We start from the raw sequence: 57,671 nt of genomic DNA on the forward strand, positions 1-57,671 counted from the left end.
GTGAAACGGTGGGCGAGGCGCGGCCATTCGCTGTTGAATCGGGGCGTCCAGCCGGGGCGACACGAGGCGGGGCGACACGAGGCGGGGCGACACGAGGCGGGGCTCGGCAAGCGATGGAAATCGTGATGCCCGCGGCGCAAGAGCGGACACATTGGGTCGAGCGCTCGAGCGAGTTCATCGAAGCGACGTCAGACCCGTTGATTGTTGGCGCAAGATTGCTCGCGGCGGTCTTACTGATGGTGACCGGCTGGGTAGCCGTTAAGTGGTTGGTGGCCAGTCCCGCGGCACCCTCGGTAACACGTGAACGGCTCTCGTTCGAAAGCGAAGTGGTTCCGGTCTTGGTCGAGAGAACTGGACACCTCGATAAAATTGAGGTGCAAGCGGGTGAACCGGTCGAAGCGGGCCAGACGGTTGCGGTCTTCTCGCAACCGGTCGACGACGCGGAACTCGAACGACTTGAAAAAGAAATTGAATCGGTCGAGCGATACATTGACGAACAGCAGCAGGAACTCGTCTCATTGCGTCAGAGCGACCCGAGCGGTCCGGTCAGAAATGATGGAAACGCGCAGGCTCAAGTGCGGATCTGCCAAGCCGAAGTCGACGCGGCTCGTGAGCGAATGGTGGAACTCGAGGAAGAAGCTCGGCGGCTGGTGCCGTTGGTTCGATTGCACAAAGTGTCGCGTGAACAAGCCATGGAACTCAGTCGCAAATTTGAACAGACTGAACTTCAGTTGGTGCAGCGAGAGTTGAAACTGAGAAAGGCGTTGATGGCAGTCAGCGACGACGTAGTCGAGACGCCGCAGGAAGTTTGGCAAGGAAGCAAGGAAGACAAGGAACGTTCGATCGCATATATCGAGAGTTCGATCCGTGAAAGCGAAGAGTACCTGTTGACGCTCAAGTCAAAGTTGCAAAGTATTGAGAAGCGAACCGTCTCTTGGACGTTCGTTTCGCCTGTCACCGGTATCGTTCAGTCCGTCGATGCCAACGTCGATGACTTGGTCAGCGATGGAGCTCCATTGGTTACGATTCGGCGCATGAATCCACAGCATGCGACGGTCGGGATTCCGGAGCAGTTTGCACAGAAGCTTTCGGTGGGCGGCGAATTTACCGTCTACGTTCCCAGGTTGGCTTGGGGGCAGACCGCGAAAGTCCGTTCGCTCCGACACGAAGACGATGAGACCTGGGCAGAAATCGATATCGTTGAGCCTGACGAAACGATCTCTGCTGATCTGCGTGAGACCGAAGAAGTCGAGGTTTGGTTGATGCGATAGGAACGCGGCGGCCTACGCTCGGATCGTTGCGGGGGAATTCAAGGACGCGTCGACGATCCGGAACCTCAAGCCTTTGATCGCGGCCCCGCCGTTGTGAAACGTCATGCCTTGATAGTCAACGCCGTCCAGATCGAAGTGCGTGTGTCCAAAATAGACATCGTGCACGCCTGACTCGGGCCCCTGACCGATCTGGTCAGCGTATTCACGAATGCGGCTCAGTACGACGAGTTCTCGGATCGACAGGATTGCCAGCCGGTGTAGCTTCGCATGAATCGCCAAGTCATAGGCGTAGTGCCACACCGGATGTCGACGTTTCTTTTTTTCCATTCGTTCGCGGCGAGCGTCTAAGACGGCGTGTTCGAGTGAACCGTCGGCGACATCACCGTGCAAAAACAGGCAGTGGTCGAGTCGTACGAAGTAGCGATGCCACTGGAAATTCTCTAGGCGGTTGGTCAATCTTTGAAGTCGATCCACAAAGGTAGGGTGTGAGTCGTGGTTGCCCAAGATGTAGTGAAACTCGCATTCAGGGCGTTCGGCAACCAGATCTTCGATCCAGCGTTCGGCCCGATTGAGTGTGTTTTCGGGACAGGGATCGGAGCTCCACTTGAAATCGAAGATATCGCCTCCCAGAACGACCGTATGGCCACAAGACGCCTTCTGATAAAGTTGTTCGACGATTCGGTCGCCGGTCGATCGACGAGAGAAAAGGTGAAGGTCTGAAACGAAATAACTTCCGCCGTATCTGTTCTCGTTCATACTATCCATCAGTCATCACTTCGTCGTTGAACTGAATCCAACCCTGTTGAGCAAGAGGCGATCATCACGCAATGGTACTTCCCATTCATGACGACAATTCAGATCGGACCATTTTCCCTTGGTTGAATATCGCATTGATTGTCGTCAACATCGTGATCTTTGTGTTCCTGCAAGGCATGGGCCAAAACGATGACTTTACGTTGGCATATTCCGTCGTTCCGGCGGAAATCATCAGCGGGGAAGACTATCAAACCGAAGATCGCGTGTTCGAGATCGCGACATCACAAGGGCAAATGCAGGTCCGTCAACCGGGGCTGAAATCGACGCCCATCCCGGTTTATCTGACTTTGATCACAGCAATGTTCATGCACGGATCGGTCGCGCATTTGCTGGGCAATATGTGGTTTCTATGGATTTTTGGCGACAACCTTGAAAACGCGATGGGACGCGGTAGGTACCTCGTTTTTTATCTCCTGACGGGCTTGATCGGGTCCCTTGTCCACGTCGCGGTCAGCCGCCTGGGAGAGTCCGCTTTGATACCCAGTCTAGGCGCCTCAGGTGCGATTTCAGGGGTGATGGGAGGCTACGTTTTATTGCACCCACAACGCCGCGTCACCGTACTGTTATTGCGAATCGTGACGGAAGTCCCTGCCTATGTGGCGGTCGGAATTTGGTTTTTGTTCCAAGTTGTCAGTGGGCTGGGGTTGCTAGGAAGCAGCGAAGGTGGCGTTGCCTATGGTGCCCATGTCGGCGGATTTATCGCCGGATTAGTGTTGGCCAAGCCGTTCGTGTTCGGCCGCGAGCAATCAGTCGATCGATCGTGGCATCGAACGCGAAGCTATCGACGCTAGGCACGTACCGCCGCAACTCGCGTCATCCGTCATGACGCGAAAGACTGTCGACAGCGAATCGAATTCGATTGGGAGAGATCTTTGTCATACCCGCGTCAGTTTGGTGACGCGGCCGGTTGCGACCCACTCGGCGACAATGATGTTTCCGTGCTTGTCGAAACAGGCGTCATGCGGATGGACGAATTTTCCATCTTGCCATTTTCGTGGATCCGATCGAATCGCACGTTTCGAATCGGCGGAAACTCGTTCGCGGTCATCGCCCAAAGTGGCAACCGATTGGTAGTTCGCGTCCAGCAATGACACGCGCGCGACGAGTTCTGGAACCAACATCAGTTCTCCATGTGTGTCGATGTTGGCAGGCAACCCGAAACCGTCGATCGTCGTTTGATAGTTGTGATCGATATCAAAGACTTGCAGCGTGTTGTGCGCACGATCTGCAACGACAATCGATTGCGAATCGGCCCGTCGATCAATCCAGATTCCGTGTGGAAGGTTGAAGGTGCCCTGTCCATCACCGGCACCGCCGAAGAAACCTTTCCAATGTCCATCGACGTCGTATTGGTGCACGACATAAGCGCCGTATCCGTCGGCGACAAGAAAATCACCATTGTCGAGAAAGGCAAAGTTCGTCGGCATAAATCGGTCACGTCCCCAAACGCCTTGTGGGTTTGTCGATTCACCATCGGCATAGCGTCCTGATTTCATTGGGGCAAAACGTTGCCAGACGACTTCGCCATCAAGAGTCAGTTTGCAGATCGTTTTCAGATGTTGGTAGGCCGAGACGTAAAGGTAGGGCGTGCCGTCTTCGACGCGGATATCCAAACCGTGACCGCCGCCTTGAAACTGTTCTCCGAATGCTTTGATAAACCGACCGTCTTCATCAAAGACAAAGATCGATGGATGGTCGGCAAGATTGGATTTGCCTTCGTGAATCACATAAAGCCGGTTGTCTGGATCCACGGTGACGTTGTGTGTCGTTTGCCAGTGGTACTTGTCGGGGAGCTGCGGCCAAGCATGCTGGTACTGAAACTGATAGTCACCTTGTCCGACCAAGTTTTGGGCGGCGGTACGTTTGGCGGTCACGATAGCTGGGGCCGCAGCAGCGGTGGCGACAAGAAATCGCCGTCGAGAAAGCGAGTGTGCCATGGTTGGGTAACCGTTTCACAAAAGGGGAGTTGAGGTGGGGAAGGGACCCCCATCTTATCATCGCCGGAACTCGGCAACCCCTTCGCGTGAAATTGCCCCATAAATGGTGAACAGAAAACCCGCTGCGGTGGGTCGACTACATGAGATTGACAACGAATTTCAATCTCCTTAGGCGGCCATCTTGACAACACTTGTTATTCTGAAGTTGGCGGACCGCTGGTTCGCCCCATCCGTCTCTTACAAACACCGAAAAGGTATTGCGATGAGCCAAGGAAAATTCTTGTCGTTGATCGTGGCAGCAGTCTTGGCGGCTTCTCCCGCGCCAGCACAAGAAGCCGAAAAGGAAACGACATCCCAACCAACGACGATGATTGACATCGGCGAATTCGAAGTCCCCGAGGGTGATTTGGACGAGTTGGTTGACTATGTCGACGAGCTGGACGAATTGCAGACTGAACTCAATCGACAGTTCAACCAGGCACAATCGAAAATAAACGATGCCATGCGATCGGCATCGGAAAAGATTCTGGCTAGCGACGGAGACCTATCCGACCGCCATTTCGCCCTCGCTGCGAAGCTGGTGCTGCCGGCACGAATTCGCGAAGTTGCCGATGCGACTCCGGAAGCACAGCGCGATCTGTTGGCCCTGACCAAGCGTCAGTTGCAAATCATCTTGGACGAGGGCGAAGCACGCCCCAACCTATCCAATGCGATGGCATTGGCGACATATTTGGAACGGATGGGCGATCCGCAAGTCGCCTTGGAGGCCAATGAAACCTTTGCCGACATGCTGCGAGACACCGATAACGCTCAGCTGCGAAGTTATCAGGCACGATTTGAATCGTCCGCAAAACGCTTGGCGCTGCTCGGACAGGAAATCAGTTTGGTAGGTGACTTGGTCGATGGCGAGGCATTTGACTGGGATTCCTACCGCGGCAAAGTTGTCTTGGTTGACTTCTGGGCGACTTGGTGCGGACCCTGTATCGCCGAAGCTCCCAACGTCCGCAAAAACTATGACCTTTATCACGACAAAGGGTTCGACGTCGTAGGCATTAGCTTGGATACCGATCGTGAACGATTGGAAGCCTACATCGCCAAAGAGGATGTGCCTTGGGTGAACTTGTTTAAAGAGGACGCCGGTTGGAAGCATCCGATGGCCGTCGAGTACGGCATCAACGCGATCCCATCGGTTTGGCTGGTCGACAAAGAGGGCAAGGTCGTTTCGCTGAACGCCCGTGGGGATGAGCTGGGCAAACAGCTTGCCAAATTGCTCGGTCCTGTTGAACCCGCCGAAGAGCCGGCGGCTGCGGAAGAAGTCACCAACTAGTCCGCTTTTTCGAAGTGGTCACGAAAACAACAAAGGCCGTTGATCGCGATGATCAACGGCCTTTTAATTTGTTGGCAACCATTCAAACGCAGAGCTACGACGTGACCTCACGTCTACGTCGCCGACGTCCTGTGCGGGCGAATTTTTCACGCACTTCTTTCACTGCCGCGACCAAACGTTCGACTTCGTCTGTCGTGTTATAGAGGTAGAAACTGGCGCGTGCGGTCGCCGTTTTACCAAGCGATTCGTGTAGTGGCATCGCACAGTGATGGCCGGCACGAACTGCGATCCCACGTGTGTCTAACCATTGGGCGATGTCATGCGCGTGCACTCCGTCGATCGCAAAGCTGACGATTCCCGTTTTTTTGTCAGGCGTTGGGCCGATGATTTCTACGCCCTCGATTTCTCGGAACGCATTGTCCGCCATCTCACAAAGCGCGTGCTCGTGTTGACGGATGTTTTCAAAGCCGACACCTTGTAAATACTTCAGGGCCGCTGCCAGCCCAATGGCTTCAACGATCGGCGGCGTGCCAGCTTCGAATTTTTCTGGCAAATGGTGCGGCGTAAAACCAGTGGTCGTGACCTTATCGATCATGCCACCGCCACCCAGGAAGGCTGGCATCGCATCGAGTAGAGCTTCTTTCCCATAAAGGACGCCGATTCCAGAGGGGCCGCATGCTTTGTGTCCACTAAAGACCACAAACTCGGCATCCCATTGTTGGACATCGATCGCTTGATGGGGAGCAGCCTGTGCTGCGTCAACCAATACCTTCGCGTCGAATTCATGAGCAAGTTTGGTCCAACGCTGAACGGGAAAATTCGTCCCGAGGACGTTGCTGCTGGAGGCGAACGCAAACAGTTTTGGACGCAGCGTTTCAAGCCGTTCCTTCACGACTGCATCGTCAATCGTGAAGTCATCTTGGAGTGGAAGGAACTCAACTCGGCAACCGACCCGTTCGGACAACTGGTGCCAGGGAACGATGTTGGCGTGGTGTTCGGCGATCGTCAGCAGAATCACATCGTCTTTCTGGACAAATTGGTTTCCCCAGGAATGGGCCACCAAATTAATCGCTGCGGTCGTCCCCGCCGTAAAGATGACTTCACGCGTTGAGCGGGCATTCATGAATTCACGTGTGGTTTCCCGTGCCGCTTCATACGCCGCAGTAGACTCTTCGCTGAGTGTGTGGATGCCGCGGTGGACGTTGGCATAATACCGTCGATAGCAATCCGACATCGCGTCGATGACAGCGTTGGGCCGTTGGGCGCTTGCCGCATTATCCAAGAACGCGAGCGGTTCTCCGGATGCAGTTTTTCGGTCAAGGACGGGAAAGTCGTTGCGAACATCCCGAGTGATCAGTGCCATTGCCTAGCTCTCCTCACCCAAGCTCGGACCGCCAAAATTTGGGTCGTCTTCATCATCGCCGTCTTCACCGATCGGCGAGTGCAGTGCCGACTGAAGTACCCGCCAAGAGAGCAGGCAGCACTTTTGGCGATTGGGAGTCAGCTTGGGACCGAACAGTTCCAGCATTTCGTTGGCTGAGAACTCGCGGACTTCCTCTGCCGTTTTGCCTTCGACTTTCTCGATCAGCATCGATGCCGAGGCTTGGCTGATCACGCAACCTTCGCCTTCGAACCACGCTTCACTGACCCGGCCTTCGCTGTCCAGGCGCAGATAGATTTCGATCACGTCGCCGCACAGCGGGTTTTTTCCCTGGTGCTCGTGCGTAGCGTTCTCGAGGAACCCGCGGTGATAAGGGTCCTCGTAGTGGTCTAGAACGTGTTCTTCGTAAATATCCTGCTCGTTAGCCATCGCAAAAGTCACGAGTGTCGTGCAAAGCCGGATCGTCGAAGGACACGCCAATCCGGCGGGGAATCAAAATTCGGAGTCAGCCTGCATGCCATAGGCCAGCAGGCTGCTATTTAAGTCTACGCTCGTTGTTAAAAATCGACGAGTCCCCCATTCGTCGTAAATTCCGACGTCGGTCGACGGACACGCCCTTGGTTCCTTACCGTTCAAGACGGGCTCAAGGCCTTTGGGTTCGGTTAAGATGGGGGCACCGCCTTTTCTGGCTTTCCCTCCCCCCGCTAATGAAGAGCGATATGCCGCTACATCCCTTCCGCAGTCTTTCCCGCTTTCTCCTCGCACCGGCAACCGTATTTCTCGCATTCGGTTTGGTCGCACTGCTGTCCCAAGTCGATTCGGCGGCTCTGCGAGCAGCCGAACTGGCTTCGACCCCACAGCGTGAGGGCATCAAGCCCCGAAACGTCGTGTTCATATTGACAGACGACCATCGTTACGACGCGATGGGTTTTATGGGGCACCCCTTTCTTGAGACGCCGCACCTCGATTCACTGGCGTCCAACGGCGTCCACTTGAAGAACGCATTTGTGACGACCAGTTTGTGCTCGCCAAGCCGCGCGTCAATTTTGACCGGCTTGTATACCCACAAGCACCGCGTGATCGACAACAACCGGTTGGTCCCCGAAGGCACGGTTTTCTTTCCGCAGTATCTTCAGCGTGCCGGATACGACACCGCCTTCATCGGCAAGTGGCACATGGGCGGCGCACATGACGATCCGCGTCCCGGATTCGATCATTGGATTAGCTTCCGTGGACAAGGAAACTATTTGCCGCCCGGTCCTAAATACACGTTGAACGTAAACGGCAAACGTGTAAAGCAAAAGGGCTACATCACCGACGAGTTGACTGACTATGCGGTTGACTGGCTAGACACTCGATCGAAGGACAAGCCGTTCTTTTTGTATTTGTCACACAAGGCGGTCCACGCGAACTTTACTCCGGCGGAACGACACAAAGATCGCTATGCCGATGCCGACTTGAGTTTCCTGCCTCGCGGCAATGAAATCAGCGCCGAAAACGACGCGCCACGTTGGGTCCGCGATCAACGCAACAGTTGGCACGGGATCGATTTTTCGTACCACAGCGACAAAGGGTTGGATTACCTCTACCGTCGTTACTGTGAATCGATGTTGGCCGTCGACGATAGCGTTGGCCGGGTTCTAGACCAACTGAAAAAGATGGGCATCCACGACGAAACGCTGGTCGTTTACATGGGCGACAATGGCTTCATGTGGGGCGAGCACGGATTGATTGACAAGCGTGTGTCCTACGAAGAGTCGATTCGGGTGCCGATGATGATGCAGTGTCCGGACCTCTATAAAGGCGGCACCGTTGTAGAAAAAGTGATCGGCAATATCGACGTTGGTCCGACTGTGTTGCACGCCGCCGGTTTGCAGACACCCGAGTACATGGACGGAAAGAGTTTCTTGGAGCTACCCAACAAACCCGAGATGCCGTGGCGTGACCACTTCTTGTACGTCTATTACTGGGAAAAGAATTTTCCGCAGTCGCCGACGCAGTTTGCATTGCGTGGCGATCGGTTCAAGTACATCACCTACTATGGCCTTTGGGATGTCGACGAACTGTACGACTTGACGACGGATCCGGGGGAAACGAAGAATCTGATCAAAAACCCGGACTACAAATCAGTCGCCAAAGAAATGGAGGACAAGCTGTACGAGATGTTGGGTGATGCGGGAGGAATGGAGATCCCAATGAATCAGCCCAAAGGCGGCAGCCAGAACAAACGCTGGGATGACCAAGGTGGCAATCAGGCGGCTGATTTTCCAAAGTCAATCGTGGTGGAAGAGCCAATCAACCGCGAAGCAAAATAGCTCGATCAAATTCGGTTCCGATTTCGTGACGAGGCTCCGGCTTCGTCACAAAATGGCAATTGGGATCGGCCAACACAGAGAAGTTCGGCCGACCACTGTCTTATTCTTTTGCGACCTTGATGAGGCCATATTCGCTTCGGAAGTACAACGCATCATTGCTGACGGCAGGACTGGCCAGGACGGATTCACCGAGTTTTGATTCGCCGATGACTTCTCCCTCATCGCCTTTATCAGCGACGACCATCACGGTGCCGTCGGACGAAACGATGTAGATCCCCGTTTCTGTTAACACGGGGGTCGCCCAGACGTTTTCGAGCTTTCCCAGTCTCTCCTGCCAAAGCACTGATCCGTCGCTGATCGAGCCAGCGATCAGGACTGATCCACGCGACATGTAAACACGGTCGTTTGATGCGACGGGGCTACAACGTTGTGGACGAAGCTTGCTGCTTTCCCATTGGATCTCAGCGTTGACGTCGGTATTCGATTTGTCGTCGAAGTCCGCCGACGCGACCCGAATTGCGGTCGTCGATTGACCAGGCACAATGACGTAGGGAGCTGCGTACGTTGCGGAGGCGGTGCCATCACCAGAGGCATCGAAGTGCTTGACGGTTTCGCCGGTGCGCGGATCAACCAAGTCAATCCCGCGACCATTGTGCATTGAAACCAGCCAGCGACGTTCGTCGACCAGCACCGGTTGTGGTGACGACCAATTCGATGATGCGGCGCGCTGATTGGTCCACAAGGTTTTGCCCGTTTCGATGTCGATCCCGGCGGCAAACGAATCACCTTGATTTTCGAGCTGCACGACTACCACGCCGTCGACGACCGCTGGGGAGCTGCTCATGCTGATGTCGTTGCCCGTCTTCGGATGGTCGATCGCAAGTGCACGATACCATTTCAGATGGCCAGCAACGTCGTAACAAACCAAGTCACAACTGCTGAACAACGCGACGATGTTTTCTCCGTCACTGGCGGGCGTCGGGGACGCGTTCGAACTGGTTGGATGTGTGAACGGTCGTCCCGTCGCTCGCATGGGGCGCGACCAAATCGGTGAACCGTCTTTTGTCGAATAAGATTCGACATACAAATCGCGTTCGTCCTCACCACCGCAACTGGTGACAAAAACCTGTTCGCCGATTACCAAAGGGCCGCCGATCCCTCGTCCCGCCGTGGCGACACGCCAAGCGATGTTTTTTCCACTCTCCGAATCAAATTCGGCAGGCGTGTTAGATTCTGGTGCAAACGATCGTCCGTCGCCTCGAAACCCTAACCAGTCCGCCGCTGGCAACGTTGTGGCGGACAATCCGAGGGTCGACATTCCCAGGGAAAGGTGAAACAGGCAGGACCGAATGATTCCAGATCGTTGTTTCAGCTCGATTGGCAGTTTCATTTGGATTCGTTGTGGGTGTCGCGAAAGCGTGCGTGTTGTCGTCGAATTGTAGCGGATTGGCGACGATTGGGGCGGGAGTTAGGCTATGGAGATTGTTGTGGTGTGGGGCAGGGTAGCGGCGACACCTTTGAATTCACGCTTTAAGCAAGATCACGCTGTATGCAAGAATCCGAATGCAAGATTTCGAGCCCCCATCGAATCGTGACTCAAACCTTGTCGCGACCACGATCGAGCAGCTTTATCGCGAGTCCTCACGCAAGGTCTTTGCTTCGCTGGCGAGGTGTTTGAGCGATTTGGATTTGGCCGAAGATGCGTTGCAAGACGCCTTCACGCAAGCGGCGACCCAATGGCAAACGGAAGGCATTCCGCAGAACCCGATTTCCTGGCTGATTTCGACGGGGCGATTTAAGGCGATTGATCGAATTCGGCGTGATGCAAAGATCGGTCAAAACGCGAGCGTGATTTCTGACCGGATCAGTCGCATCGCATCGATGAACGCCGCGCGAAGCGACCAAGCCATCGAAGACGATCGGTTGCGTCTGATCTTTACCTGTTGCCACCCGGCGATCGATCGAATGGTTCAGGTGCCTTTGACACTGCGCGAAGTCTGTGGTCTGACAACGGAAGAAATCGCCAGCGCGTTTCTGACGACGCCTACCGCGATGTCGCAGCGGATTGTTCGTGGCAAGTCGAAGATTCGCAATGCAAACATTCCGATCACAATCCCAGAGCTATCGGAACTGCCGTCGCGATTGGATGTGGTTCTGTCGGTGGTGTATTTGATTTTCAATGAAGGTTACTGTGCGTCCAGCGGTGACTCATTAACGCGTAGCGACTTGTCTGCAGAAGCGATTCGGCTGGGCAGGCTGTTGGTGGACCTGAGCCCGGATCCCGAAGTCAAAGGGCTTTTGGCGTTGATGTTGCTCCATGAATCGCGTCGCAAAGCCAGAAGCGATTCGGAAGGCAACCTTGTGTTGCTGGAGGATCAAGACAGGACGCAGTGGGACGGTGCGTTGATTGCCGAAGGAGTCGCATTGGTCGAAGATTCGATCGCCAGCCGTCGAGTGGGCGGCTACACGATTCAAGCAGCGATCTCTGCTGTTCATTCGCATGCGAAGTTCGCGGCGGAAACCGATTGGCGCCAGATTGTCGCGTTGTACGACGTCCTGATGCTTTTGGAGGCATCGCCGGTGGTGGAATTGAATCGTGCGGTTGCGGTTGCGATGCGTGACGAACCGCTTGCGGGGGCTGAGTTGATCGAAGCTATTCATCAGCGTGGGGAGCTTAAGGAATACGCCCCATCTTATTCCGCAGTTGCCGAGTTGCTTCGGCGGGGGGGCAAACGGAAGCGAGCTTTGTCCGCATTTGAACGTGCTTTGGAACTGACCACCCAGCAATCCGAACGGCGATTCCTCATGCAGCGAATCGCCGAACTTCGTAATCACCAATGAATCACTACTGATAAATTCAGGCAAACTTTTCGAATGGTTGTCGATTCCAGGTTCGGGTACACGACTGCTTCATGAACGAACCAATCGACTTCGTTGTCAAACAAAAGCGGGGGGATTTGATCCGATGAAGTACATGTTGTTGATTTACGGTGCCGAACAGGATTGGACCGACGACGAACGCCACGAATGCATGATTGAATCGAAACGCATTAGTGACGAGTTAAAAGATCAAGGCAAGTTGATCGATAGTGCGCCTCTTCACGGGGTTGCAAGTGCGACTTGCATCAGGGTCCGTGAAGGCCGACGAATGACGACGGATGGACCATTTGCGGAGACGGCCGAACAGTTGGGTGGCTTTTATTTGATCGACGTGGAAGATCTTGACGAGGCAATCAAGATTGCTGAGCGGTTGCCGCCGGCGTCCAAAGGCACCGTCGAAATCCGTCCGCTGCTACCGATTCCCGTCCCCAACTGAGCGTTCGCCGTCAAGATCGCTTTGCGAAACACTGGAATTGGCGAATTGGCGGATTCCCGTTCGCGGCGCCTGGAACTCGGTTGAATCGTGCCCTTCCGATGTGGGACACTGTGCCCGTTTCCAGTCCCAGCTCACGGAGTCTTCATCTCGGCATTGCCGAGAGGCGTGAACATGATCGCACGGCATGACGTGAAATCTTGGCGGCGTTGGTTTGCCGGCCGCAACGAAGTGCTGATGTTCAGCCTGGCGCTGATCCATTTGATCTGTGTCGCGATCTTGGTCGTGATCTGGGTTGATATGCCAGGTTTGCGGCAGCGCGCGGTCGAAGTACTCGGCGAAGCAAACTTGGACGAACCGTCACTCTTTCACTATGTCTTTATCGTCGAAGTCGTCGTGCTTTGGGTGATGGGCGGAATTTGGTGTGCCATCGTTGCGGAGTCCGTTGCCCACTGGTTGACTCGGCCCTGGGACGCCGAGATGCGCAAGCACCACCTTCAAGGATTGCTATTTTGTCTTTGTCCCGCGATGCGGATGGGGGCACGAAGTCCAGAGATGCATGGCCGGATCTGGTTGCCTGGATTCGGTTGGCGGCAGGGTGGCAAGCGATTACAGCGTCAGTTGGAGAGAAAGTTCAGCGTGCCGATGATGATCGTTGCACTGCTGATCATGCCGATCTTGATTGTCGAGTTCTTCTTGAAGGACCAGGTTGCCGCGTATGGTTGGCTCCGTTTGTTCCTGCACATGGGAACCGGCGTGATCTGGTTCGCGTTTGCGGCGGAATTCATTTTGATGGTTTCGATCTCGGACGCCAAGATTCAGTACTGCAAAGAGCACTGGATCGACCTGGCGATCATTCTGATCCCGCTCGTTTCGTTCCTGCGATCGCTCAGTTTGGCGCGGACGATGCGTCTTTCCAATCTGGTGCGATTCCAACAGTTGTCCAACGCGATGAGGGCGTACCGACTCCGCGGCATCGCGATCAAAGCGTTCCGAGTTCTTGTCTTGTTTGACGTGATCGAGCGTGTTTGGCGCCCCGACTGTCAGAAGCGAATTGAGAAACTCGAAGCCGAGTTAGAAGAACTCGAGAAACAGTCGCGGTTACTTCGACAGCGGATTGCACGACTTCGTATCGAAGCTGCCAATTCGAGTCCCGACAATGATTCAACCGCTGATGGTCCCGTCGAATCCTCGATTTGATCAGCGTGTTTGATTGGATACCGCCAGCGACTGTCTCCGGCGCCCGTCGAGAATTCGTTTCGCGATCACATAGCAGACGATCGCTGCGGCAATGCCACAAGCGTCCGCCAAAAGGTCCCAGACATCTGGGGTGCGACCGCGCGCGAATTTTTGACTCCACTCGTCCAGGCATCCGTAGAGAAACAAGATCCCCGCGATTCCCCCAAATCGCAGCACACTTCCGAATCGCTTGGACTCGTTCGAGTGCGTGACGTAACACATCAGCAGGGTTAGGACGAAATAGCCACCGAAGTGTTTGCTCTTGTCATTCAATCCGGGCGCGATCACAGTGGAGGATGGCAAATGCGTTCCGGCAAAGAGTACAATCCAGTACGAAGCGAGTAGGAAAATTCCCAGTCGCAGTCCGAGTATCTTGATTCCTGTTACAGGACGCATCGCTTCCGTTCAATTCTCGTGGGAGTTGGACTGGCTGGCTCACATCAACCGCACCTGGGGGAGTCGTCCCCAGAGACATTTTCGCAATCAATCGACGAGGAGACTGTTTTGAACTGCCGCCTTTCTTTCGCCAACCTTGCATCGAAGTATCTGATGCTCGCGTTATTGATTGCCACGAACGCGGTTGTCGCCATTGGACAAGACGCGTCGGCGGGGGCTACGGCGTCAGCCGCAGGAGAGCCCAAGGATAGTACGCAAACAGCAGAGAAGCCAAAAGACAAAACGGAATGGATTTCATTGAACGATCATTGGAAATCATGCCAGTTTGGTGGTGATGGCGAAGTGACGGTGAAGGACGGTTTGATTCGGTTGCAATTTGGTCAACCATTGACCGGGGTGCGTTGGACTGGGCCATTTGACGGTGAAGAGAAAAAAGCCGCCTCGGATACGAAGGTTCCTGTGCTGCCTCGCAATAACTACGAAGTGCGTTGGGAATGCCGGCGAGATCGCGGAATTGACTTCGTCTGTGCGGTCACGTTTCCTGTTGGCAAAGAGGTCGCTAGCTTTGTAATGGGCGGCTGGGGCGGCGGCGTGACCGGGCTAAGCAGTATTGATGGTCACGATGCGAGTGACAACGAAACAACGAACTTCAAAGCGTATGACAACGAGCAATGGTACAAGGCACGGGTTCGTGTCGAAGACGTCCAGATTACCGTTTGGATCGACGGAATCAAAATGTTTGATCTGCCCCGTAAAGACCGCAAGTTCGACATCCGCTTTGAGATGGATCCTTGTACGCCTCTGGGAATCGCGAACTTTGAATGCGATTCCCAAATTCGCAATGTAGCGATTCGCCGTTTGGATCCATCCGAGCTAGCGAAGGAAGAGGCGGACGAGTAACACGTCCGCCACTGAACGGCATAGAGCCGAACAACAGAGAGGATGTTGGAGGAGCCACGTCTATGCAAAGCTTGACGCAGAACGAGATCGACGAACACTTCATGGGACGCGCTCTAGAGCTTGCTCAGCAAGCGGCGCTGGCCGATGAAGTTCCTGTTGGTGCCGTGATCATTCGCGATCATCAGGTCCTCGGCGCGGCCTCGAACGAACGAGTGGCCTTAAAAGACCCCACCGCACACGCGGAGATGATTGCGATCACACAGGCCGCTGCCGCGATTGGCGATTGGCGGCTGGAGCGGTGCACGTTGTATGTGACGTTGGAGCCGTGCCCGATGTGCGCGGGGGCGATCTTGCAAAGCCGTATCCCGCGCGTTGTCTTTGGTGCGTCTGATCCCAAAGCGGGCGCCGTCACAAGCGTCTTCGAGCTATTGTCCGATCCGCGATTGAATCATCGCTCCGAGATCAGTTCTGGTGTAATGGCAGACCGATGCGGCCAGATTTTGACCGACTTCTTTGCGAGCAAACGAGCGTTGGGCAAGAAATAGCCTTGGTTGTCGGCGTCAGGCTGGCAATTTAGAGGGAGTTTTCCGTCTGAGGGTAGGGTGAAACGGTGCTGTTAAACTGTAGGGATTCGCAAGATTCTCGCACTTTTGCTGCATCTGGCGATAAACGGGCTAAGCACTGATGAGTGTCATGTCCGATAAGACCGTCACGACCGGATCTTTGTGCGAGTAACGCACAAGATTTCATTTTGCACCTTGGCGCGTGCCGATGGGGGGAGCCTGTAGCTTTCCAACGGCCGCTACGGACGACTTTAATTAGACGGTGGAACAGCGATGTCGGTACGGAAGCTGACGGCTAGAGTTATTGGATCTCTTGTGTTGCTTTGCGGCATGGCTTCGGCCCAAGCTCAACAGCATCTCCCAATTGCCGATCCATTCGAGTTTGAACCTGACTTTCGTTGGTTCGAGCCGATCTACGATGCGGATCTGGCAGACATGAAGCCCAGCAAGCGGGCGAACACAGGTTGGTTTGCAACCTATGACCGGCTTTACCTCTACGGTAGCCGGCCTGAAACGAACGATGTCACCTTCGGTGAAGCTGACACACGGCTCGACCACGGTGCGGGCCACCGATACGAACTGGGATTCATGTTGCCCGACGCGGACACAGGATACCTGTTCAGCTGGGTCAAAAACGACGTGGGCGCGTTTTTCCGCCAACGTCATGAGCGAGCCAATCGCTTGAACGAAGACGAGCAACCCGACCTCAACGCTGGCGCAACGAACCCGTCTAGCCCTTTCGGTTACGAAGCGATCCCTGGCGTTGGCAACAACCTGGGTTTTCACTACCGCTTCGTTGACGAACTGGACAGCCTGAACGTTGTCTCGTTCGACAGCTACGAGCTGAGCAAGACTTGGCGTATGGAGCCGTATCACTACGGCGGGATTTTGGAGCCGATGGTTGGCCTTCGTTGGTTCCGAATCAAGGACACCTACGCGGCATCGAACTTCGTTTCCTCGAACGATCCGGAACAAATCCTGGTCCCTACGTTGGAAACAAACTTCGGCAACGGTGCCGAGCAACTGACGATCAACCAAGCGTTCACAGAAAACGAAGCGTTGACCGCACAACTCGGTTTCCGATACTTCAAGTACATCAACCGGTTCATGGTGTCGGGCGACTTCCGTGTCTTCTCGGGCGGTAACTGGCAAAGCAGTTACAAGAACCGTTGGACGGAGACGGTTGTTTACGACACGACTGCACCGATCACACAAGGTGCTGGGATTGATCGCATCCTGCGAGAAGCGACACCTGAAGTCCACTCACGCAACGAAGAGTTCTTCCTGGGCTTTGACGTCCGCGGTGACTTGGCATACCAGCTGACGCGAGACTTCACCGTCCGCTGCGGATTCCAGTTGATCGACATCGAGCGTGGACTGTGGCGTGGTGGCGACGGCGAGGGCGGAACGGTTCCAGGCGGTGACAACGATCAAGACTACTTGATGGTGGGTTACACCTTTGGACTTACCTTGAACCGGTAACGTCAAACGATCCGGTCACTGTTGGTGCAAAAGAAAAGCCGCGGCGGAATCATTCCGTCGCGGCTTTTGCTGTTTTTGCTTTGGGGAGGAAGGCAGAAAACTATTTCTTTGAAGCCATCTCACGCAACTCTTCCAGCTCCATCGTCAGACGGTGACGGAGCGGACTTTCTGGACGCAGTTCTTCGTCCAGCAGATCCTCCGCCTCATCAAACGCTTCTTCCCCGCGGTTGGGGTCGCTGATCAGGCTACGGAACATCTCTTCAACGGTAGCTTCGGTAAGCAAAACGGACTCCTCGTTGGGCTACTGCGACTATTTAAACGCGCGGGGTGTTTGGACAATCAAACACAAATCGTCGCCAACCACACGTTGCATGCCACACATCGATTCTAAGTTCGTTCGCGGGGGTCGCAAGGTCTTGCGATGGTTTTCACTCTAGAAATCAGCGGTACCAACGCGACAATTTGTGCTCTGAAACACCAAGAAAATGGGCCGTTTGTATCCCCCAGTTGATCGCGGTTTGACGCACGATTCCGCGTTTTTCCCAACGCCTGGCGTCCACGTGAACCGTGGCGTCGACGAGCTGTGGCCAGGACAATTTTCGCAAAGCTTGTGAAAGAACAACGTCCTCCATCAGTGGGATTGGCTGAAAACCTCCGACCTGATCGTAGAGGTCGCGATGAACAAAGATTGCCTGATCTCCAAACGGCAAGCCTCGCATTCTGATCCGTGTCGCATTGCCGAATTCAATCCAGCGATACTTTCCCGCTTCGTTCTCAATTCGCTGTCGCAATCCGCCCCAAAAACGTTTGTGCGGTGTAGGGGAGCGATGGCTTCGGTTTTCAAGCGCGCGGCAAATTTGATCCAGGCTGTCGTCTCCCAGCCAATTGTCGGCGTGGAGAAACATCAGCATCGCGTGACTGGCCAAGTGACTGCCTTCGCGAAGTTGGTTCCCTCGTCCGCGTGATGTAACAATGACGTCTGCCCCGCAGGATTTAGCGACCTCGACCGTTGCGTCGTGGCTGCCACCATCGGCGACGATGACTTGTGAGGCCCCGTTGTTCTGTGCGGAGCGTATGGCGCGTTCCAGTTTCGCTTCCTCATTGAGCGCCGCGATGACGATCGAGAAATCGGAAGGCGAAATGCTGGGCGGATCTGTCACAGAGTTTGCACTTCGCGGTAACGCATGAAGGCGATCGGACCAAAGACCAACAGTGGAATCCAGGCTGACATCGCTGGCGAAAACAAGATCCCGGCGCCGCCAAGGGCACTACCGAGTGTTTTCAATGCAAAAAAGAATAGCACCATCCACATGGCTGAGGCGATCATCACAAACAGTTTGCGGTCCCGCCGATTGACGACGAGCGGCAGTCCCAAAAGCACTAGTGAGAAATCGAGGGGCACGCGAATCAGTCGTTCGTGCAAAAGGACGGTGATGGAGATCGCGTTGTGCACGGCGGGATTGCGCAGCCGTTCGGCCAAGTGCCAGGTGCTGCACAGCCGTGTCGACGACTGATCCGTTTGCAGAATCTCTGCGTTGACCGGTGTCGCGACAAAACACTCGCCCGAGCTGATCCAAGGGTGCTGTTTTGACGTCATCAAAACCTTGCGTTTGCCGACTCCCGCGGAGTCGAGTTCGTCAATGTTCTTGGGGATTTCGACAAATTGGAAGAGGTAGCCTTCGTCGTGGTTTTCGTCTGCGGGAAGCCACTGGGCCGTCTTCGCAACCAAAGCGTCATCGAAACCGGCGTAGTCTCCGTCGATGCTGAATCTCGGGTTGATAATGGTTCGGCTGCGTGGCAGGATCGATTCGCCTTGCAGCAAGATGCCGCTGATATTGTCGTAGCTCGGCAGGATCGGCTGCGGATTGTCTCCGGTGATGTCTCGGTTTTTCATCGACAGTACATCGCGAAGTTTCGGCAGCGCCAGTTCACGACTCGCAAATTGGGCGAGGATGATCAAACCCGACGCAACGACCATCGATCGAAAGATGCGTCCGTGGGAGACACCTGCGGCCAAGGTTGATGTCAGTTCGCCAGTCCGTCGCAGCCATCCGACGACAAAGAGGACCGCCATCAGTGCGATGATCGCCCCTGTCCAATCGAAGAGCAGCAGAAGATAGGGACCGTAAAATTCGGCCATCACGAAACCGAGCGATGCGGAGCGTTTCTCCGCCAACTCGGCGAGCTCTGTCATGTTCGTGAATGCATGAAAGACGATGAAGATCCCCGACAGTGACAAGAACGACACGGTGAACGTGCGCAAATACAGATTCAGAATGTATCGGTCGATTTGCGTCACGGTCAGGCAGTCGCAACTTGCGTTTAAAAAGACAACTTGGGAGACGTTAGAGCATCCCATGCACCCTCGGGGCGCCGCAAGATTGATCTGCACTCGACGTTGTGGGCGTCTGTCGCGGGCGGGCTTGGCGGAGAATCGATTGCCTGTGTCCCCACGGGCGAAGGGGGAGGCCCGATGTTGTGGCTGTATAGAGTCGCTAAGTTAGCGCAGCAGTAGCAGCACCAGTCGCGATTGTGCGTCGGCGGCGGAGCTGTCGGGAGATGGAACGAAGGGTGAGGTTCGCTTCCGTCTAGCGTTGTTCGCGGTAAGTCGACCAACTGAGATAGATCAGCGCTCCGCCAAGAATGGCAAACGTCAGGTCCATCATCAGGCTTGCACCGCCCAAAACCTGCATCGCACCGACACCCGCTAAGATGGCGACCGAGTCGAGCAGGAATAGGCAGACCACCAAGATCGACGCAACAAGGCTGAAGAGGCAAAGGGCCTTGGGCATCAATCAAACCTCACAAGTAGTTGAAAATCTGGAAGCGAAACCAAGTTACTAGTCCAATCGCGGCCACGAAAGGTCAGCAGTATAGTTACCTACGCGTCACTTTCCCAAGCCTACGCTAAATCGCTAGTTTACCGTTTTGGCGTTCCGGCGGGTGTGGCATCAATTTTTCTGTAAATTCCGATTGAAAGGGCAGCCCGAATGGAGTCTTCTCCCTCCCCAACCTCGCCGGTCTCCGTCGAACATCATCCTTGGGATTGGTGGCGGAACCAAATGCCAATTACGAAAAACTGGACATATTTAGACCATGCGGCTGTCGGACCGCTCAGCGCACCAGCGGCTCAGGCGATTTGCAGGTACGCGGGCGAGGCCGAATCGCAGGGCGACACCATGTGGCCGACCTGGGCCGGTCGCGTTGATGAATTGAGACGGGCATCCGCTGCCTTGCTGGGGACCGAGACGGACGAGATTTGCTTGATTCCAAACACTTCGACCGGGATCAATTTGATTGCGGAAGGGTTCCGCTGGCAGGCCGGTGATAGCGTGGTCCTTCCCGAAGGCGAATTCCCCAGCAACCTTTTTCCTTGGGAAAACCAGGCGGCCCGCGGAGTCACGATTCGCAAAGTAGCGCGTCAAGGCGACGTCGTGTCGGTCGATGACTTGTTGGCTGCGTGTGACGCCAGCACCAAGTTGATTTCGCTTTCATGGGTGGGATACGCAAGCGGATATCGAATCGATCTCGAACGTCTGGTCGGTGAGGCACATGACCGGGGCATTCTGGTATTTCTCGACGCAATTCAGGGACTGGGCGTTTTTGATTTAGACCTCCGCAAAATCGACGTGGATTTCCTGGCTGCCGATGGTCACAAATGGTTGCTTGGCCCTGAGGGCATGGGGATCGCAATGATCCGCCGAAAACACTTCGACCGACTGCGATGCGGAAACGTCGGTTGGAACAGCGTCAAGAACGCGTTCAACTATGCCAAGCCGGAACTTGAGTTAAAGAACGCGGCGGAAAGATTCGAGCCCGGCTCGGCAAACATGGTGGGCTCGGCAGCGTTGGCGGCGAGTTTGGATTTGTTCTTAACGATCCGCGATCATCATGGGCCTGACGCGATCGCGTCGCGAGTACTTTCGTTGACGGATGAACTCCGGGAATCGCTGTTGGAACGTGGAATCACAACCCGCCAGGACGCGGAACAAAACCATCGATCAGGGATTGTCACGTTTGAAGTGCCGGGACGATCGCCCGTCGACGTGCGAAACGAATTGCTCAAGGCCGGGTGTGTTGTCAGTTGTCGTGATGGCGGGGTCCGTGCGAGCGTCCATGCGTACAACAATTCAGAAGACCTCTCCCGATTGGTAAACGCGATCAAAGCGTGAGCTCACCGACGAATCTCCTCATCAAGCTTGGAATGGGAATGACTGATCCAGGAAACCAGATCGCCGTTTACACCGGTTCGTTTGACCCGGTCACCCTCGGTCACTTGCACATCATCCACCGCGCGAGCCGCTTGTTCGACACACTGATCATCGGGATCGGAATCAATGCCGACAAACGGTCGCTCTTCACGCCTGAGCAGCGTCGTGAGTTGGTCGAAACGGTGACAAGCGATTTGTCGAACGTTCGTGTTGAATTCTTTGACGGATTGGCCGTCGATTTTGTACGGTCGCAGCAATCGCGAGTGATGGTCCGCGGGATTCGTCCGCTGACGGATATCGCCGGGGAGTTCACGATGATGATGGCGAACCGACAGCTCGATAGCGATATCGAGACGGTGTTCCTTATGGCAGACGAACGGTTCGCTCACGTCAGCAGTTCGCTGCTGAAACAGATCGCCGGCGTTAGCGATGACGATGAGAAGCTGGCCAAGTTTGTGCCGCGAGAAATTATCCGTCCTTTGCGAGAACGGATGCTTCGCCAGGAGGCATGATTGCGATTGCAATCACCGTGCGCAGTGTGTTTTCACAGTGAAAGATTTCGCAGTGAAGTTTCAACGCAACGGCGCACGGATGAAGTAAAGATGGCAAGCGTGCCAAATCGATCGCCGCGATCCCAGCCGTGGTTGGTTTCGCTGTACTTTTCGATGCTTCGATGCGCTTTACAGTGCGCTATTCGATGCACTTTTCGGTGGCGTCGTTTATCGGCAGCGTTACGATCCGAGGATCTCGCTACGCAGTCGGGAGAGCAGTTCGATTGCGCTTCCAATTTCGTCTTTTTGACGCTGTGGGTCTTCGGGAATCTCTCGCTCGATCGTCAAAGGACCGTTGTACCCAATCTCGTGGAGCGTTTTTAGGTACTCTTCGATGTTGACCGCACCCGCGCCCAGTGGGACTTCTCGGCCCCAGGTTTTCCCGGGTTCGTCGCTCCACGTTCCGTCCTTGCAGTGGACACTTCGTACGTGGGGGGCGAGCACTCGCAGCGCTTCGATGGGTTCACCGGTACCGTAAAGGATCATGTTCGCGGGATCAAAATTGATCTTCAAGTTGTCGCAGCCAACCGCTGCGATGAACTCGATCAGCCCCTTGGCCGTCTCCTGTCCCGTCTCCAGGTGAAGAAATTGTCCGTTCTCTTTGCAGTAGTCGCAGAGCTTTGCGGTGATGCCGACGATCGCGTCGTATTGTGCGTCATGTTCATGTTCGGGGATAAAACCGAGGTGCAGCGCGATCGTGTCACAACCGAGAGCTTTCGCGAAGTCCGAGATCTCGCACATTTCGCGGAAGCGTGACTCGCGCGACGCTTGTGGGACGAGTCCGATGGTTTGTTGCACCGTCGGAATATCGGCGTAGCTTTCGCCTTCAAATCCGCCAAAGATCGCCGTGCATTCGACGGCCATCTCGGCGAGCTGTTTTTTCAACTTCTCTGCATCCGCGACACTCCGCTGACCTTGGTGCGGGGCGTGTAATTGGATCGTCGGTACGCCGAGTTCGGAGATAACATCCCATTTGACTCCGAGTCCCGCGTCGACCGAGGCAAAGACGCCAATGGCCCAATCGTCCATATTGAGTGTTCCTAAAAGAGCGGTGTTGCTGGATGGTTGTTTGTAATCTGTAGCCATCGAAGGCCGATTAATCAATCACACCACGTACGAACGCAAGAAATTGTGACTCTGTTGAAGTGCACGGAGGGCATCGTCTTGACTACCTTCATAAGCGCGATCTTCGACCTCGACACACACGGGGCCGTTGTAGCCAGTTTCAACCAAGGTGCCAAAGAATTTGCCCCAGTCGATGTCTCCTAGCCCAGGCAATTTTGGCGAATGCCACCGATTCGGGTTGGCAAAAACGCCGACTTGATCGAGCTTGTGCTGATCGATTCGAAGGTCCTTGGCGTGGACGTGGAACAGCTTGCCTGCAAAGTCACGCAACGGTTTGATGTAATCCATGTGTTGCAAGACAAGGTGCGATGGGTCGAAGTTCAATCCGAAGTGATCACTCGGAATGTCTTCGAACATCCGGCTCCAAATATCGGGTGAAACGGCCAAGTTTTTTCCGCCGGGCCATTCATCATTGGTGAAAAACATGGGGCAGTTCTCGATCCCAACGCGAACGCCGTTCTGTTCGGCGCACTCGATGATGGGCTTCCATGTTTCTAGGAACTTTGGCCAGTTGTCATCGACGCTTTTGGTCCAATCGCGTCCGATGAACGAGTTCATGGTGTTGATGCCCAGTTTCGCGGACGCTTCGATCACCGCTTTGATATGTTCGCTCGCCAGTTGTGCTTCCTCGGCGTCGGGAGCGAGCGCGTTGGGGTAGTATCCCAAGGCACTGATTTTTACTCCGTAGTCTTCTTGAAAGACGTTGATCTGGTCGATCGCATTTTCGTCGAGTGACAGCACGTCGACGTGTGTGATCCCCGCATAACGTCGAGCCGCTTTACCTGGCGGCCAACACATCACCTCGACGCAATCAAACCCCAGTCCGCTTGCGTTTTCAAAGACATCTTCAAGGCTTGCGTCTGGCAAAATCGCTGAAACAAATCCGAGTTCCATGTTGTTGGTTCAATCTTCGAGTATCGAATCGGAAACCGTTTCGCCATCGCCGCTCCATGTCGGCGATCGGTAACGTGTGTTGGCCGGTCGAACGGTCGCTTTATCGTGCAGTAACCGTAGATGAGTGCTGGCAAAGAGCGTTGGTACCACCCGATCGGCTCGTTTCAAGCGATAGAGAATACAGCCTTTGCGGGCGACAAAGTACATCCCCCAGACCGTCGCGACGAAGTGTTCGCGATCAAAGCCCGTGCCGACCGTTTCGACTTGATCGCCAATCTCGATACCTTCGTCTTGCACTTTGTTCCACATCGCAGGGCGCAACCGAAAACCTGTCGAACCGTATCGATAGTGGTAGTAAGTCCCGTCAAATTGGACTCGTTTGAAGACCCGCGGGCTGGGGATCAAGTGGGTCACGATTGCGACGTCGTCCGGATGAATGAAGCTCTGTCCGTTCTCCGGCCAACGGAGGAAGCAACCATAGTCGGGAAGCGTTGGGTATTGCATAGCATCGGCAGGGGGAATTTTTGGCAACGACATGGTTCGCCAAGCCCCTAGTGTACCCGATGCGATCGGACATTGGGTGAATCGGCAATGGGTACAAATCGCAGGCGATCGGCGTTCTTTTACCGACGCAGGGCCTATGCTTTTCTGATCTGGATGCGTCCCCGCTCTATTCTCCTGCCGCAACTCGTCTCAGTGATTTCGATGAATCAGCCGTCTCGCCAACCTGCCGTGGGGATTGACCTTGGCACCACGTTTTCCGCCGTCGCTTACCTGGATGCGACTGGCCGCCCGGAAACGATTCGCAATGCCGAAGGCGACCTGACGACACCGAGTGCTGTCTTCTTTGATCACAACCGACCAATTGTTGGAATGGAAGCAGTTGAAGCTGGTTTGCTTGAACCGGATCGCTTGGCGCTATTCGCGAAACGCGATGTCGGCGAAAGCTACTACGAAAAAACAATTCGTGGGCAGCAACTGCCTGCGGAAGTGATCGAGGCGTTGATCCTGCGGAAACTAAAGTCGGACGCGGAACTGGCACTCGGCGAGATTCGGCAAGCCGTCATTACGGTGCCCGCGTTCTTCAACGAGCCCTGCCGAAAAGCAACACAAGATGCCGGTAAGCTGGCCGGTTTGAATGTTCTGGACATCATCAATGAACCGACCGCGGCGGCGATCACCTATGGAGTACAACAAGGTTTCTTGTCGGCTGATGGTCAGAGTCAGCGATCGGAAACCGTTTTGGTCTATGACTTAGGCGGAGGAACGTTCGACGTCACCGTGATGAAGATCGAAGGCCGTCATTTCCATACGGTCGCTACCGCCGGCGATGTCTATCTAGGCGGCGTTGACTGGGACAATCGGGTGGTCGAGTTTATTGCCGAAGCGTTTGTACAACAGCATGGCGTCGACCCACGCAACGATCCCCAAGCCGAACAGGAATTACTTCGCAAAGCGAACCAAACCAAGCATGCATTAACCCAGAGGGAATCCGTCTCCGTTGCCTTCGCCCACGATGGACACCGGTTGCGGATCGAACTGACTCAGCAGGAATTCTCCAAACGCTGCGCCGACTTGGTCGAACGGACACTGATGACAGTCCAATTGGTCTTGGACGATGCGGGAATCAGTTGGGGCGGGCTGACCCGTTTGATTCTTGTTGGCGGATCAACGCGGATGCCCATGATTCGGCAAGAACTCGAACGGTTGAGCGGAATGGAACTCGACCGGTCGCTCTCGCCTGACGAAGCGGTCTGTCATGGCGCGGCGCTTTACGCCGGGATGCTGATGGCCAACGGAAATGATTCCGCTGGGCTTGATTCCGCAGGGCTTTCTGTCAGCAACGTCAACTCACACGACCTCGGGATCCTTGCGGTCGATCCAAAAACCGGCCAACCACGCCGCCAAGTGATGATCCCGCGAAACAGCCACTTGCCGGCACGCAAAAAAGTTCGCTTTCGCACACACTCCGACAATCAAGCGAACGTCAAGATCGAAATCGTTGAAGGCGGTGACGACCGCGGCACCAATGCCACACGGATCGGACGCTGTCTCATTGATGACCTGCCGCCGGGCACTCCCAAAGGCACACACGTTGACGTTCGGTTTGACTACGCGCGCGATGGACGATTGACCGTTCGAGCGTCCCTGCCCGAAATCGATCGCAAGATCGCAATGACATTGAACCGCGCCGCCGGATTAAACGAAGAACAACTCGCCCTGTGGATGCAGCGGCTGGACGACGGATTAAGCGATGCAACACTCGCGTTGCTCGAACAAGAAACGTCACGGCCAACGCCAGAAAACGATTCAAACGCGGCGTCCCAAAGCGAACGCTCGGATGCGACGAATCGCGAATCGGTTCCGGTCGAGAATCCCGTCCAAGGAATCGCCCCCCAAGCTCTGTTCGCTTCTGTCCAAACGCAGCCTGCCCCAACACAACCAGCCCAACCACACTCGCCACAAAACGCAGAACCAACTCCTGCGGAATCGAACGCATCAACGCCAGACCAGCCAGCAACGACCCCAGCATCGAGCACCTCTGTCCACATTGCACTCGATTCCCTACCGAAAACAACGGTCCAGAAAGTCCGTGCAGATGAACTTTCCGGGCTAGTGGGGGAAACAGCACTCGACCGATCTGCAGTCAACGTTCGTCCTCAGATCGACCTCGGTGAACAACACTCCGCGCGCACCAAGGCGGACGTCGGTGATTTACAATTGCTGGCATCGTTGTCTGATCGCCCCACAGGGACCGATTCCGTCGACAAACCATCGCTCCCCAGTATTGCGATCAACGTTGACGCACCATCGACGGAAAAGCCTAGAAAGTCGGGGTTTTGGAAACGAAAAAAGAACTAACGTTGCGTAAGCGAGCACGCGACTCCGCGGACCTGACATTTCTTTTACATTGTTTTGAATTGAATTCGACCATGAGATTGGGCGGATGAGGTTTATTGAGTCAGTCGCGAAATTCGTGTTCGACGCTGCGGCGGATTCAAAGCAATCGAAGGAGATTGCGCCGTGTCGGTGGCTGCGAAGCGGATGTCTGATGGAGCTCAAACATGCTTGCCTTTTCTTGGAATCGATCTCGGTGGTTGATGCTTGCCGTCCTGCCGTTTCTAACCTTCTGTGAACTTGGTGCCAGCACTCCAAGTGAAACCTCATCGCAAATCCAATTGGATGTTGGCGTTTCGAACCCGACCATGTTGGCTGGCAAGAAAAACCAGATCAATCACCTCCGTATTTCATTGACCGGTTTTGATCTTCCCAAAAGCGATCGTCGACCGCCAGTGAACACCGCGATTGTGATCGACCAAAGCGGTTCGATGGGCGGCGAGAAAATCGCACAGGCCCGCAATGCCGCCATCGCTGCGGTCGAACGACTTCGCGACGATGACATCGTGTCGATCGTACTGTACTCCGATTCGGCGACGGTGCTGGTCCCAGCAACCAAAGCATCTGATCGTGAATCAATCATTAGAAAGATCCAAACGATCCAGGCCCAAGGCAGTACGGCGCTGTTTGCCGGAGTCAGCAAAGGGGCTGCCGAAGTTCGCAAATTCATCGACGGCGACTACGTTAATCGAGTCATCTTGTTGAGTGACGGTAAAGCCAACGTTGGGCCAAAGAGTCCGCGAGAACTAGAACGACTAGGGGCTTCGCTGGTCAAAGAAGGCATCAGCGTGAGTACGCTGGGCCTTGGACTTGGGTACAACGAAGATTTGATGGGGCGGTTGGCTTCCGCCGGTAGCGGCAACCACATGTTTGTCGAAGCAGCCGATGACTTAGTCGCCGTCTTTCAGAAAGAATTCAACGATTTGCTGAGCGTCGTTGCCAGCGAGTTCGAAATCCATGCCAAACTTGCCGAAGGCATCCGTGCGGTTCGAGTCCTCAACAGTGAAGCCGATATTAGCGGACAAGACATCTATGTCCCGTTGACACAGCTTTATGCCCGTCAGCAACGCTACTTCATCGTCGAAGTCGAAGTGCCTGGTGGTGAGAACGGAGCGGAAATGCCAATGGCAGAGGTTTCGATCAAATACAAAAACTTGATCAGCGATACGACCGATAAACTGACTAGCTCGATCGGCATCCGGTTTTCAGATGATGCCAAGGTTGTCGAAGAGAACCGTGATCTGGAAACCTATGCCCAGTGTGCGATCCAATTTGCCAATGACGCCAACATCCGGGCAACGTTGCTCCGTGATCAAGGCAAAATCGAGGAAGCAAAACAGTTGCTGATCACCAACTGCTATCAGCTAAACAAACTGAGCGCGGAATCTCGTGGCTGTATCGCTGAACCGTTGGCACTCGAGTTAGAGCGAAACGCAAAGCTGAATGGGATGCAATCGGAACTGCTCGACCTACCGATGGAATGGACGCGATCACGAAAACAGATGATTTTCGAACAGAATCGCAATGCCAGTCAGCAAGACTACCGTGTTGACTCGCCATCGCAGGTTAGCCCGCCCGCCGTCCAATCGTCACCGAAGTCACCTTAAGTTTCCACCCGCGAATCGTTAGTAAGCGTTATCAATGCCGCGTCCCTTGTTTCTCGCCCTCCTCTCCTTGGTCGTCACACCGATCGTGTTGTTGGGATGGTTGAGCGCAAGTGCGGCGCGGCAAAGCGAGATCGCTGCCAAAGAAACGTTGGCAGCATTGCTTTCGACTCAGCTGGTCGAAGCCCAAAAGTCGGTTCACGACGTTTTTCGATCTTACGCCGACCAACTAGATCGAGCTTTTGAACTCGATCCCGGCCGAACCTCGCCTGAAATCGCGCTGGAAAGTCGACTACGCCAATTGCGCCGTTCGAATCCAATCGTGAGGCAAGGATTCATTATCGGATTGGATGGCGATCTTGTGTTCCCGACCGAGTTGGATTTGAGCGGCCGAGCCGGTGCAGAAGTCGCTGCGACGCTGTCTGGCATCTTGGATAGTCGTCCTCAATTTCGTCCGGTCGCTGGAACTGACTATGGCAATGCCACGTCAGGGCTACAGTACCAAGCGATCCAGGTGAAAGGGGGGCAACCTCCCGTTGAGCAAAAGTCGCAAGCCACAACCGCCGCAAGCGAACAGCCCGCACAGTGGCAGCAATGGTACATGGGCGACGGCGCACAAGTTCTTTACTGGCGAGCGTTGCCAAGTGGTCCAACGGTCGGCGTCCTTTTGGAACGTAGCCGCTGGATGTCCGATTTGATTGCCGCATTACCAGACGACGACGTGGTTGCGGCGCAGACGTCTGAGTCCGGCGAGCGAACATTAAATGGCAAAACGCTTTCGGTCCCTCGTCTGGGCAGTGTCCGATTGGTTGATGAAGCGAAGCGGTCAATCTATCGCTGGGGTGACGTTGCGGCATTTGACCAGGAACCGTTAACCGTCTTGGAATTGGATGAGCCCTTGCCAAGCTGGCAACTGCAGATGTTCGTCGATCCGGCATTGACGCCAGGGTCAAGCCTCTTGTCCTTGTATTTGTCACTTGCCGGGATCGGAATCCTATTGTTGCTCGTCGGCGTTTACGTACTGACATCGGTGCGCCGACAGATCGTCGAAGCGCGCAGCCGTGTCACATTCGCTGGTCAAGTGTCGCACGAACTGCGAACACCGCTGACCAACATACGACTTTATACCGAACTCGCCGAATTGGACCTCGCCAAACTTGCGGGCACGACACGTCCCGATGCTGCTTCTAGCGGAGATACAAAGGCAGACGAATCGGTTCATTCGCTTGCTTCGCGGTTGCAAGTGATCGATCACGAAGGCCGGCGCTTGCAGCGTTTGGTTTCCGGGGTTCTGGAAATGATCAGACCCAGCGGGAAACGTGCGGGGGTGCGTCGGCAGCAAACCGAACTGTGTCCGCTGTTGACTCAGATTGCTCACCAGTTCGAACCAAGCTTTGAAACCGCCGGCTTGACGTTGAACATCGAATGCCAAGTCGACGTACCAGTGATGATCGACCCCGACGTTTTTGAGTTGGTCCTGGTCAACCTGCTAAGCAACGTCGAAAAATATGTTCCATCCGGCGGGCGATGCCTTGTCGAATGCGAACTGATGGAAACAGATCGCGATGAAACAAACTCGTCCATGCTAGTGGTGACAGTGTCTGACGATGGTCCCGGGATCGGCCGGCGTCATCGCAAACGTGTTTTCGAGCCCTTTGAACGTCTGGACGATTCAATCAGTGCGCCGAGCGGAACGGGGATCGGCTTGACGATTTCGAAGAGGGCCGCCACGCGGCATGGCGGCGACTTGGAACTGCTTGCGGCATCATCGATCGGCGGCGCAGCCTTTCGTTTGACACTGGCGATCGATGACGCATTGCTCACAACTACTTCGACCGGGACGAAGCGTTAATGCCACACCGAATTTTGGTTGCCGAAGACGACCGGAACACGCGTCGCGCACTCGCAGAGGTTTTGCGCAGCGAAGGATACGACGTGACCGAAGCGGCCGACGGATTGAACGCCAAGGCATTGTTCGACCAAGAGATGCCCGACATGGCGTGCTTGGACGTGATGATGCCAGGAATGAGCGGCTATGACGTGTGCAAGTATTTTCGCCAAAAGTCGCCAACAATGCCGATCTTGTTTATTACCGCAAAGGCCGAAGAGATCGACAAGGTCGTCGGCTTGGAACTCGGTGGCGACGACTACATCGTCAAACCGTTTGGGACGAAAGAAGTTGTCGCCCGAATCCGTGCCGTCGCACGCCGCAGCTTCGATGCCCCTCCGCCCGCGACCACGATGGCGTTTCCGGACACCGCATTTACGATGGCAGATTTAGAAATTCTGCCGCGTGAAATGCGTGCCAGACGTGTCCACCACGATTCTGGCGACGAATCTGCCATGACGCTTACCCGTCGCGAGCTGCTAATTTTGCAAACGTTGGCAGCCCGGCCGGGTGAAGTTGTCACCCGCCGCGAACTCTTCCAATCCGCTTGGGAAGACGACCATGTGCCAAATAGCAGAACAATTGATCAAACGATCAGTCAGCTACGCAAACGCATCGAGCTCGACCCCAAGCAGCCAAAAATCATTCAGACGGTCTACGGCGTCGGCTATCGATTCGAGTAGAATCAACGGTTCCCATGTCATCTAATTTGGGCATTGTTCGCTCGACGACTTTGCATTCCCGTACCATGACGGACGAATTAGATCCGTTGAACCTACCCTGTCCCACCCAAATCTACTGATCGCGATGAAAAACCGACGCCAGTTCCTGTCGTATTCTGCAGCAACCGCGGCCGCTTTTGGCCTTTCCAGCAAACTTTCGTTCGCCGCTGAAGCTTCGAAGGTTGCCTCACCATTCAAAATCTCGTTGGCTGAATGGTCGCTGCACCGCACCCTTCGCGATCAAAGCAAAGGGCTGACCAACCTGGATTTCCCTCGTATCGCGAAAGAAGAATTCGGAATCGAAGCGGTTGAATACGTCAACCAATTCTTCATGGACAAAGCGAACGACGAGAAATACCTCGGCGAACTGAAACAACGTTGCGAAGACCTCGACGTCAAAAGCTTGATCATCATGTGTGACGGCGAAGGCGCACTTGGTGATCCCAATGAAGAGAAACGCGAACAAGCGGTCAAGAACCATCATAAGTGGGTCGAAGCGGCGAAGTTCTTGGGATGCCACTCTATCCGTGTCAACGCACAGAGCTGGGGCAGCTTTGAAGAGCAACAAAAACTGGCTGCGGACGGTCTACGAAAACTGAGCGAATTTGCCAAGCCACACGGCCTGAACGTGATCGTCGAAAACCATGGCGGCTTGAGCAGCAACGGTGCTTGGCTTGCAGGTACGATCGCCAAGACTGAAATGGACAACTGCGGAACGCTACCTGACTTCGGAAACTTCCGTATCGGCAACGGCGAAGAATATGATCGCTACAAAGGCGTCGAGGAATTGATGCCTTATGCGAAAGCGGTCAGCGCCAAAACCCACGACTTCGACGAAGAAGGCAACGAAACGCACACCGACTTCTTCAAGATGATGGGCATCGTGCTGAAACACGGTTACCACGGTTACGTCGGTATCGAATACGAAGGCGGCAAGGTTTCCGAATACGACGGAATCAAGAAAACCAAGGCATTGCTCGAACGCGTCGCCGAACGAATCGTTCAGGGCTAACCCGAACAGCGATCTGAGTTCGATCAGATCACTTTGACCGAAACAATACGCCGGGTTGATCACATTGGTGGTCGGCCCGGCGTTTTTTATCGACCAGCTTATGCGACGTCGCTGAGATCCAGTTGTCGCTCATAACGTCGCATCAGTTGTTTCTTTAGATCGGCGAGCGATTCGGATTCGAGTTCCGGATCTTCGTCGACCATTTCCTGGGCCATCGTGCGGGCGGCTTGCAACAGATCCAGGTCCTCAATCACATCGGCGATCATCATTGACGGCATGCCGCTCTGTTTGCTGCTGAAAATCTCGCCGGGACCACGCATTTTGAAATCGGCCTCGGCCAATTCGAATCCGTCGTTGGTGGACTCGAAGACTTTCAAACGCTCGTTTTCTTCCGGTGATTGGTTTCCATCGGTAAATACGCAAACGTGTCCGGTGTGATTACCACGCGAAACGCGACCTCGCAGTTGGTGCAGTTGTGCAAGTCCGAATCGTTCGGCGCCCATGATTGTCATCACTGTGGCGTTGGGGACATCGATACCGACTTCGATGACGGTGGTGCTGACCAGCACATCGATTTCGCCTTCGGAAAACTGTTGCATGATCTGCGTTTTTTCTTCAGCGGACAGTCGACCGTGCAACAGTCCGACGTTGTAACCGGCGAAGACATCATCACGTAATTGGTCGAAAATCGTTTCGACGGACGAGACATCCTCCGACGCTTCGTCGCTCGACGCGGTGGTGTCCTGGGAAGCGCTGACGCGTGGGGCGACGACAAAGGCCTGACGCCCTTCTTTTAATTGTCCACGTACGAATTCCCACCAACGACGACGCCATTCGTCACGTCCAAGATAGGTCTTTACCACGCCGCGGCCTGGCGGTTTTTCTTTGATCGTGGTTAGATCGGTGTCACCGAAAATCGTCATCGCGACCGAGCGTGGAATAGGCGTCGCACTCATCACCAAGTAATGCGGATCGATACCTCCGCCACGCAAACGCACTCGTTGTCCGACACCAAATTTGTGTTGCTCATCGATCACGCATAAGCCGAGGCTTTTGAATTCCAGCCCATGCAGCAAGGCTTGAGTCCCCACCAAAAGGTCGATCTCTCCCGAAGCCGTGTGTCGCAGTACTTCGCGTTTTTCGGCCGCGCCCAAACTGCCGCATAGCAGCCCAACTCGCACCCGGCTGCAATCGAGGATACGAGACAGGGTTTGGTAGTGCTGACGGGCGAGGACTTCAGTTGGCGCCATCAGCACAGCCTGGTTTCCATGCCCGACGGCTAGCATCATCGCATAGATCGCGACGACGGTTTTACCGCTACCAACGTCGCCTTGAAGCAAGCGGTTCATTGGAAACTGACGTGCCATATCGCGACTGATCTCTTTGATCGCGGCGACTTGATCGCCCGTCAGTTCGAACGGGAATCGATTCGTAATTCGTGCGTCGAGCAGCGGATCGGAGGGCATCGACGAAGACTGCAGGTTTGTGGTCAAACGCCGCCTGCGGATTGCCATCGCCAATTGCATGACCAGCAGTTCCTGGAACGCTAAACGTGATCGTGCGGCGCGCAGTTGGTCTTTATCTGGCGGCCAATGGATGTGCTTCATTGCCGTTTCAATGTCCGGCAGCGGCTGGCGCAAATCGATACCGACATCGCGTACTAACTCGGTCGCACGGTCACGAAGTTCGACGGGTAGCACCTCGGTCAAGTCTGGGGCAAGCTGCTCGACGACGGCGCTGATGATTCGCCGCATTTCGTTCTGCTTGACGCCATCGGTTAACGGATAGATCGGCAGGATCTTTGGCGATTCAATTTCGTCTTCTTCATCCAGGAATGTGACCTTGGGATGAACGAATTCGAACCGCAGTCCGTTCAGTTTAGGTTCGCCGCTGATCATTACCTGCCGATCGAATGTCAGCTGTTCGGCGCGAAAAGGCTGATTGAAAAACAAAATGCGTACTGCGCCGGTGTCATTTTGTACGACGGCACCAAAGACGCTTTTGCCGGGGCTGCGTGATACCAATTCCGCGTCAACGATCGTGCCGACAAGGGAGACCGGCTGGCCTTCGCGGATCCGGTCGATGCGTTCGGGAGGGGCCGGAAATTCGTAATTTCGCGGAAAGCAAAACAGCAAATCACCGGCGGTGCGAAGCCCCAGTTTTTCCAGCCGCAATGCGCGGGACGGACCGACACCGGGCAAAAACTGCGCCGGCGTCGAGCGTGTCATCTGGCTGGTCGAATCGTGCATCCGCGCCCCAAAAAGGTGTCAGGACTCTTTTTAAAGGTTCGCTTGGCCTTTGATCGTGCGCTGGGCAACTACCCATGCTTCATCAAGGTGCGTTTCGTACTGCTGCGGTGAAAGCAATACTTCGTCAGCCCCTTCGGCGGCATCGATTTCGATCAGCCAACCGAGTTCATACGGTGCCGCATTGATGAGGGCTGGGTCAGACAGCACGGCGTCGTTGATTGCCGTGAGTGTACCCGCGATCGGCGTGTAGAGATCGCTTTCAGCTTTCTTGCTTTCGATCGCACCGATCATTTGACGGAGTGCGACGGTGCTGCCCGGATCGACTTCCCAATCCAGAAAGTAGACGTCTTGAAGTAGCCGCACGGCGTACGCGGACAGACCAAACCGCCATGTGGTGCCGCTTTGAAGTTGGGCCCACATGTGGTTTTTGGCGTATTGTCGATCCAGTGGAAACGTTGCTTCGAATTCTCCCATTGCGAAGGAGAAGAATTCGGTGCTACGTGTATCGGACATTCTGGTGTTCTGGTTCGAAGAAGGAGGGCAGCATGGCGTCAACGCGTAGTAGACCATATCGGGTCAGTTCGATGCGATCGCCATTGATCGTTGCCCAGCCGTCTTCGACAAACTTGTCCCACTCGGCTTGCCATTCGGCGACGATATCGACGCCGAATTTATTTTGGAAATAGGACCGTTCCAAGAAGCCTTTTTTGAGCAGCAGGATCATCGAACGGATCAATCGCTGGTGATCACTGGGAACGAACCCGCGTCCGAGTGGCAGTTGCCCTGACTCGACTGTCGACAGGTACTGTTCAAGTTCGGCCAAGTTCTGGTAGTGGACGCCCGAAGCGTGACCAAAACTCGCGATGCCGGTCGCCAACAAGTCGGCGCCTTGCCAGAGGTTGTCCCGGTACGAGAAGTTCACTTTACTTGGGTCTTTGACGACCGTGTAAGCGCTGCTGACGCTGTAGCCCGCGTCAAGGAACTCGTTGAACGCGTAGTCGACCCAGGCGCGTTTGGTGGCCCAATCGGCGACGGGACTTTCACTTTGCTTGTCCAACATGTCTTTGCTGTAGACGGTGTTGAACGGCAATTCCATCTGATAGATCGTCACACTTTCGGGTGACATCTCGATGGCTTGACGGATGTTGTCTTTCCAGTTGTCCCAGGTTTCGCCAACCATGCCGGCGATCAGGTCAATGTTGACGTTTGGGAATTCCGCTTCGGCGATCCATTCCCAAGCGCGAAAGACTTGTTTCGAAAGGTGGGCGCGTCCGTTGTCTTCGAGCACTTTGTCCGAGAAATTCTCGACGCCGAGACTCAGGCGGGTGACGCCCATCACTTCGCGAAGCGTTTTGACTTTGGTTTCGCTAAGCGTTCCTGGTTCGCACTCGAACGTGACCTCTTCGGCACCGTCCCAGGTGATGTGTTGGCGAAGCCGATCGGCCAGTTTCGTCAGCTGTTTAGGTGACAGAAAACTTGGCGTCCCGCCACCGAAATAGACAAAACGGAAGGGCCGGTCTCCCATGACTTCGCATTGGCTGACCAAAGAAATTTCGTTGCACAAGGCATCGACGTACCGCTGAACTTCTGGAGCAGTGACGTCCGTAAAGACCTTGAAGTAGCAAAACTTGCAACGTTTGCGGCAAAATGGGATATGAAGGTACAGCCCGAGTGGCGTCGATTCTTGCGGTGGGCTGTGAAGTGCGTTGCGAACATCGTCCAAAGAACCCTTCTTCCATTGGCTGTAAGGCGGGTAGTTGGAGATGAAGTAGCTTCCGACTTCGGTTTTTGAATCGCTGGCTGCTGACGACATAAGCACGTGTGGGTGGGTCGTGAAACTGGTTCTCACGTCGCAATCGAATGCAACGTGATTTATTGTAGCCACTTGGCATCCGTCACGGCGATTTCAATTCAATCCATCACTTCAAGCGGGTGGTTCGTCGGTGGCTGATCCGGCTTCGGAAGATCCGTATGCGAATGGGCTTTGCTGGCCGCCGAGCCGCTTACTCGCGGCGTCAACAAGCACGCTCGCACGCCACTATGCTTGACGAATCACGTCCAACGTTCGCCGGATATCTTCGGGTATCGGCGCTTCAAAGGTCATCCATTCACCGGATTGTGGATGGCGAAGTTTCAACCGACGGGCGTGCAAGGCCTGGCGGGTCATGACGACTGGGCTTCCCGCGACCGATCCTTTGCCTTCTAGCCAAGATTGCTCCGCAACGGCGTGTCCTGCGTACAGTCGGTCGCAAAGAATCGGGCAGCCGATGTGCGCCAGGTGAACGCGAATCTGGTGCGTACGACCTGTCTTGGGGAAGCATCGGACAACGGTAAATCGTCCGATTCGCTCTTCGACCTCGAAAAAGGTGTTGGCAGTTTTTGAAGTCGTGTGGTTTTCACGGATCGCCATTTTGTCCCGTTGATAGGGATGGCGACCGATCGGGGCATCGATCACGTCGCGGTCGCGATCCAACCGACCGATCGCGATCGCAAAGTATTCCTTTTCGACTTCACGATCATGCCATTGTTCGGCAAGTGCCATGTGAACCGCGTTGGTTTTGGCAACGACAATCACCCCACTGGTGTCGCGGTCGAGTCGATGGACTATGCCCGGTCGCGTCGGGCCGCCCACGTCGGACAGCGATTGAAAGCGATGCGCCAAAGCGCTCGTCAGCGTGCCTTTCCAGTTACCACGTGCCGGATGGACCACCATCCCCGGCGGCTTGTTCACAACGACGAAGCCGTCGTCTTCGTAGATCAGGTCAAGCGGAATGTTCTCCGGGACAACCTCGTCCGAAAATTCTTCGGGTAGTTGGAAGCGAATCTGTTGACCGGGACGCAAGCGAAAACTTGGCCGAATGACTTTGCCGTCGACCTCGGCTTGATCGTCTTGGACCGCTTGTCGAATTTGACTGCGGCTATAACCGTCGCAAGCGCCGGTTAAGAACAGGTCGATACGTTGACCGGCTGCGGATTCCGGGACAGTAAATTCACGGACGATTGGCGGATCGTCCAATGCTTCACCATCGGCATCGTCGTGGTGGTTAACCTGAGAATCGTCCATCGGGTGGAATGGACGTTGCGTTCGTCCGTCGTTGTGAATGTGTTATTGGAACAGATAAAAAAGCCGGTTCGATCAAGCGGGCAGGCAGGAACGTCGTCCTGCCAGTTCCCCTTAACTTCCCGGCGACTTCGAATTCGCAGGCGAACTACTCGTCCGACTTCGTTTCTTCGGCAGCGGTTTCTGGCTCAGCAGCAGTTTCCGGCTCAGAGGTGGTCTCTGGTTCCGCCACAGCTTCTGGCTCAGTTGTCGCTTCGCCATCTTCCGGCAGTTCAATTCCGCCGGTCAGTTCCATTTCCGACGCGTCGCCTTTGAGCGTGTCGAAGGTGCTTCCCATTTCGCTGTCCAAGTCCAGGTTGGGGAGATCCAAATCTGGAAGGTCTGGCAGGGTCGAAGCACCAGGCAATTCTGGTGGAAGCGACGGGTCTGCGGGGGCAAAGTTTTGATCGCCGAACCAAGCGAAGAAATCCTTCGCCGCGGAGCTTTTCAGCAGTGCGATTCGTTTTTCGGCAACTTCCACCATTTCCGGAGATTCATCGGCGGCAACGCAGGCTTCATACGCTGTGATTGCGTCATCGACTTGCCCGAGTGACTCGTAGGTAAGTGCCAACCCGTAGTTTGCACGTGAGACCAGCACGTTATCGCTAGAGCTAACACGCGCGTTAATAAATTCGTCTTTGGCTTGCGAAAGCAAGGTTTCTGCTTCAGCCTTGTCGCGGTACAGCGAATCGACACCTTGGACAAGGTTCTGATTGGCTTGGAAAAGCTGCGACCAAGCCGCCGCGGTCGTATCCGGGTACTGTGACGCGACCTCGGGATTGTTCATCAGCAATTGAAATGTGGCGTCGCTTCGCGTTGCCGTTTGCGAGCTGCTGTAGAACCCAAAGGCCAACATTGCCACCACGATCGCGATCACTCCGACGCCAATCAGCTTCGAATAGGGCTCGACCTTTTTGTAAAAACTGGCCAGCTGGTCGGCGACGATGTTATTGTCCAGCTCTTCCTGGCGGGTGTTCATAAATCTTTCGTGCGTGTTTGGCTGCGATAGTGGCGCATTTAATGCAAGCGGAGGAGTATACGAATGCCAAAATTGACTCGTCAATAGAACTCAATTTCGGTCTGAGTCGAATTGAGGGGCCCGGCGACGTCGATTTGAGCAGAAGTCAGAGCCTAGCTGACCGGTCGCTTTGCCCAAGCACGGCGGATCGTACGCGGAGAAACTTCATCAACGCCAACTGCTCCTGAGGTGAAATTCTACCGCATTACACGGGTTTCAGGACCGTTTCTGTGGCTACCTTGGTACCGCGTCGGACACAAACCAGTATCAAATTGATGTCTGTGAAAGGCGGACGCAGGCTGGCTGGCGCGTTCGGTGTGAATTCAAAGGCAACGTTTGATCGCCGATGCCCTTTTGTCACGCAGGTATTCGTGTGGTACGGTATTGGTCCATCGGCGGGGTTTTCGGGTGTTCCTATTGGGAGGGCCTCGGAAAGTTGATTCCCGCCTACGAGCGAGTGAGTGCCGATAACAAGATTGTTAATGATCCATTCAGCAGGATAGATCTTCTTCCAGAGAACCGAGGACTGGTGTAGCTCTGATGGCGTTGTCTTCCAATTCTTCCGCAAAGCAACGCGAGGCGGCAAGCTTCGACGCTGCGAATGATCCAGGGCGTGACGAAACCGCTCTCGATCGTCTTCGCGAATTGCAGTTGGAGTTGGAGCAAACACGCAGTGAAGCCGCTGCGGCACGACTGGACGCCCGTGCGGCCGAGCTGGAACGACGGATTCAGCGACTGGAACGAGAAGTCGCTGAAACACGCGGCATGGTCGAATCGAGAATTGTCGAATCGGCTCACGACCAATCGGTGCCCTTGCCCGCAACACCGCGGGGGCGGTCGGTTCGTCCGGCGACAACTTTTCAAAGCAAGATTCAGACAACAAATTCGCCAGTTAAACAGGACGGTCACGATTCAACGGCAGCGACGCAGCGACCGAATGAACGGATCGATGCGAGTCATCGATTGGGGGCTCGCGAATCGCACCGCGCGGTGGCGGCTCGAGCGGAAATTTCCGCACGGGTTGAGTCATCGACTTCGCTCGAAAGCTGGGATGACGTCGGGCGTCTCTTGCGGGCGGATCAACCAGCGGCTTCACCGGATACGGCCGACAAAGAATCGACAGTGACAACTGGTCTGTCAAAGTCGCAAAAGAAGAGCAAGCGATCCAAGTCTGAGCGATCGGAGTCGTCAACGACGAACAAGAAAAACGCCAGCAAGAACGCTATCGGTAAACCGTTGTCTGATCCGGCGCCGCAATGGGCGCTGAAGGAGACGGAGGTTGAGCCAAAGTCGATACGTCGTCGCATGCCGGCATGGCTGACGAGTCTGGCGGTCCATAGCGTATTGGTAGTTTTGTTAGCACTGATGTCGTTGTCCGCCACCGAGCCTCGTGATCAGGTCGCGATCGCGGCCTCGATGGCGCAAAGCGAGGTGTCTGAGATTGAAACGATCCAACTGGAGACGGAATCTGTTGAGACTGCCGAAACGGTTCCGGTGCCGACTGAGGTGCCTGACGATCTGAGCGAATTCGGAGAGCTTCCGGTGACCGAGTTGGTGAGTGATTTGCTTCCGAAGGTCGCTGCCCCTTTACCAGCCCTGTCCAACGCAATGTCGGCTGCGGAAATGGCAACCGCGATGAGTTCGGATTCGAGCGAAGCGATGGAGTTTTGTGGTATCCAAGGAGGTGGAAATCACTTTGTTTATTTGGTCGACAGCAGCAAGAGCATGGGAGATGGGTTCGCGCAAGCACGGCAGGAGCTGTTGCGTTCGATCGAACTGCTGACACCAAAACAGAAGTTCTATGTCATCTTTTTCGACGAAGAACCCGCGTACATGCGAATCAGCGATCCGAATGTTGATGAATCACGCAGCGTTTACGCAACGCCTGCGAACAAAGCCGCGTTGGGGCAATGGGCAATGTCGATATCAATGGACGGTGGGAAAGCGCCGTACGAGATTTTGCCGTTTGCGTTTGAGCTGCGTCCCGACGTGATCTTCTTGCTGTCCGATGGTGAGTTCCCCAAGCGAATCGAGCAGCAATTCAAGGATCTAAATCGCGTCGACAGTCTATTCGGCGACGATCAGCCGATCAGTTTGGTGCATACGATCGGCTATCACAGTCGGGCTGGAGAAAACGGCATGCGTCGGATCGCGACACAAGCCGGTGGCAACTACCGTTATGTACCCAAGCCCTAGGATGAGCGCACTGTGGTCCGTCTAGCTTATTGACTGGCGTTGCCGGTCAATCACGCTCGATCCATTGCGTGTGATCTTCGCCGACTTTGACGTTTTCGGTGATGAATTTGACAATGGATGGAATAACAGTCGATTGTCCGTTGACCAATGCGGCTCCTCCGAGTGGTTCACCGATCTCGCTGACCTCTAGGCCTTCGGCGGTTCGGTTTCCGCTGAATCGGCGTTTGTTGACTTCGAGAAGCTTTTGGATTCGATCGGTATCGGATTGTTCGCTGGAGCCTTTACCATAGATCAACATGGTTGGCAGCCGTCCGATATTGGGATCATTCAATGACTGGTCGATGGAAACGCCTTGGACTTGGCGTTTGGGGGAAATCATGACGAGTGCCTTGACGTCCTGACCCTGCTTGCGACTACCGACGCTAGGGTACATCCAATCGATGTGGGTCCAGTTGGTACCGATCACGCATCCTTCACGAATACCGATCACGACCAGCGCGTTGAGATTCAAGTTGCCGGCGTTGTTTTCTTCCTTGAAAAACTTCTTCGCGGTTTCCATATCGATTTGCGTGATCTCGTTAACCGAGCGTCGTCGCATGGTTTCGATTTTGAACTCCTGTTTTTCGCCGCGTTGATCAGTGTACTCACGAGACCCACCGTGTCCGCGGTAGTCAAAAGCCAGAACCGCGCAGCCAGCTCGCTGTAGGGTGACACACAACGGGCCGTAAGGAGCTTTCTGCCCTTTCCACTCGTGCACAATCAGGACCGGGATCGCGTCTTTGCCCTTGTTCGAACCGAAGTAAACGCCGCTCAGTTCGACGCCGTCTTTCGTCGCCAACTCCACCTTGCGTGGTTGGGGGATCGGAGTGGGTTTCTTGGTGGGGGGCTGGGCTTGTGCGTGGGCGGATGGCGTTCCGGTGGGGACGATCGTGCTTAGAATCCCAAGCGAAAAGCAGACGGCGATTCTCCGCAGAGAGTATCGTCGGTTGGAGAAGTACGACATTCGGTCAGCTCCTGAAGATTAGCGAAGGTGGGCAACCCGCGATTCCATGCAAGTTGTTGCAGTCTCACACTCTATTATGCACAAAAACCAATTCCATTGATGCCGTGACTGCGGCGCGGCGGCAGGTTTGTCTCGATCGGCCAGCAATCGAGCAGGGGGCAGAGAAAAGGTTCCAGTCGCTGCGAGCGTTAACGTCGTCACACCCTGTCAAAACTCGCAGCAACCTGACAGTTGAACTTAATTGCCAAGGATATCCAGAAAGGCTCGCATCCAGGCTGGGTGAGCGGGCCATGCGGGGGCGGTGACCAAGTGGCCGTGCGTGTGTGCGGAATCCATCGACCCAGCCGGTTCAATGTATTGCCCGCCACCGGCACCGACTTCGTATTGTACGGCGGGGTAGCAACTGCATTGTTTGCCGACCAGGACGCCAGCTGCGGCCAGGATTTGAGGGCCGTGGCAGATTGCGGCGATCGGCTTTTGTTCTTGATCGAACTGCTGGACGATCTCGATGACGCGAGCGTTCAACCGCAAGTATTCCGGTGCACGGCCGCCGGGCAAAACGAGTGCGTCATAGTCGGCAACATTGACCGAATCAAAGTCGGCGGTCACGGCAAAACGGTGGCCAGGCTTTTCACTATAGGTTTGGTGGCCTTCGAAATCGTGGATTGCTGTTGCGACCCAATCGCCTGCTTTCTTGTCCGGGCAGACACTGTCGACTTGGTGGCCCATCGTTTGCAGGATCTGTTTGGGGACCATCGCTTCGTAGTCCTCAACGAAGTCACCAACGATCATTAGGATCTTTTTCGTCATCAAGTCTTACCGTTCGTCTTTGGGAAAAATCGGCTCTTTAAACTGGAGTGACTCTAACGAGGACGTAGAGTGTCGCAGTTGAAATGTAGCTAGGGAGTGAATGAAGTGCGATACGCAACATTGTTGATCTTGTTTCTTGTCAGTACCGCAGTTGCCACGGCAAAATCACCCACCGGATGGAGCGGCATTGTGTTGCCCACAGGTGATTATCGCGAAGACATCAAGTCGATGCCGATTGAGACTCGACCCGGACGCTTTCTGCACGTGTATGGTAACACCGTCCGATTGTTCCATTATTCTGATTCGCCAATTCGGTCGCGTCCGATGCGGCAAATCTTCTTCGGGACGAACAGCTTGATGTCCGAAATGGCGCGGTAACGTCCGTCCACAAACGGCGTCGGCGAACAGAAAACAGAGTTTGCCCGGCAACGTCGATCTGGTCGGCGGCCGGTACAGACTGCTACAGCTTGCGAGCTTTTGCGCGACTTGCTTCGCGATAGCGTCCCGGCGTTTGTTTGACTTCACGCTTAAAGACGACGCTGAAGTATTCGGCGTGCTTGAATCCCGTCAGCCGCGAAATCTTGACCAAGCTCAACTCTGTGTCACGAAGCAACTGACAGGCGCGTTTGATTTGCACACGACGAATTTCTGCTTGCGGCGATCGGCCGAGGTACTGGCGGAAGCGTCGTTCCAGGCTGCTACGCGCGATCGGGACTTCTTTCAAGATCTCTGAGACGGTCAGGCCTTCGCAGGCACGAAAGCGGATCATTTGAATCGCCGCCGCGACATCTTCATCGTCGATTGCCAAGACATCCGTTGACAATCGTTCGGCGATACCGAGTGGTGGGATTCGCAGGTGCAAGTCCGCCGGCTTTTCGCCACGCATCAGCTGGTCCAGTAATAGAGCGGCTTGATAGCCGATTCGCTCTGCGGCCGGGATGATGCTGGACAACGGTGGGTCACAGAAGTCACAAAGGACATGGTCGTTGTCGACGCCAAGGACCGCGATTTCATCAGGCACCGAGACCTTCGCGGTTTGGCAGGCTTCGAGGATGTGTTGTCCGCGGAAGTCATTGCAGGCGAAGATCCCGATCGGTCGCGGCAAGTTGCGAACCCACTCGACGATTTGGTTCTGTTGTTCTTGCCAGCCTTCCTTTCGAGCCGTTGACCAGTCGGAAAGGTGCAAGTGAATGTTGTCTGCTGTCGCGATGCGGCGTTCGGATAAACACGCGCGGTACCCTTCATAACGAAGCTGTGACCAAAGATGGTCATCGAAGCCGGCGAATGCGAAATGTTCCAATCCCTTGTCGGCCAAGTGTGTTGCGGCAAGTCGTCCGACAGCACCGTGATCGTTCATCACCGATGGCAACGACGTTTCGTTGCGGATGTCGCCCAAGTTGATCGTCGGGACACCTGATTCTTGAACGTACTGCAACATCTCCGGCTGCAAGTCACGCGTGATGATGCCATCGCCATCCCAGGATTTCAGCCAAGCGGGTGGGCCGGCCATCAGATCACGAAGATCAAGTTGCACCGACCAAGGCTGTTTTTCGATTCGATACCGGCTGATCCCTTCAAGTACACCGCGGCCAAATGCCATCGTGGTTTCGACCAATAGCAACACTTTTGGACGAGACGTGTTCGATGCAGGCAAAGCAGGTTGGGCGGAAGCGTCGCCTGCGGTAGTCGGTGTGTTCATGATCGGCATCAGAATTGTGTCGCTTGTGCGCGCCATTGGTGGCAAACTGCATGCAATGCGAGGGAGAACATATCTTAGCGATAACGGTGATTCAATGATCTGGTTAGCGCGTCAGCTCAACTATATGGCTGATGAAAAGCGGCTCGTGCGAAAGAAATAGATCTTAGTCTTCGATTTTTTGCCATTCCGTTGCGTTGCCCCAGCGCCAAAGGGAGTTACAGGACCGTTGAATCATCGCACCACTCTTGTTGTGGGGGAGCGGCCCCTTGCGACGCTGTGGCGGGCTGCCGAAACTTGACGTCGCGCCATTTCTGACGTAACGTCAAACACGGCGCAGCGTCAAATTGGTGCCGCCGCAACATTAGGGGGCAGCTGATGAGCGATGGGCTAAGGTACGGTTCTGCAAGCACGAGTGCGACGAAATCTGGGGACGTTCCAGTCCCGGGAAGTACGCGGAGCTCAAACCGCACGCGGGCGGGGCGTGCTTCTCTTACGCCGAAGCAAGCCGAGATCCGCAATCGCGAGGCGGCAATCTTGCGAATTGCTCGTCCTCGTTTAGCGCGTGGTGGCTTAGCGGCGCTCAGTATGGAAGCGATCGCGAGAGAGATGTCCTATGCCAAGGGAACGATCTACAACCACTTTTCGTGCAAGGAAGAGATTCTGCTAGCGCTGGCGATCGGCGCAAACAACAAACGTCGCGAGCTATTCCTGACTGCGGTCGAGTCGATGTCGACTTCGCGAGACAAAATTGCGGCAATCGGGGTCGCGTGTCAGGACTTCCGGGTAAGGTTCGCGGATCTGTTTCAGATCGATGTGTTGGTGCGTCATTCGACTGTTTGGGAAAAGGTTTCCGAGCAACGCCGGGAGGCGATGGCATTGTGCGAACAACGCTGCATGGGGGTGGTGGTCAACGTCGGCATGGAAGCGGTTCGTCGGGGCGATCTGACGCTTCCCGATTCGCTTTGTATTGAAGACGTGATGTTTGGACTGTGGTCGTTAACCTACGGAGGAATGTTGATCGAGGGATCAAGCCCCGGATTGGATCGTCTGGGGATACACGACGGTTTCTCAGCGATTCGCCGAAACTGTCACGCGTTGATGGACGGGTACCAATGGAAGCCGCTCTATGACGCCGAGCACGACGAAATACTAATCCAAAAGGTTCGAAGTTTGTTACATCGGGAAGTCGGGCAGGAACTGAAGATCGAAAGCGAATCAGCAGTGGCGGACGGTCCGTCGAGTCGCGGGACGGTGGTCACCGTCGATCCACCAGACGCGATGGCGTCACAGTCACTGCAGGGGGCAAAGCAATGAGTGTTTTGAATCCGAAGCACGTTGAGCAAACGGCTGGCGACCAACGTACCGAAGCATCGATCAGCGTTACCGATCCAGTGACAGAAACCGTCGCCGAACACGTTATCGTTGATCAGCATCGTCAACGAAGCGATCACGCGAAAGCGGCAAAGCCATCCGGTGGCTTTTCGATGCTCGCCACATTGGTGGTCGGGCTGCTGTTGGTTGTCGGAGGGTTAGCGATTTGGCGTCCCGATGACGCCGCCATTTTGTTAGAGGCGGCCTTGGTGGAAAGCGGGATTTGGGGAACGGGTTCCCTGGACGATGGCTCTTCAGAACTCGTCGCCGATGAATCGCTGGCGTTTGGTTCAGGTCAAGCGGACGCGATTAGCAGTGCGCGTCCGCTGCCGGTGGAAGTTGTCTTGGCCGGATCGATCCCGCCGCCGGTGCTGTCGACCGGTTACACGGGGTTGCTTGTCCCTGTGAAGCGAAGTTTGCTGGGGTTCGAACGAGGCGGAAAAGTTACACAGATTGGCGTGCACGAAGGCGATTTTGTCCAACGTGGCGACCTGCTGGCCGTAATCGCGCAAGACGATCTCGATGCCACTCAGTCGCGAATCGAAAGCGAACTCGCTGCCGCGCGAGCAATCCTGGCCGAGTTGGTTGCCGGGCCGCGCGTTCAGGCGATCGAAGCGGCGAGTGCCGAAGTCAAAAAAGCGAAGGCTCGTGTCATGCTGGCCGAGGTCGAGGCGAATCGACAACTGAAACTCGCGAGTGGGTCGGCAACGAGTCGATCTGAACTCGATGCGGCGCGTTTCGGTCTCGATGCCGAACGCAGCCAGTTGGCGTCTGCTACCGCAACACTCGAAGAACTGACTGCGGGCACACGTGAGGAACAGATCGCCGCGCAGCGAGCGAGATGTGAAGTGATTCAGGCGAGTCTTGGCGAGATTCAGTCTCAGCGCAATCGCTCTCGGGTCGTTGCGCCGTTTGACGGTCAGGTGGCGGGGCGGATGGTTGACGAAGGCGAAGTGATCGCACCCGGTGCGGCGGTCTTGGAATTGATCAGCCACGCGCTGGAGGCACAGGTCGCATTGCCGCCTAGTGTCGCCGCGGGACTGCAACGTGGCGACAATGTGATTTTGCGATTGGGAGAACAATTGCGAACAGGCCGCATTGACCGTCGCGAGCCGACGGTTCGCAGAGACACTCGGACTCGAGTTGTGTTCGCGGAATTGGGAAGTCTTAAACAGGCGATTCCTGACCGCATCGACGCGATCGCGTCGGGACAAAATATCGAGCGATCGGGCGATGTCGGTTGGGTTGCGGGAGAAGTGATTGAGTTGATCCCGCCTCGAGATCCAACCCAGAGGCTCGAAAACGGAGTGTGGTTGCCGTCATCTGCATTGGTCCGAGGAGCGCACGGCTTATGGACGACGTTGGTCATTCCCGCCGAAGATTTGAACCGAAAAGCGATCCGTGTCGATGTCGATGTGTCTGCCGCCGATGGGAGCGGTGTGCCGCGCGAAGTCGAATTTGATCCGCCTCCGACGGGGATGGTCTGTGAACGCCGTGCGGTCGAGGTGCTGCAAACCGATGGCGTCTACGTTCTGGTTCAGGGCATGATCCGTGAAGGCGATGCGGTGTTATCACGCGGATTGCATCGTGTGACGGCCGGAACGAACGTTGAGCCGATTTTCCGTTCACGCGGTGAAGGTCCCGTCGCGGACGACATCGCGGAGGATTCGATGTGATCGGACGAGAGGATACTTTCGATTCGATGGCGACGCTGTTTTATCGGAAGCCACGTATTTTAACGCTCGTCGTCGGGCTGGTGATCGTGGCCGGGCTGACGTCGTTATCCGTTTTGCCCCGGATGGAGGATCCTTTAATCGGTCAACGCGCCGGCTTGGTTTCGACTCGCATGCTAGGTGCGGATGCGAAGAGGATCGAAGCGCTGGTGACCGAACCCCTCGAGGATCGGTTGCAAAAGGTTGAGGAGATAAAAAAGCTCACCAGCGAAAGTCGACCCGGGATTAGCACGATCCAAATCGAGCTGCGTGAAGATGTAATGGAGACCGATGAGGTCTGGAGTGACGTGCGCGCCAAAATCAGCGACGTCATTCCTGCGCTTCCTGATGAAGCGTTACGGCCGGTGTTCGACGAAATCGAAGTCCGCGCCTACGCGCTGATTGTCAACGTGTGCTGGGATTCGAATGAGGAGCCGTCGTGGGGTGTGTTGCGGCGGTTGGCGAAGCAATTGGAGGACGAATTGCAAGCCATCGGCGGAACCGAAGTGGTCGAACGGTTTGCCGATCCCGGCGAGCAGATCACGGTGGAGTTAGATCCGAATGCAATCGCCGACTTGCGGTTAGGTGCGAGCGAGATCGCTCAGGCCATCGGTCAATTCGATGCGAAAAACGCAGCCGGATTGATGCGCAGCGGCAGTCAAAACGTTGTGCTCGAAATGGCCAACCAATTTGACGATGTTAGTCGGATCGCTGAAGCCGTCATTCGGGTCGGAACCGATGGCGAAGTGATTCGGTTGGCCGACGTCGCAACACTTCATCGTGGTGCCGCCGACCCGTTGCCTCGAATGGCGATCGTCGACGGACGGCCCGCAGTTAGTTTGGGAGCGATGGTGCGCCGCGGCGAGCGACTCGATCGTTGGCGTCCCAAGGCGCAGCAGGCGATCGAAAGATTTCGCGAGAGTCTGCCCAGTGGTGTGTTGGTCGCGATTTCGCTCGATCAAAGCCGTTATGTGGATTCCCGACTCAGCACGCTTGCTGTGAACTTGATCATCGGTGCGGCCGCCGTGATGGCTGTTGTGTTTTTGTTGATGGGGTGGCGAAGTGCGGTGGTGGTTGCCGCTGCGCTTCCGTTGTCGATGCTGACCGTGTTGTTCGGGCTACGTGTGCTGGGCATACCCATTCACCAGATGTCGGTGACCGGTTTGATCATCGCGCTGGGGTTGTTGATTGACAACGCCATCGTCGCGGTCGATGAGGTCAATCGGTTGATACGCGAAGGGCACCGGCGGATCGACGCGGTTCGGCATACCGTTGGGCAGTTAACGGTTCCGTTGGTCGGGTCAACGATCACGACAGCTTTGGCGTTCGCGCCCATTGCGATCATGCCGGGCAACGCGGGGGAATTTGTCGGTTCGATTGCAGTCAGTGTGATTCTGGCGATTTCGGCGTCTTTATTTTTTGCCTTGACCGTGATCCCGGCACTCGCCGCGTATTTAATTCGCACGAATCCCGGGGCACATAACGGATTGGCTGACGACGGTTTTTCCAGCCGCCGGCTTGAGCAAGTTTATCGTTGGTGTTTGACTTGGTTGTTGGCGAGGCCAATCCGTGCGATCGGTTTCAGCTTGGTTTTGCCGATCACGGGATTCTTGTTGGCGCGAACGCTACCTGAGCAGTTCTTCCCGCCATCTGACCGCGATCAGTTTCATATCCAATTGGAACTGCCAGTCGATGCGTCGATCACATCGACCCGGAATGCCGCGGCGAAGTTGGATCAGTTGTTGAGCAAAATTGGGGCAGATCATATCAGTTGGTACTTTGGGGAAAGCGCCCCGATGTTTTACTACAACGTGATCAACAATCGTCGAGGCGTTCCAAACTTTGCGAACGCGATCGTGCAGTTGGATTCTTCGGTCGGAATGCGTCAGCGATTGCGGCAGTTGCAAATTCAAGCGGACCGTTTGGTCCCTGAGGCTCGCGTGTTGGTTCGCCAATTGGAGCAGGGCCCGCCGTTTGAGGCGCCAATCGAGATCCGCTTGTTCGGTCCAGACTTGGATCGCTTAGAGGAGCTTGGTGACGAAGTGCGGCACTTGTTGTCGTCGGCGACGGAGGTGATACACACCAAAGCACAACTCAATGAAACCTTGACGACAGTTTCGTTTGATGTACGAGCGTCAGACGCACGGCTAGCCGGTTTAGGAGCGAAGGATGTCTCTCGTCAGCTATTTGCACTGTTAGAAGGCGTTCAGGCCGGCACGGTTCTAGAGGACACCGAACAGGTTCCGGTCGTGGTGAAGGTCGGCGAGCAAGATCGCAATCGAGTTCAAGCAATCCACGCGTTAACCTTGGAAGGGCAAGGCGGTCGTCAAATCCCGGTGCAGAGCGTTGCGGATTTATCGTTCGAAAACGAAGTCGCGGTGATCCCGCGAATGAATCGACGAAGGATGAACTTGGTTTCTGGATTTGTAACCGCGGGCACTCTGCCTTCGGTTTCATTGGTCGAGTTCGAACAGACGTTAGCGGCGACAGGATTTCAGTTACCGCCGGGTTACACGATGGAGTACGGAGGCGAAACTTCACAGCGAGATGATGCGTTGGGAAACCTGATGGCGAACACTGGCGTGCTTGCCGTGTTGATGGTGGCATCGCAAGTGCTGTCGTTTGGGTCGTTCCGCTACGCCACGATTATCTTTGTGGTTGCGTTTTGTAGTTGTGGTTTAGGGATGGTGGGGCTGTGGTGCGGCGGGTTTCCGATTGGCTTTATGGCGATCATCGGTGTAATGGGGCTGATCGGGATTTCGATCAATGACTCGATTGTCGTCTTGGCGTCCCTGCAAAATGCTGCACCCCAATCAGCAGCGGGGCTCAAAAGTGTGATGCCCGTGAACGCGATTGTCGAAATCGTCGTCCGTTGTACCCGCCACGTCCTTGCGACTACGTTGACGACGATTGCCGGTTTCATGCCTTTGATTCTTGATGGCGGCGAGTTCTGGCCACCCCTGGCGGTAGCGATCGCAGGCGGCGTTGTCGGGGCGACTTTGTTGGCGCTCGTGTTTGTGCCGGCAACCTTTCAAATCGTTCAACGTCAAAAAGTGCGTTACCGACAAACTCGGCGTGTTGATGATCGCGATGTGCCACCGGAATTTACGTCAGTTGCGACGTCTTAATCCTTCGATCTGGCACCGCAATTGCACGCCAGACGGAGTTCCAGCCGATCGTGCGGAGACGCGAAAAGGTGTCGACCGAAAACCTTACGCGATCGGCCCGATTGGTGGTTGCACACAAAATGTCCGTAGCTCCTCGAACGCTTTGAAGTAGACCTGCGGGGTCGCGGCCTGTATTTTGCGTTCAAATGGCTGGCGATGCCGCGTCCTGCGTGCCGCCACTCAATGCCGCTCACCCGAGCTGGTGCGGATGTTGAAACGCCATTGAAGCATGATCCACAAGGCAAAAAGCCTATTTTCCTACGCCTACTCCTCGCTTTAAATCAGCATGCATACCCCCCAGCGTAAGAGCGGCCAGGCGGAACCGCCGTTGCTGGAACGCCGAACCGTCCTCGGCCTTTCGTGGTCGCTGGTGATTTTATTTTTGTTCTTTTTCATGATGCCGTTCGCATTTCGATCGGCTCGCTTGAGCTTGAAATCGAAAGAGAACGACGTCAAAGACTGGTTGCCCTCGGACTTCGTCGAAACGTCAGAGTTGGCTTGGTTTGCCAAGCACTTTGCTGGCGAGAGTTTCGTGATCGCAACTTGGCCGGGATGTACCGAAGACGATCAACGCTTGAAACTCTTGGCGTCAAAACTGCGGCGCGAAAGCAGTCAAGCGGATCCGGCAGAGCATATCGATGATCCAAAGCTTGCCGAAGATTATCGGCGTGCAAAAGAGTTTGGCGTTCAGTTGGGGCTGCTTCCCGCACCTCGCGAGCTTAACAATTGGGGTGGAAAGAACGAAAAGTGGTTGGTCACCGCGGAAGGAAAGTATTACTACATTACACCTGATGGCAGGCTCTTCCGTTGGGATGAAGCGTCTAACGGACCTGCGGCGCTTGGTCGCGAAGTCAAACGAGTCTTCAATCGGTTTGATTTAGCGGGCACTTTCGTCGCTGCCTTTGGTGGCGAAAGCGGAGACGACCACACGAACCCGTTTTACAACGACCCAACGCTCGTCTGTGCCCCGATGTTTCGGTCGGTCGAAACGGGGGTTTCGTTGGTCAAGGAGCTATCCAAAGAAGGCGGCCTTCTGTGGCCCGTCGATTTCACGGATCCCTCGCGCCGTCCTGTGATTGCACGTCGCCGCGCGATGGAGCGATTGACCGGTGCGCTGTTCGCGCCCGCTGTTCCTGAAGGCTTTGACTGGTCTGCCGACGCGTTTCGTGAAATGGTCCCCGAAGCCCGTCGCGACAAGGTTCCGGCTGAGTTTGCCACCCTGGTCGAAAAGACGCTCAACGAGTTTGCAGAGGCCAATCTCGGTGGTGACCTGAACGAGCTTGCTGACTCGGAGACGAACGTCCAGACAGATGCTTGGTACGCCGTCTTTGATGCGGCCGGTTTGGAGCCTCCCCCGCGGCAAACGTGTTTGCTGATCACCCTCACTGACACGGCGCAAGATAACCTCGCCTATGCACTCGGTCGTGGCGTACTGGGCGGACCGCGAGGACGTCTGTTGCAATTGGCGGAGGATTCCGGGGTCAAAGCCGCTTCACCGCCATCGGTTGCTCCGCCACCGTTTAATCGCCCCGAAGTCGAATCAGTTGCAGGTGCGCCTCCGCTGCGTCTAGGTGGGCCACCGGTCGACAACATTGCGATTGACGAAGAGGGAACCATCACGCTGGTGCGTCTGGTCGGTTACAGCGTGCTGGTCGGAGTGGTGCTTTCGTACTTGTGTTTCACCAGTGTCAAAATCACCATCATGGTGTTTGTGGTCGGCGGAGCGGCGGCCATGCTTTCGATGGCTTTCGTCGGCTGGACCGGCGGTCGTGTCGACGCCGTGTTAATGAGTATGCCCTCGTTGGTTTATGTGTTGGGGCTTTCTGGTGCCATTCACGTGGTCAACTATTACCGCGATGAAGTGCGCAGCGGTGGGCGAAGTGGAGCCGCCGGACGCGCGATCAAGCACGCGGCGTTCCCATGCATGTTGGCGGCGCTAACAACCGCGATCGGTCTCGGTTCGCTGTACACAAGTAATTTGGCACCGATCAGTAACTTTGGCTTCTATGCCGCGATTGGTGTGATCGCGACGTTGGCGATTCTGTTTACGTATCTGCCCGCCGCACTGCAGACGTTTGTGACCGAGTCGAAGACAAAAGCCCCCGTCAAGCAGACGGAGTCGGGCGAGTCCTGGTTGTCTGATCAATGGGCCGCCGCAGGACATTGGATCTGCAAGCGTCATTGGTGGGTGACGGCCGCATGCATGTTGGTTTTGGTGGCCGCCTCGCTCGGTTTGACCAAGATTAAAACGTCGGTGCAGTTGCTGAAACTGTTTGACGAGAACGCGCGGATCATTCGTGACTATGCGTGGCTAGAAAAGAATTTCGGCAAGCTGGTACCGATGGAGCTCGTCTTGCGAGTGCCGCCGTCGCACCAAGTCGCGACTGCACAATCCGCAGCCTCGGAGTCAACTGGTACCGCAAAAAGTGGCGTGTCGGGCGAAGAGGGCGACCCTTCCTCGGCCATCCCGTTGAATATCTTGGAACGCGTCGAGGCGGTTGCCCGGATTAACTTTGTCGTTCACCAAACGCTTGGGGAACCTGGCCTTGGCGTGGTCGGGTCGGCCACCGCCGTGAACACGTTCTTGAAGCCTCTTCCCGATGTGACCAACGGTTGGAATCCGGTTCGTGCCCAGTACGTCAGCGAACTGTCTGCAGGGCGAGACGAGCTGTTGTCCAATGACTATGTCCGCTTGGAGGAATACGGGCCACTTAAAGGCAGCGAGCTGTGGCGAATCAGTTTGCGCGTGAGTGCATTGTCGGACGTCGACTACGGTCAGTTCATCGAGACACTGAGGACTTCGGTTGAACCGGTCCTGCGTGCATACGACACTCGCGACGCGATTCTTGCCGCGATTGAAGCGGGTGAACTGAAGAATAAGAAAAAGCCTGTCGTCGTCATGATGGGGGCTGCAAAGCCGAAGCCGCTTCGCGAAACACAACTAATCGACAAGGCAAAAGGAAACGGCGGAACTGATTCGAAGCAGATCCTGACACACCAAATCTACTTGGCGGTACTTGAGGAACTGCTTCGTGGGGAGCGAATCCCCGAACCGCGTTGGATCGATCCCCATTCGACCGAGAAACCGATCGAAATCGGTGGCGAGTTGTGGGACAAGGTTGTCGGCATCTCTGATGTAATGGTTTGGGTCGGCGAAGAAAAGGCTCCGACGGAAAGCCTTGCCGCGGCGAAGTCGTTGGTCGACGGCGAAGCAATTTTCGAGAAGCCGATCACACACAGCTTGGTCGGGGAGCGGATACCAACAACGGAAGGGGCCGGAGCACTTGAGGTGATTTACACCGGTGTGGTTCCCGTGGTTTACAAAGCACAACGCACATTGTTGGGCAGCCTTGTCGAATCGATCACGATGGCGTTCGTGTTGATCGCACTGGTGATGGTTGTCTTGCTGAACCCCGGTTCCACTCCCGTACCGTTCCTGCGTGCAGGCAACATGGTTTCCGGAACGATGGCCGGAATCGTTTCGATGATTCCAAACATGTTCCCGGTGCTGTTGGTCTTCGGATTGATGGGGCACACCGGTCGATTGGTTGATATCGGTACGATGATGACTGCGTCCGTCGCGATGGGAGTTGCCGTCGACGACACGATCCATTTCCTGAGCTGGTTTAGATCGTTTTTGGACAAGGGCTACGATCGCCTGAAGGCGGTTGAAATGACCTATCGCCGCGTCGGGCCCGCGATGACGCAAACGACGATTGTCGGCGGATTGGGGTTATTTGTTTTTGCTTTGTCCACGTTCACGCCGACGCAACGGTTCGGAACGTTGATGCTGGTGTTGTTGGCCGCGGCATTGATTGGCGACTTGGTTCTGTTGCCTGCACTGTTGGCGGGACCGCTCGGACGGTTCTTCAAGCCTCGTGTGGGGGCCAAGTTGGTTGATGAACCCGAAGACATGATGCCACCACAGGATCCCGTTTCAGGGATGTCATCTCTTGATGAGGAGCCAATCGACAAGGACGCGCTTCCCCATCTAAAAATTCACGCCCCGAACATGCGTGCTGACCGGCCCCATCGAATGAAGGGCCGGTAGTGCTGCGGTAGCGGGGCGTTCGAGTCCGTTGCGTCCGGGGTTTCCGTCTCCCGACGCTGGCGGTGCTTCGCTTTCTTGCCAATTCGGTCTATAAATGTGCACATTGCGAAGGCGATGGTGCGCAGCTGGCGTCTCCGATCGCTTCGCCGAGAGTGTTCGCGTAGCCAAAACGAATTTGGGAGACACCGCTGTGAGCTTGGTCCATCGTGTTGAGCATCCACTGATCGAACACCACCTCTGCACGATTCGTGACAAGGAAACGCGGCCAAGCGAATTCCGGGCCGCAGTCCAGCGACTGTCGATGATTATCGGGGTTTACGCCACGCAAGACCTGTCCACCAAGCCGCGTTTGGTGAAGACGCCGATCTGCGATACCACCGGCGAGTGTTTGTCGGTGCACATCGGAATCGTGCCGATTCTTCGCGCCGGCCTTGGAATGGTTGACCCGATCTTGGAACTCCTTCCCGAAGCGGCGGTCTGGCATCTCGGGCTTTACCGCAACGAAGAAACCGCGGAACCGGTCGGCTACTACGACAAACTGCCACATGAAAACGCGCCCAATGTCGCTCTGGTTGTCGACCCGATGTTGGCGACCGGTGGAAGCATCGATTTGGTGATTCGACGTCTGCGGCAATGGGGTGTTAGCGAGATCCGCGTGCTGTCACTGATCGCGTCAAAGCCGGGGATCGACCGTGTGCAGCAAGACTTTCCCGACGTCAAAATCTATGTCGCCGCGATCGACCCCGAGTTGAATGAGCAGTCATACATCGTCCCCGGCTTGGGCGACGCGGGCGACCGGATTTTCGATACGCCGCAGCACGGTTAATCGAAATGGAACGATTCATCTGTTTGCTGGGAATTGTCGCTTTCATCGGGCTGGCATGGTTGGTCAGCAGCGATCGGAAACGTTTTCCAGTTCGTGTCGTCGTAGGCGGTTTGCTGCTGCAATTCGTGCTCGCGTTCTTGGTCCTACGCACCGATAGCGGGCGTTCCTTTTTTGCCTGGATTGGTGAAGCATTCACGCTTGTCATGGGCAGCGTGAACGCGGGTAGCGGGTTTCTGTTCTCGTCGCATCTGAGTGAATCGTTCAGCGAATCGATCGTGGCGACGTTCGCATTTGGCGTGCTGCCCACCGTGATTTTCTTTTCTTCACTGATGAGCATCCTGTATTACATCGGCGTGATGCAGTGGGTCGTCTATGCGCTCGCCTGGGTGATGCAGTTCACGTTAAAGACCAGCGGTCCGGAAACGCTTGCGGCAGCCGCCAATGTCTTTGTCGGTCACACCGAGGCCCCTTTGGTGGTGCGGCCTTACCTGCGGTCGATGACTCGCAGCGAGTTAAACGCGATGATGACCGGCGGCTTCGCTACAGTGACAGGTGGGCTGTTGGGCGCATACGCGGGGATGGGGATAGACGTGGCGCACTTGTTGACCGCGTCGGTGATTAGTGCTCCTGCGGCGCTACTGATCGCAAAAATCATGCAGCCCGAAGCTGCCGATGCGGTGGTCTCGACTGAACTGGCTTTTAAGCCCTCGGAACCGTCTAGGAATTCGGAGGCGTCGGGGAATTCGGAGACGTCTGGGGACGAACAGGTGCAAGCGGATGAAGAATTCGATTCCGCGCATGTCAATGTTGTGGGAGCCGCTGTCGCTGGCGCCAGCGACGGATTGAAACTTGCGCTGAACGTCGGTGCGATGCTGATCGCGTTTCTGGCAATCTTGAATCTGGTCGATGTCCTGCTCGCACAGCTCTGTTTTCAGTTTGATTGGACCGGTCTTGCCGGAGAACCGGTTTTGTCGCTCGGGATTATCCTGGGGTACGCCTGTTGGCCGATCGCGTGGTTGCTAGGGATTCCCGCGACAGAATGCATGGAGGCTGGCCGTTTGATTGGACTGAAGACTGTTGCGAACGAATTTATCGCCTATCAATCCTTGGGCGAAATGATGAAGGCTGAGGCACCGGTGATTTCGAATCGGACTGCCGTCATTCTGACCTACGCGCTCGCCGGATTTAGTAATTTTGGCGCGATCGGAATTCAGGTGGGGGGGATTGGCGGGCTCGAACCCTCGCGCCGCAAAGATCTCGCTCAACTGGGTTTGAGAGCGATGTTTGGCGGTTTGTTGGCGTGTTGTATGACCGGCGCGATCGCCGGATTGTTGCTCTAAAGTGGCGAAAACACTGGAACGGGATTACACTACCAGCCTACAAAACAGCCGGAATTTACGGGATTTACGCTCGAAACATTGCTTATCGAGAATGGCCCCATTCTCATTGGAAAACCAACGGTTGTATGTGAGAATAACACCATCAGAATGAACACTGATCCCCGCCTTTTGCGCCGCATCACTTTCCGGAATAACCAACCTCCAGTGCGGCCACTGCTCGACAAAATCTGCACCGAAATGAAGCATCGGTTTACGCTTACGATATCGATCGTTGCCGCCGGCCTGATCGGACAAAGTTCCGTCACACGAGCGGCTGAACCAACCATCGACTTTCAAAAACAGATCCAGCCAATCCTGGCTAAGAAATGTTTTTCTTGCCACGGCCCTGATGAAGCCGAGAGTAGCCTGAGTTTCGCGAGTCGCGAAGAGGCTTTCGCGGAGGTTGATTCAGGCGAGCACGCGATTGTGCCCGGCGACGTCGATGCCAGTGTCATGGTGACGCGCATGCGCACCGAAGACGAATGGGAACGCATGCCACCCGAAGGTGACCCGGTCAGCGAAGAGGACATCGCGCTGATCGAAGCCTGGATCAAAGAAGGCGCGCCTTGGCAGAAGCACTGGGCATTCGAACCGATGGTCCAGCCCGAAGTGCCAGAAGTTGCGGATGCCGAGTGGCAAAAGAATCCAATTGACGCATTCATCTACGATTCGGTCGCTGATGTCGGACTGAAGCCAAACGGCGAAGCCAACAAAACCGATCTGATCAAGCGGGTCTACTACGACTTGACCGGCTTGCCTCCGACGAAGAGCGATGTCGAAGCGTTCTTGGCGGACGAGTCGCCTGATGCACTGGCGAAGTTGACGGAAGAACTTCTCGCGTCGCCGCATTATGGCGAACGCTGGGGACGCCACTGGTTGGACTTGGTTCGCTTCGCAGAAACGAACAGCTTCGAACGCGATGGTCCCAAGGCCAACGCTTGGAAGTTCCGTGACTATGTGATTCGTTCGTTCAACGAAGACAAGCCATACGATCAGTTCATCCGTGAGCAACTTGCCGGTGACGAACTCGACGAAGTCACACCCGAGACGATGACCGCAACCGGTTACTATCGTTTGGGCATCTACGACGATGAACCGGCGGATCCGTTGCAAGCTCGGTTTGACGCACTGGACGACATCATCCTGACCACCGGCCAAGTGTTCCTCGGATTGACGATGAACTGTGCCCGTTGTCACGACCACAAGATCGACCCGATTCCGCAGACAGATTACTACGGGATGTTG

48 protein-coding genes (1 of these 48 running past the window's edge) are annotated in these 57,671 nt (G+C 55.3%); 26 read left to right on the forward strand and 22 right to left on the reverse strand.

Translation table 11 applies throughout. The features are described 5' to 3' along the window. The coding region (locus CGZ80_RS19335; RefSeq protein ID WP_094417331.1) for an HlyD family secretion protein at positions 1-1,271 on the forward strand (1,271 nt) is incomplete at its 5' end. A 12-nt stretch (positions 1,272-1,283) separates the two neighbouring features. Here the strand turns inward: CGZ80_RS19335 and CGZ80_RS19340 are convergent. Then, positions 1,284-2,027 (reverse strand): metallophosphoesterase, encoded by a 744-nt coding sequence (locus tag CGZ80_RS19340; protein ID WP_094417332.1) that lies wholly within the window; start codon positions 2,025-2,027, stop codon positions 1,284-1,286. Between the two features lie 71 nt (positions 2,028-2,098). Here CGZ80_RS19340 and CGZ80_RS19345 point away from each other — a divergent pair, with 71 nt between their 5' ends. Further along, the gene (locus CGZ80_RS19345; RefSeq protein ID WP_094417333.1) at positions 2,099-2,878 is read left to right on the forward strand and encodes a rhomboid family intramembrane serine protease; all 780 of its coding nucleotides are present in this window, start codon (positions 2,099-2,101) and stop codon (positions 2,876-2,878) included. Positions 2,879-2,962: 84 nt separating this feature from the next. On the opposite strand, the gene CGZ80_RS19350 is transcribed toward CGZ80_RS19345, so the two are convergent. Beyond that, complete coding sequence (locus CGZ80_RS19350; RefSeq protein ID WP_094417334.1) at positions 2,963-4,024, reverse strand: hypothetical protein; 1,062 nt, start codon at positions 4,022-4,024, stop codon at positions 2,963-2,965. A gap of 262 nt (positions 4,025-4,286) precedes the next feature. Here CGZ80_RS19350 and CGZ80_RS19355 point away from each other — a divergent pair, with 262 nt between their 5' ends. Next, positions 4,287-5,351 carry a peroxiredoxin family protein gene (locus tag CGZ80_RS19355; protein WP_143544038.1) on the forward strand — a complete coding sequence of 355 codons (1,065 nt, stop codon included), beginning with the start codon at positions 4,287-4,289 and terminating at the stop codon, positions 5,349-5,351. Positions 5,352-5,445: 94 nt separating this feature from the next. On the opposite strand, the gene CGZ80_RS19360 is transcribed toward CGZ80_RS19355, so the two are convergent. Both CGZ80_RS19360 and sufU read right to left on the reverse strand, forming a co-directional pair. Further along, positions 5,446-6,714: a SufS family cysteine desulfurase gene (locus tag CGZ80_RS19360; RefSeq protein ID WP_094417336.1), complete on the reverse strand. Its 1,269-nt coding sequence runs from the start codon at positions 6,712-6,714 to the stop codon at positions 5,446-5,448. A gap of 3 nt (positions 6,715-6,717) precedes the next feature. Further along, positions 6,718-7,161 (reverse strand): Fe-S cluster assembly sulfur transfer protein SufU, encoded by a 444-nt coding sequence (gene sufU / locus CGZ80_RS19365; RefSeq protein ID WP_094417483.1) that lies wholly within the window; start codon positions 7,159-7,161, stop codon positions 6,718-6,720. Positions 7,162-7,451: 290 nt separating this feature from the next. Between sufU and CGZ80_RS19370 the strand changes: the two genes are divergently transcribed. Next, complete coding sequence (locus tag CGZ80_RS19370) at positions 7,452-9,047, forward strand: sulfatase (protein ID WP_094417484.1); 1,596 nt, start codon at positions 7,452-7,454, stop codon at positions 9,045-9,047. Positions 9,048-9,147: 100 nt separating this feature from the next. Here CGZ80_RS19370 and CGZ80_RS19375 read toward each other — a convergent pair whose 3' ends face one another. Continuing rightward, a complete protein-coding gene (locus tag CGZ80_RS19375) occupies positions 9,148-10,437 on the reverse strand; it encodes a PQQ-binding-like beta-propeller repeat protein (protein ID WP_094417337.1) in 1,290 nt (429 codons plus the stop codon). Between the two features lie 173 nt (positions 10,438-10,610). Here CGZ80_RS19375 and CGZ80_RS19380 point away from each other — a divergent pair, with 173 nt between their 5' ends. The 3 genes from CGZ80_RS19380 (at position 10,611) to CGZ80_RS19390 (ending at position 13,560) form a co-directional block, all read left to right on the forward strand. After that, positions 10,611-11,888 (forward strand): RNA polymerase sigma factor, encoded by a 1,278-nt coding sequence (locus CGZ80_RS19380; RefSeq protein ID WP_094417338.1) that lies wholly within the window; start codon positions 10,611-10,613, stop codon positions 11,886-11,888. A 124-nt stretch (positions 11,889-12,012) separates the two neighbouring features. Next, on the forward strand, positions 12,013-12,363 hold the full coding sequence (locus tag CGZ80_RS19385; RefSeq protein WP_094417485.1) for a YciI family protein: 351 nt from the start codon (positions 12,013-12,015) through the stop codon (positions 12,361-12,363). Positions 12,364-12,534: 171 nt separating this feature from the next. Beyond that, positions 12,535-13,560, forward strand: coding sequence for a hypothetical protein (locus CGZ80_RS19390; RefSeq protein WP_094417339.1), 1,026 nt, complete (start codon positions 12,535-12,537; stop codon positions 13,558-13,560). On the opposite strand, the gene CGZ80_RS27695 is transcribed toward CGZ80_RS19390, so the two are convergent. After that, positions 13,561-13,995: a VanZ family protein gene (locus CGZ80_RS27695; RefSeq protein ID WP_143544039.1), complete on the reverse strand. Its 435-nt coding sequence runs from the start codon at positions 13,993-13,995 to the stop codon at positions 13,561-13,563. Positions 13,996-14,103: 108 nt separating this feature from the next. Between CGZ80_RS27695 and CGZ80_RS19400 the strand changes: the two genes are divergently transcribed. The 3 genes from CGZ80_RS19400 to CGZ80_RS19410 all read left to right on the forward strand — a co-directional run bounded on the left by CGZ80_RS19400 (position 14,104) and on the right by CGZ80_RS19410 (position 16,940). Further along, the gene (locus CGZ80_RS19400) at positions 14,104-14,895 is read left to right on the forward strand and encodes a family 16 glycoside hydrolase (protein ID WP_143544040.1); all 792 of its coding nucleotides are present in this window, start codon (positions 14,104-14,106) and stop codon (positions 14,893-14,895) included. A 62-nt stretch (positions 14,896-14,957) separates the two neighbouring features. After that, complete coding sequence (gene tadA / locus CGZ80_RS19405; RefSeq protein WP_094417341.1) at positions 14,958-15,440, forward strand: tRNA adenosine(34) deaminase TadA; 483 nt, start codon at positions 14,958-14,960, stop codon at positions 15,438-15,440. A 348-nt stretch (positions 15,441-15,788) separates the two neighbouring features. After that, positions 15,789-16,940 (forward strand): hypothetical protein, encoded by a 1,152-nt coding sequence (locus CGZ80_RS19410; protein ID WP_094417342.1) that lies wholly within the window; start codon positions 15,789-15,791, stop codon positions 16,938-16,940. Positions 16,941-17,040: 100 nt separating this feature from the next. Here the strand turns inward: CGZ80_RS19410 and CGZ80_RS19415 are convergent, their stop codons facing one another. The 4 genes from CGZ80_RS19415 to CGZ80_RS19430 form a co-directional block, all read right to left on the reverse strand. Further along, positions 17,041-17,223, reverse strand: a complete 183-nt coding sequence (locus tag CGZ80_RS19415; protein WP_094417343.1) for a hypothetical protein — start codon at positions 17,221-17,223, stop codon at positions 17,041-17,043. Positions 17,224-17,380: 157 nt separating this feature from the next. Further along, positions 17,381-18,100 carry a TIGR04283 family arsenosugar biosynthesis glycosyltransferase gene (locus tag CGZ80_RS19420; protein WP_233148531.1) on the reverse strand — a complete coding sequence of 240 codons (720 nt, stop codon included), beginning with the start codon at positions 18,098-18,100 and terminating at the stop codon, positions 17,381-17,383. After that, a complete protein-coding gene (locus CGZ80_RS19425) occupies positions 18,097-19,299 on the reverse strand; it encodes an LptF/LptG family permease (protein WP_233148532.1) in 1,203 nt (400 codons plus the stop codon). Before CGZ80_RS19425 ends, CGZ80_RS19420 begins: the two co-directional genes overlap by 4 nt. A 229-nt stretch (positions 19,300-19,528) precedes the next feature. After that, entirely contained in the window at positions 19,529-19,732 is a 204-nt protein-coding gene (locus CGZ80_RS19430) for a hypothetical protein (protein WP_094417345.1), read from the reverse strand. A gap of 270 nt (positions 19,733-20,002) precedes the next feature. Between CGZ80_RS19430 and CGZ80_RS19435 the strand changes: the two genes are divergently transcribed. Then, positions 20,003-21,112, forward strand: a complete 1,110-nt coding sequence (locus CGZ80_RS19435) for an aminotransferase class V-fold PLP-dependent enzyme (protein ID WP_094417346.1) — start codon at positions 20,003-20,005, stop codon at positions 21,110-21,112. Positions 21,113-21,150: 38 nt separating this feature from the next. After that, complete coding sequence (coaD, locus tag CGZ80_RS19440) at positions 21,151-21,663, forward strand: pantetheine-phosphate adenylyltransferase (RefSeq protein WP_094417488.1); 513 nt, start codon at positions 21,151-21,153, stop codon at positions 21,661-21,663. A 219-nt stretch (positions 21,664-21,882) separates the two neighbouring features. Here coaD and CGZ80_RS19445 read toward each other — a convergent pair whose 3' ends face one another. The 3 genes from CGZ80_RS19445 to CGZ80_RS19455 all read right to left on the reverse strand — a co-directional run bounded on the left by CGZ80_RS19445 (position 21,883) and on the right by CGZ80_RS19455 (position 24,225). Further along, on the reverse strand, positions 21,883-22,731 hold the full coding sequence (locus CGZ80_RS19445) for a sugar phosphate isomerase/epimerase family protein (protein WP_094417347.1): 849 nt from the start codon (positions 22,729-22,731) through the stop codon (positions 21,883-21,885). 75 nt (positions 22,732-22,806) lie between these two features. After that, positions 22,807-23,721 carry a sugar phosphate isomerase/epimerase family protein gene (locus tag CGZ80_RS19450; RefSeq protein WP_094417348.1) on the reverse strand — a complete coding sequence of 305 codons (915 nt, stop codon included), beginning with the start codon at positions 23,719-23,721 and terminating at the stop codon, positions 22,807-22,809. Positions 23,722-23,730: 9 nt separating this feature from the next. Beyond that, positions 23,731-24,225 carry a DUF6960 family protein gene (locus tag CGZ80_RS19455; RefSeq protein WP_094417489.1) on the reverse strand — a complete coding sequence of 165 codons (495 nt, stop codon included), beginning with the start codon at positions 24,223-24,225 and terminating at the stop codon, positions 23,731-23,733. A 201-nt stretch (positions 24,226-24,426) separates the two neighbouring features. On the opposite strand from CGZ80_RS19455, the gene CGZ80_RS19460 reads away from it, so the two are divergent. The 5 genes from CGZ80_RS19460 to CGZ80_RS19480 all read left to right on the forward strand — a co-directional run bounded on the left by CGZ80_RS19460 (position 24,427) and on the right by CGZ80_RS19480 (position 31,845). Further along, entirely contained in the window at positions 24,427-26,583 is a 2,157-nt protein-coding gene (locus CGZ80_RS19460; protein ID WP_158222780.1) for an Hsp70 family protein, read from the forward strand. A 203-nt stretch (positions 26,584-26,786) separates the two neighbouring features. Next, entirely contained in the window at positions 26,787-28,226 is a 1,440-nt protein-coding gene (locus CGZ80_RS19465) for a vWA domain-containing protein (protein WP_233148533.1), read from the forward strand. 34 nt (positions 28,227-28,260) lie between these two features. Next, positions 28,261-30,075, forward strand: coding sequence for a sensor histidine kinase (locus tag CGZ80_RS19470; RefSeq protein ID WP_094417351.1), 1,815 nt, complete (start codon positions 28,261-28,263; stop codon positions 30,073-30,075). After that, positions 30,075-30,794 (forward strand): response regulator transcription factor, encoded by a 720-nt coding sequence (locus CGZ80_RS19475; protein ID WP_094417352.1) that lies wholly within the window; start codon positions 30,075-30,077, stop codon positions 30,792-30,794. The genes CGZ80_RS19470 and CGZ80_RS19475 overlap by 1 nt, the downstream gene beginning before the upstream one ends. 124 nt (positions 30,795-30,918) lie before the next feature. Further along, entirely contained in the window at positions 30,919-31,845 is a 927-nt protein-coding gene (locus tag CGZ80_RS19480; protein ID WP_094417353.1) for a TIM barrel protein, read from the forward strand. Between the two features lie 98 nt (positions 31,846-31,943). Here the strand turns inward: CGZ80_RS19480 and recG are convergent, their stop codons facing one another. The 5 genes from recG to CGZ80_RS28335 all read right to left on the reverse strand — a co-directional run bounded on the left by recG (position 31,944) and on the right by CGZ80_RS28335 (position 38,173). After that, positions 31,944-34,073 (reverse strand): ATP-dependent DNA helicase RecG, encoded by a 2,130-nt coding sequence (recG, locus tag CGZ80_RS19485; RefSeq protein WP_233148534.1) that lies wholly within the window; start codon positions 34,071-34,073, stop codon positions 31,944-31,946. 51 nt (positions 34,074-34,124) lie between these two features. Further along, complete coding sequence (locus tag CGZ80_RS19490) at positions 34,125-34,607, reverse strand: glycine cleavage system protein H (protein ID WP_094417355.1); 483 nt, start codon at positions 34,605-34,607, stop codon at positions 34,125-34,127. Further along, positions 34,591-35,907: a coproporphyrinogen-III oxidase family protein gene (locus CGZ80_RS19495; protein WP_094417356.1), complete on the reverse strand. Its 1,317-nt coding sequence runs from the start codon at positions 35,905-35,907 to the stop codon at positions 34,591-34,593. Before CGZ80_RS19495 ends, CGZ80_RS19490 begins: the two co-directional genes overlap by 17 nt. A gap of 225 nt (positions 35,908-36,132) precedes the next feature. Further along, entirely contained in the window at positions 36,133-37,095 is a 963-nt protein-coding gene (locus CGZ80_RS19500) for an RluA family pseudouridine synthase (protein ID WP_315851425.1), read from the reverse strand. A 208-nt stretch (positions 37,096-37,303) separates the two neighbouring features. Next, positions 37,304-38,173 carry a tetratricopeptide repeat protein gene (locus CGZ80_RS28335; RefSeq protein WP_094417358.1) on the reverse strand — a complete coding sequence of 290 codons (870 nt, stop codon included), beginning with the start codon at positions 38,171-38,173 and terminating at the stop codon, positions 37,304-37,306. Positions 38,174-38,752: 579 nt separating this feature from the next. On the opposite strand from CGZ80_RS28335, the gene CGZ80_RS19510 reads away from it, so the two are divergent. Then, entirely contained in the window at positions 38,753-40,408 is a 1,656-nt protein-coding gene (locus CGZ80_RS19510; RefSeq protein ID WP_094417359.1) for a hypothetical protein, read from the forward strand. 46 nt (positions 40,409-40,454) lie between these two features. Here the strand turns inward: CGZ80_RS19510 and CGZ80_RS19515 are convergent, their stop codons facing one another. Then, the gene (locus CGZ80_RS19515; RefSeq protein ID WP_143544041.1) at positions 40,455-41,411 is read right to left on the reverse strand and encodes an alpha/beta hydrolase; all 957 of its coding nucleotides are present in this window, start codon (positions 41,409-41,411) and stop codon (positions 40,455-40,457) included. 237 nt (positions 41,412-41,648) lie between these two features. Further along, complete coding sequence (locus CGZ80_RS19520; protein WP_094417361.1) at positions 41,649-42,221, reverse strand: DJ-1/PfpI family protein; 573 nt, start codon at positions 42,219-42,221, stop codon at positions 41,649-41,651. A gap of 105 nt (positions 42,222-42,326) precedes the next feature. Here CGZ80_RS19520 and CGZ80_RS19525 point away from each other — a divergent pair, with 105 nt between their 5' ends. After that, the gene (locus CGZ80_RS19525; protein ID WP_094417362.1) at positions 42,327-42,599 is read left to right on the forward strand and encodes a hypothetical protein; all 273 of its coding nucleotides are present in this window, start codon (positions 42,327-42,329) and stop codon (positions 42,597-42,599) included. An 82-nt stretch (positions 42,600-42,681) separates the two neighbouring features. Here CGZ80_RS19525 and CGZ80_RS19530 read toward each other — a convergent pair whose 3' ends face one another. Beyond that, on the reverse strand, positions 42,682-43,920 hold the full coding sequence (locus tag CGZ80_RS19530; RefSeq protein ID WP_094417490.1) for a XylR family transcriptional regulator: 1,239 nt from the start codon (positions 43,918-43,920) through the stop codon (positions 42,682-42,684). 534 nt (positions 43,921-44,454) lie between these two features. On the opposite strand from CGZ80_RS19530, the gene CGZ80_RS19535 reads away from it, so the two are divergent. From CGZ80_RS19535 to CGZ80_RS19560, 6 genes are all read left to right on the forward strand, one after another. Next, positions 44,455-45,234 carry a TetR/AcrR family transcriptional regulator gene (locus tag CGZ80_RS19535; protein ID WP_158222781.1) on the forward strand — a complete coding sequence of 260 codons (780 nt, stop codon included), beginning with the start codon at positions 44,455-44,457 and terminating at the stop codon, positions 45,232-45,234. Next, on the forward strand, positions 45,231-46,967 hold the full coding sequence (locus CGZ80_RS19540) for an HlyD family secretion protein (RefSeq protein ID WP_094417364.1): 1,737 nt from the start codon (positions 45,231-45,233) through the stop codon (positions 46,965-46,967). Before CGZ80_RS19535 ends, CGZ80_RS19540 begins: the two co-directional genes overlap by 4 nt. Beyond that, on the forward strand, positions 46,964-50,131 hold the full coding sequence (locus tag CGZ80_RS19545; protein ID WP_094417365.1) for an efflux RND transporter permease subunit: 3,168 nt from the start codon (positions 46,964-46,966) through the stop codon (positions 50,129-50,131). The genes CGZ80_RS19540 and CGZ80_RS19545 overlap by 4 nt, the downstream gene beginning before the upstream one ends. 325 nt (positions 50,132-50,456) lie before the next feature. Further along, a complete protein-coding gene (locus CGZ80_RS19550) occupies positions 50,457-54,221 on the forward strand; it encodes an efflux RND transporter permease subunit (RefSeq protein WP_094417366.1) in 3,765 nt (1,254 codons plus the stop codon). A 190-nt stretch (positions 54,222-54,411) separates the two neighbouring features. Further along, positions 54,412-55,047: a uracil phosphoribosyltransferase gene (upp, locus tag CGZ80_RS19555; protein ID WP_094417367.1), complete on the forward strand. Its 636-nt coding sequence runs from the start codon at positions 54,412-54,414 to the stop codon at positions 55,045-55,047. Between the two features lie 5 nt (positions 55,048-55,052). After that, on the forward strand, positions 55,053-56,387 hold the full coding sequence (locus tag CGZ80_RS19560) for a NupC/NupG family nucleoside CNT transporter (protein ID WP_094417368.1): 1,335 nt from the start codon (positions 55,053-55,055) through the stop codon (positions 56,385-56,387). A gap of 24 nt (positions 56,388-56,411) precedes the next feature. Here CGZ80_RS19560 and CGZ80_RS28755 read toward each other — a convergent pair whose 3' ends face one another. After that, positions 56,412-56,768 (reverse strand): hypothetical protein, encoded by a 357-nt coding sequence (locus CGZ80_RS28755; protein ID WP_233148545.1) that lies wholly within the window; start codon positions 56,766-56,768, stop codon positions 56,412-56,414. Here CGZ80_RS28755 and CGZ80_RS19565 point away from each other — a divergent pair. Next, positions 56,712-57,671, forward strand: the 5' end (the start) of a protein-coding gene (locus CGZ80_RS19565) for a PSD1 and planctomycete cytochrome C domain-containing protein (protein WP_233148544.1). 1,383 nt of this gene lie beyond the right edge of the window; the window shows 960 of its 2,343 coding nt (coding positions 1-960); the start codon lies at positions 56,712-56,714; the stop codon falls past the right edge of the window. The two genes, CGZ80_RS28755 and CGZ80_RS19565, sit on opposite strands and share 57 nt — an antisense overlap.

Source organism: Rhodopirellula sp. MGV, assembly GCF_002251265.1.
Taxonomy (GTDB): Bacteria; Planctomycetota; Planctomycetia; order Pirellulales; family Pirellulaceae; genus Stieleria; species Stieleria baltica_A.

Excerpts from the sequence above, each read along its gene's own strand:
- CGZ80_RS19450 (WP_094417348.1), bottom strand. The coding sequence starts at position 23,721 with ATGGAACTCGGATTTGTTTCAGCGATTTTGCCAGACGCAAGCCTTGAA.
- CGZ80_RS19380 (WP_094417338.1), top strand. The coding sequence starts at position 10,611 with ATGCAAGATTTCGAGCCCCCATCGAATCGTGACTCAAACCTTGTCGCG.
- CGZ80_RS19495 (WP_094417356.1), bottom strand. The coding sequence starts at position 35,907 with ATGTCGTCAGCAGCCAGCGATTCAAAAACCGAAGTCGGAAGCTACTTC.
- recG (WP_233148534.1), bottom strand. The coding sequence starts at position 34,073 with ATGACACGCTCGACGCCGGCGCAGTTTTTGCCCGGTGTCGGTCCGTCC.
- CGZ80_RS19470 (WP_094417351.1), top strand. The coding sequence starts at position 28,261 with ATGCCGCGTCCCTTGTTTCTCGCCCTCCTCTCCTTGGTCGTCACACCG.
- CGZ80_RS19430 (WP_094417345.1), bottom strand. The coding sequence starts at position 19,732 with ATGCCCAAGGCCCTTTGCCTCTTCAGCCTTGTTGCGTCGATCTTGGTG.
- CGZ80_RS19390 (WP_094417339.1), top strand. The coding sequence starts at position 12,535 with ATGATCGCACGGCATGACGTGAAATCTTGGCGGCGTTGGTTTGCCGGC.
- CGZ80_RS19370 (WP_094417484.1), top strand. The coding sequence starts at position 7,452 with ATGCCGCTACATCCCTTCCGCAGTCTTTCCCGCTTTCTCCTCGCACCG.
- CGZ80_RS19350 (WP_094417334.1), bottom strand. The coding sequence starts at position 4,024 with ATGGCACACTCGCTTTCTCGACGGCGATTTCTTGTCGCCACCGCTGCT.
- CGZ80_RS19550 (WP_094417366.1), top strand. The coding sequence starts at position 50,457 with ATGCATACCCCCCAGCGTAAGAGCGGCCAGGCGGAACCGCCGTTGCTG.
- CGZ80_RS27695 (WP_143544039.1), bottom strand. The coding sequence starts at position 13,995 with ATGCGTCCTGTAACAGGAATCAAGATACTCGGACTGCGACTGGGAATT.
- CGZ80_RS19445 (WP_094417347.1), bottom strand. The coding sequence starts at position 22,731 with ATGGACGATTGGGCCATTGGCGTCTTTGCCTCGGTCGACGCGGGACTC.
- CGZ80_RS19515 (WP_143544041.1), bottom strand. The coding sequence starts at position 41,411 with ATGTCGTACTTCTCCAACCGACGATACTCTCTGCGGAGAATCGCCGTC.
- CGZ80_RS19345 (WP_094417333.1), top strand. The coding sequence starts at position 2,099 with ATGGTACTTCCCATTCATGACGACAATTCAGATCGGACCATTTTCCCT.
- CGZ80_RS19510 (WP_094417359.1), top strand. The coding sequence starts at position 38,753 with ATGGCGTTGTCTTCCAATTCTTCCGCAAAGCAACGCGAGGCGGCAAGC.
- CGZ80_RS19435 (WP_094417346.1), top strand. The coding sequence starts at position 20,003 with ATGCCAATTACGAAAAACTGGACATATTTAGACCATGCGGCTGTCGGA.
- CGZ80_RS19460 (WP_158222780.1), top strand. The coding sequence starts at position 24,427 with ATGAATCAGCCGTCTCGCCAACCTGCCGTGGGGATTGACCTTGGCACC.
- CGZ80_RS28335 (WP_094417358.1), bottom strand. The coding sequence starts at position 38,173 with ATGAACACCCGCCAGGAAGAGCTGGACAATAACATCGTCGCCGACCAG.
- CGZ80_RS19355 (WP_143544038.1), top strand. The coding sequence starts at position 4,287 with ATGAGCCAAGGAAAATTCTTGTCGTTGATCGTGGCAGCAGTCTTGGCG.
- CGZ80_RS19520 (WP_094417361.1), bottom strand. The coding sequence starts at position 42,221 with ATGACGAAAAAGATCCTAATGATCGTTGGTGACTTCGTTGAGGACTAC.
- CGZ80_RS19465 (WP_233148533.1), top strand. The coding sequence starts at position 26,787 with ATGCTTGCCTTTTCTTGGAATCGATCTCGGTGGTTGATGCTTGCCGTC.
- CGZ80_RS19340 (WP_094417332.1), bottom strand. The coding sequence starts at position 2,027 with ATGAACGAGAACAGATACGGCGGAAGTTATTTCGTTTCAGACCTTCAC.
- coaD (WP_094417488.1), top strand. The coding sequence starts at position 21,151 with ATGACTGATCCAGGAAACCAGATCGCCGTTTACACCGGTTCGTTTGAC.
- CGZ80_RS19385 (WP_094417485.1), top strand. The coding sequence starts at position 12,013 with ATGAAGTACATGTTGTTGATTTACGGTGCCGAACAGGATTGGACCGAC.
- CGZ80_RS19540 (WP_094417364.1), top strand. The coding sequence starts at position 45,231 with ATGAGTGTTTTGAATCCGAAGCACGTTGAGCAAACGGCTGGCGACCAA.
- CGZ80_RS19530 (WP_094417490.1), bottom strand. The coding sequence starts at position 43,920 with ATGAACACACCGACTACCGCAGGCGACGCTTCCGCCCAACCTGCTTTG.
- CGZ80_RS19425 (WP_233148532.1), bottom strand. The coding sequence starts at position 19,299 with ATGGGATGCTCTAACGTCTCCCAAGTTGTCTTTTTAAACGCAAGTTGC.
- CGZ80_RS19455 (WP_094417489.1), bottom strand. The coding sequence starts at position 24,225 with ATGCAATACCCAACGCTTCCCGACTATGGTTGCTTCCTCCGTTGGCCG.
- CGZ80_RS19490 (WP_094417355.1), bottom strand. The coding sequence starts at position 34,607 with ATGTCCGATACACGTAGCACCGAATTCTTCTCCTTCGCAATGGGAGAA.
- CGZ80_RS19410 (WP_094417342.1), top strand. The coding sequence starts at position 15,789 with ATGGCTTCGGCCCAAGCTCAACAGCATCTCCCAATTGCCGATCCATTC.
- CGZ80_RS19375 (WP_094417337.1), bottom strand. The coding sequence starts at position 10,437 with ATGAAACTGCCAATCGAGCTGAAACAACGATCTGGAATCATTCGGTCC.
- sufU (WP_094417483.1), bottom strand. The coding sequence starts at position 7,161 with ATGGCTAACGAGCAGGATATTTACGAAGAACACGTTCTAGACCACTAC.
- CGZ80_RS19560 (WP_094417368.1), top strand. The coding sequence starts at position 55,053 with ATGGAACGATTCATCTGTTTGCTGGGAATTGTCGCTTTCATCGGGCTG.
- CGZ80_RS19475 (WP_094417352.1), top strand. The coding sequence starts at position 30,075 with ATGCCACACCGAATTTTGGTTGCCGAAGACGACCGGAACACGCGTCGC.
- CGZ80_RS19480 (WP_094417353.1), top strand. The coding sequence starts at position 30,919 with ATGAAAAACCGACGCCAGTTCCTGTCGTATTCTGCAGCAACCGCGGCC.
- tadA (WP_094417341.1), top strand. The coding sequence starts at position 14,958 with ATGCAAAGCTTGACGCAGAACGAGATCGACGAACACTTCATGGGACGC.
- CGZ80_RS19360 (WP_094417336.1), bottom strand. The coding sequence starts at position 6,714 with ATGGCACTGATCACTCGGGATGTTCGCAACGACTTTCCCGTCCTTGAC.